This window comes from Streptomyces sp. NPDC021115 (assembly GCF_044333065.1).
Lineage (GTDB): Bacteria > Actinomycetota > Actinomycetes > Streptomycetales > Streptomycetaceae > Streptomyces.
In genome coordinates this window covers 1-45,260 of record NZ_JBIRQF010000037.1, presented here as the reverse complement: position 1 = coordinate 45,260, position 45,260 = coordinate 1, and the positions used below count along the sequence as shown (strand labels likewise).

12 protein-coding genes are annotated in these 45,260 nt (G+C 72.7%); all 12 read left to right on the top strand.

Annotation, left to right across the window (positions count from 1 at the left end):
• On the top strand, window positions 1–3,009 hold a 3,009-nt coding region (locus ACH4TL_RS45250), incomplete at its 5' end, for a type I polyketide synthase (protein ID WP_398331742.1).
• Window positions 3,010–3,277: 268 nt separating this feature from the next.
• Complete coding sequence (locus tag ACH4TL_RS45245) at window positions 3,278–5,320, top strand: ATP-binding cassette domain-containing protein (protein ID WP_398331744.1); 2,043 nt, start codon at window positions 3,278–3,280, stop codon at window positions 5,318–5,320.
• A gap of 241 nt (window positions 5,321–5,561) precedes the next feature.
• Window positions 5,562–8,333 carry a BTAD domain-containing putative transcriptional regulator gene (locus tag ACH4TL_RS45240; protein ID WP_398331747.1) on the top strand — a complete coding sequence of 924 codons (2,772 nt, stop codon included), beginning with the start codon at window positions 5,562–5,564 and terminating at the stop codon, window positions 8,331–8,333.
• A 271-nt stretch (window positions 8,334–8,604) separates the two neighbouring features.
• Window positions 8,605–9,879, top strand: a complete 1,275-nt coding sequence (locus ACH4TL_RS45235) for a glycosyltransferase (protein ID WP_398331750.1) — start codon at window positions 8,605–8,607, stop codon at window positions 9,877–9,879.
• A gap of 47 nt (window positions 9,880–9,926) precedes the next feature.
• On the top strand, window positions 9,927–10,592 hold the full coding sequence (locus ACH4TL_RS45230; protein ID WP_398331753.1) for a class I SAM-dependent methyltransferase: 666 nt from the start codon (window positions 9,927–9,929) through the stop codon (window positions 10,590–10,592).
• A gap of 39 nt (window positions 10,593–10,631) precedes the next feature.
• Window positions 10,632–11,831, top strand: a complete 1,200-nt coding sequence (locus ACH4TL_RS45225; protein WP_398331756.1) for a DegT/DnrJ/EryC1/StrS family aminotransferase — start codon at window positions 10,632–10,634, stop codon at window positions 11,829–11,831.
• Between the two features lie 64 nt (window positions 11,832–11,895).
• The gene (locus ACH4TL_RS45220) at window positions 11,896–13,359 is read left to right on the top strand and encodes an NAD(P)/FAD-dependent oxidoreductase (RefSeq protein WP_398331759.1); all 1,464 of its coding nucleotides are present in this window, start codon (window positions 11,896–11,898) and stop codon (window positions 13,357–13,359) included.
• A 95-nt stretch (window positions 13,360–13,454) separates the two neighbouring features.
• A complete protein-coding gene (locus ACH4TL_RS45215; RefSeq protein ID WP_398331762.1) occupies window positions 13,455–14,990 on the top strand; it encodes a GMC oxidoreductase in 1,536 nt (511 codons plus the stop codon).
• A gap of 39 nt (window positions 14,991–15,029) precedes the next feature.
• Window positions 15,030–16,382 carry a UDP-glucose dehydrogenase family protein gene (locus ACH4TL_RS45210; RefSeq protein ID WP_398331765.1) on the top strand — a complete coding sequence of 451 codons (1,353 nt, stop codon included), beginning with the start codon at window positions 15,030–15,032 and terminating at the stop codon, window positions 16,380–16,382.
• A gap of 53 nt (window positions 16,383–16,435) precedes the next feature.
• The gene (locus tag ACH4TL_RS45205; RefSeq protein WP_398331768.1) at window positions 16,436–17,641 is read left to right on the top strand and encodes a glycosyltransferase; all 1,206 of its coding nucleotides are present in this window, start codon (window positions 16,436–16,438) and stop codon (window positions 17,639–17,641) included.
• 259 nt (window positions 17,642–17,900) lie between these two features.
• On the top strand, window positions 17,901–43,505 hold the full coding sequence (locus ACH4TL_RS45200; RefSeq protein WP_398425512.1) for a type I polyketide synthase: 25,605 nt from the start codon (window positions 17,901–17,903) through the stop codon (window positions 43,503–43,505).
• Window positions 43,506–43,608: 103 nt separating this feature from the next.
• Window positions 43,609–45,260, top strand: a 1,652-nt coding sequence (locus ACH4TL_RS45195; RefSeq protein WP_398332058.1) for a type I polyketide synthase, incomplete at its 3' end; no start/stop codon positions are given.

Below are 45,260 nucleotides of genomic sequence, written 5' to 3'. Positions count from 1 at the left end.
CGTAAGGACCGCCCGGAGGAGACCGCGGCGGTTACCGCGCTCGCCCGCCTGCACGTGACCGGCGTGGCCGTGGACTGGCGGGCGTTCTTCACGGGCACGGGTGCGCGGCAGGTCGAGCTGCCCACCTACGCCTTCCAGCGGGAGCGGTTCTGGCCCACCGCCGCAGTCGGCACCGGGGACGTACGGGCCGCGGGACTGGCCTCGGCACGGCATCCGTTGCTGGGTGCGGCGGTGTCGTTGGCCGACTCGGACGGTGTGGTGTTTTCCGGGCGCCTGTCGTTGGCCTCACATCCGTGGCTGGCTGACCACACGATCATGGGCCAAATCCTGCTGCCGGGTACGGCTTTCGTGGAGTTGGCGATCCGGGCCGGTGACGAGGTCGGGAGTGGCCGGGTCGAGGAACTGACCCTGGCCGCACCGCTGGTGTTGCCCGAGCGGGGCGCGGTGCAGATCCAGGTGCGCGTCGGCGCGGCGGATGAGGACGGGCGGCGCACCGTCACCGTCCACTCGCGGCCCGATGACGACTCGGGCGCGCAGTGGAGGCAGCACGCCGCCGGTGTGCTGACCGACGATCCTGCCGAATCCGCCGTCGGCTTCGATACGGTCGCCTGGCCGCCGGTGAGCGCCGAACCGATCGACCTCGACGACCATTACGCGCAGCTGGCCGAAGCCGGGTTCGACTACGGACCGGTGTTCCGGGGTCTGCGGTCCGCGTGGCGGGTCGGCGACGAGGTGTTCGCCGAAGTCGCCCTGCCCGTAGGCCCCGATACCGCCGCCGTGGCCGATACCGACATCGGCATGGACACCGACATCGACGGGTTCGGCGCTCACCCCGCGCTTTTGGACGCGGTCCTGCACGTCGCCGGATTCACCGGCGCGGCGCAGGACGGCGGAGGGGGAGCTCTGCCGTTCTCCTGGGAGGGCGTGTCGCTGTTCGCCTCCGGCGCCGCGTCGGTGCGGGCACGACTGTCGCGCGCCGGGCAGGACACGGTCACGATCGAGACCGTCGATACGGCGGGGCGGCCGGTCTTCACGGTGGACGGTCTGGTGGTCCGCCCCGTCACTCCCGAACAACTCGGCACCGGCCCGGCGATAGCCGGAGACTCCCTCTTCCGTACGGAGTGGACCGCGGCCACCGAGCAGGTCGGGACCGAACCGCCCGAGGTGGCCGTGGTCGGCCCGGCGGACGACGTGACCGAGTTGTTGCGCTCTGCCGGGACCGAGGTCCGGGCGTACGCGTACCCGGATCTGGCGGCGCTGGCCGCGACCGAGGACCCGGTGCCGGACGTGGTGCTGGCCCAGCTGGACACCGAGCCCGACGCCGGGCCGGTGGAAGCTGTTCACGCCACGGTGTCGCACGCGCTGCGCCTGGCGCAGGACTGGCTGGCGGGGGAGCGGTTCGCCCATTCCTGGCTCGTAGTGCTGACGCGCAACGCCACCACGGGTGATGACGTGGCCGCGGCCTCGGCGTGGGGCCTGTTGCGCTCCGCGCAGGCGGAGAATCCGGACCGGATCACGCTGCTGGACCTGGCCCCGGACCTGATGAATGGTACGGACGTTCCAGGATCGGTCCTGGCACGGGCGCTGACGACGCCGGAGCCGGAACTGGCGATCCGTGAGGGGCACATCCTCGCGGCCCGGCTGGTACGAGCACAAGCGCCGGAGCCGGAGCAGACACCGGACCCGGACCCGCTACCGGAGACCGGGGCGTCTTGGGCCGGTTCGGGCCCGGTTCTGATCACGGGCGGCACCGGTGGTCTGGGTGCGGTGGTGGCCCGGCACCTGGCGGCCGAGCACGGCGTACGGGACCTGCTCCTACTGTCCCGGCGTGGCCTGTCCGCGCCGGGCGCCGGGGACCTCGTCGCCGAACTCGCCGGATTGGGTGTCCGCGCCGAGGTGGTGGCGTGTGACGTGGCCGATTGTGAGGCGCTGGCCGAGGTGCTGTCGCGGCACGACATCTCGGCGGTGGTGCATACCGCTGGGGTGCTGGACGACGGCGTCATTGGTGCGTTGACTCCGGAGCGTGTCGCTGCTGTGTTGCGTCCGAAGGTGAATGCGGCGTGGTATCTGCATGAGTTGACGCGGGGCCTGGACTTGTCTGCGTTCGTGGTGTTCTCCTCCGCGGCGGGGACGTTGGGCAGTGCGGGTCAGGGGAGTTATGCGGCGGGGAATGCGTTCCTGGATGCGCTGGTGCGGTATCGGCGGGACCGGGGGCTGCCGGGTGTGTCGTTGGCCTGGGGCCCGTGGGAGCAGACCGACGGCATGCTCGGTGAGCTGAGCGCCGCCGATCGGGAGCGGATGCACCGCTCGGGATTCCCGCCCCTGTCCACCGAGCAGGGTCTGGCGCTGTTCGACGCCGCGGTGGCCTCGGCGGATCCGGTGCTGTTGCCGGTCCGGCTGGACCTGCCCGCCCTGCGTGCCCGCGCCGAGGTGCCCCCGCGACTGCGCGGCCTGGTCCGGAGTCGCCGCGTGGCAGGCCGGGCCGCCACGGACCCCGGCCTCGTCCAGCGGCTGGCCGAAATGGACGAGGCCGGGCAACGCGATGCCCTGCTGGATCTGGTGTGCGGCCAGGTCGCGGCGGTACTCGGGCACGACGGCGCGACCACGGTCGATCCGTCCCGTGCCTTCCGCGATCTCGGTTTCGACTCGCTGACGTCGGTGGAACTGCGCAACGCACTGAGCACGGCGACCGGGCTGCGGCTTCCGGCCACGCTGGCTCTCGACTACCCGACGGCGAGCGAGCTCGCGGCTCATCTGCACACCCACCTGGTGTCGGCAGAACTCGCGGGCTCCGGCTCGATCCTCGCCACGCTGGACAAACTGGAGCAGGTGATCGCGAAGGTGAGCGTGGACGCCAAGGCGCACAAGCAGATCGCGGGACGGCTCGAAGTCCTCAGGTCACGGTGGGCCACACTGCGCGCCCAGGAGGACTCCGCCGAGCTCGACTTCGACGCCGCGTCGGATGACGAGATGTTCGCCTTCCTCGACGAGGAGCTCGGCGGATCGTGAACAGAATAGGGAAAACCCGAGACTTTCCCACGGTAAACGGTTCGGCGACGCCGGCGGGCATTCCCGCTGGGTGGACAGTGGAGAGGTTCCAATGACGCGAGGATCGCGCCTGGCATAGCTTGGGTGCGAAGCCGTGGAAATTCCTCGCTCGCGGTAGCGCGACGCGTTCGTGCCGGGTCCGCTGAGCACGAGAAAACCCGATACGTAGGCGGCGGATCAGTGGCGCGTGCCCGGTTCGTGAGCCGATGAGGCGATAAGGCGTGTGGGCATGGTCAAAACGAGTGGCGATACAGCGGTCGAGGTGCACGATCTTGTACGCGCCTATCCGGGGCGCAATGGAGAGCTGATCAAGGCCAATGACGGTCTGAGCTTCAGCGTGCCCCGCGGGCAGGTCTTCGGCCTCTTCGGGGCGAACGGCGCCGGTAAGACGACGCTGGTCTTGCAGCTGCTCGGACTCGTGCAGCCCACCTCCGGTTCGATCATGGTCAACGGCGTCGATGTGACCCGTTACCCGGAGACGGTGAAATCCACCGTCGGCTTCCTGCCGCAGACGGGGCTCTCCATGCGGCTGATCGAGACCCGTCGCGCTCTGCACTACACCGGCAGGCTGCGCGGCCAGAGCGAGGCCGACGCCCGCCGCCAGACCGACGCGCTGATCGACGAGCTGGGCCTCGGCCCGTACGCCGACCGTCAGGTGGAGCGGCTCAGCGGCGGGCTGATGCGCCTGGTGAACTTCGGCATGACGCTGATGGGCCACCCCGAGCTGATCGTGCTGGACGAGCCGACCAATGAGCTGGATCCGCACAACCGGCGTCTCATCTGGGAGATGATCGAGCGCCGCAGCACCCTCGAGGGCGCCACGATCGTCCTGGTGACACACAACGTGCTGGAGGCCGAGAAGGCCGTGCACCGGGTCGCGGTGATGCACGGCGGCCGGATCAACGCGATGGGGACGCCCGGTGAACTCAAGGAGCAGATCGGGGCGCACGCGCGGCTGGAGCTGTTCGTCCGCGACGGCGGCAGCCTCACCCCGGAGGAGATTTCGCGGCTCAGCACGGTCGGCGAGGTCAGCCAGGGCAACCGCAGCGGCAGCTACCTGATCACCGCGGCGCCGGACCGGCTCCAGCAGCTGATCGAGGTGCTGGTCACCGATGTCGGCGTGAAGCGTGTCGACGACTTCCGCTTCGCCCGTCCGACCCTGGAAGACGTCTACCTCACCCTGAACCCGAAGCAGGACTCCGGCGCCGCGCCCGCCAGGGAACTGGTGACCACTCCGGCGGGAGGCGGCGGCTCAGCGGAGAGCGATGACGCGGGGAAGGCGGCGGCCGCCGCCGCGCGGAACGGCCACCGGCCGGCGGCCTTGGGACTCCCCGCCGCCGAACTCCCCGCCGCCGAACCCCTCTCCGCCGAACCCCCTGCCACCGAACCCCCTGCCACCGAACCCCCTGCCACCGAACCCCCTGCCACCGAACCCGCGGCGTCGGCCTCCGGGACATCCCGCCGGGCCCGGGCCCAGGCCCAGCCCCAGGGGCGGGGCCGGGGCCGGATGCCCTTGCGGGAGCGGCTCGGCCGGTTCGGCACCTCGTTCAAGTACCTGTGGTTCGAGCACATGCTGACCGTCCGCACCTCCTGGCACGTGCACATGGTGTTCGGCATCTTCATGCCGCTGACGATGGTGTTCGGCTTCTCCCGGATCGGCTCCGGGCTGACCGACGAGCTGAGCCTGACGTACATCGCCAGCGGCTCCGGCGTGTTCGCGATCGCGGCACTGGGCACCACGGCGATCGCGCAGCGGATCGGTGCGATCAAGGCCGAGGGATCGATGCTGTATTACGCCTCACTGCCGATCAGCAAGGTGGCCTTCGTGATGGCGTTCGTCGCCGCCCGCCTGCTGCTCATCGCGCCGGGCCTGGTGACCTCGCTGATCGCGGTGCGGCTGCTGTACGGCCTGGACTTGACGCTGTCGCCGATGCTCCTCATCGTCTACCCGCTGACCGCGCTCCCGCTCGCGGCGCTCGGCCTGGTCATCGGCAGCCTGATCGACCGCATCGAGCTGATCTCGATCGTGACCTATGTGCTGAACTTCGTTCTGCTGCTCGGCGCTCCGTTGCTCATCCCGGCCAAGGCCCTGCCGCTCCCGCTGAAGGCCCTGAGCTGGGTCATGCCCACGACCTACGGGTCGGACGCCATCCGGCGCAGCGTCAGCGACAACATCGATGCCACCTTCGGCCTCGACATCCTGGTGCTGGCCGTGATGACGGCGCTCGCCCTCAGCATCGCCGACCGGGCGCTGCGCTGGCGCGCCTCCTGACTCGCCTTCGCCGTTCGCCCCGGAGCCGAGGCCGGTGATTTCCCCAGTAGCGCTCCCGTAGCATCCTGGCCGGGCCGACGGGGGGAGGCCGCCCAGGCGCCCACCCCTCGGCGTGCGTGCTCTCGGGCGTTCCCGGTCGGCGGAGTGTCGGGATATCCACCACGGCGGATGGAACGGGAGCGATTTCGGTATGAAGTTCCGGGTGCTGGGTCCGCTGACTGTTCTCGGCCGAGGTGGCCCGGTGGCGCTGAGCGGGATCAAACAGCGCGCCGCACTCGGATTCCTCCTGCTGCACGCGAACCAGGTGGTGGCGACCAGCACCCTGCTGCGTGCGCTGTGGACGGGCAACCCGCCGCCCACGGCGCGGAAGATGTTGCAGAACGCGATCTCCGGCCTGCGCGGTCTGCTGTCCGTCGAGGACATCGAGGGCGGGGGTGGCGGGACCGGCATCGCAGACCGCGGGGGCGGTGGGACCGGCGAGGGTGCCGCCCCCGCGCCGATGCTGCTGACCCATGCGCCCGGCTACCTGCTCAGCGTGCACACCGACGCGCTGGATCTGACCGCCTACCAGGCGATGGTGGACAGGGGACGCGCCGATCTCGCGGCCGGGTCCTGGATCGCCGCGGCGAAGACCCTCCGGGCGGCGCTGGAGCTGTGGCACGGCCCGGTGCTGGCGGACTTGGCCGAGGCCGGCACGGACTGGCCGGAGCTGACCGCGATCCAGCAGGCGCGTTTCACCGTGCAGGAGGACCTGTTCGAGGCCGAGCTGGCCCGCGGCGGACATCACGAGGTGGTGCAGGAGCTGGAGACGCTGGTCGTCGCGGAGCCGGTACGGGAACGGCTGTGCGCCGAGTTGCTGCTGGGCCTCTACCGCTGTGGCCGCCAGGTGGACGCACTGGAGCTCTACCGCCGTACGAGGACCGCGTTCGCCGACAAGCTGGGCCTGGAGCCCGGCCGCGTACTGCGTGACATGGAGCGGGCGATCCTCGAACACGACCCGGTGCTGTCCCGGCCCGACGCGCTGGGGATCATCGCCCAGGAGAGTGAGGCCAAGCGCGGCGGCCCGCCCGCTGAGCTCTACCGCAGGACGCCGCCGCAGCCCGCTCCGCCGCCCCAGCCCGCTCCGGCCGGTGCCGGGTCCGCCGACCGGCGGACGGCCCCGCCACGACCGGCACGGACCGAGACCGGCACCCCGCCCGCCATCATCGGGATGGCGCGGCACGTGGCGGCGCGCACGCCCACCCCGCCGGCCTCGTCGGGCGGCGGCCTCACCGAGCAGCGCAAGCAGCTGAGCATGCTGCTGGTGCGCACCAATCCCGGCGGGGGCCCGCAGGGCGACCCCGAGGACGCCGCGCAGCCGACCGGCGGCCTCACGGCCACCATCCGTGAGGAGATCGAACGCCACGGCGGCAAGGTCTCCGGCGTGATCGGCCCTGTCACCTTCGCCCTGTTCGGCGTTCCCCGCACCGGGGAGGACGACGCGGCCCGCGCCGTGCAGGCCGGGCTGGCCATCCGAGACCGGCTCGGCTGCCGGGGACCGGGCCGCTCAGGCCCCGCCGGTCAGGCGCCGGCCCCGGCGCGCGCGGAGACCGCGGTCCGGGTGGCCGTGGCGACCGGCGAGGTGCTCGTCACCTGCGCGGCGGACGGCACCGGTGCGATCCCCGTGGTCAGCGGCGCCGTTCCGGAGAGCTGCATGGGGCTGCTGGAAACCGTGCCCCCGGGCGGGATCCGGGTGTGCGCGACCACGCGTAGGAGCAGTGAGCGCACCGTCGAGTACGAGCCGGTCGAGGAGCCGGGCGGGGGATCCGAACCCGTAGTCGTCCGCCCCGATCACGCACGTGCGGACGGACCGCCTGCCCTGATGGACCGTGAGCGCGAGGTCGAGCAGCTGCGCGGGCTGCTCGACGATGTGTGCCGACGGCGGCGTCCCCACTTCCTGACCGTGCTCGGTGAGCCGGGCCTGGGTAAGAGCAGGCTGGTCGCCGAACTCGTCACCATGGCCGGGCGCGGCTCCGGCGAGTTCACCGTGCTGACCGGGAGCGGATCGTTCTCCGAGCGGGGCGCCCCGCTGGGCCTCCTCCGGCGGATCGTGGCCGCGGCTGCCGGGATCGAGCCGGGGGCCTCCGCCGCCTCGGCGGACGACAAGCTGGCCCGCAAGGTCCACCATCTGTTCGGCACCGGTGAGACGGGCACCGGGACGCTGGCGCGGCTGCGCGGGCTGCTCCGGTCCGAGGACCCGGACCCGGCGGGCCTGACGGCGGACGGTGAGGTGTGGCGGCGGTTCCTGGCCGAACTCGCCGCGGAACGGCCCCTGGTGGTCGTCTTCGAGGACGCGCATCTCGCCGACGCGTCTGTGCTGGACTTCATCCAGTGCCTGGGCGACACCGCGGGCACCGTGCCGATGCTCGTGGCGGTGACCGCCCGGCCTGAACTGCTTGACGCCCGGCCGGGCTGGGGCGGTGGCCTGCGCGACGCCCTCACCCTCACCCTGGACCCGCTGTCCGCAGAGGGCACCGCCGGGCTGCTGGCCGCCCTGCTCGCGCGCGACGGGTACACGCTGCCAGGCGCCTTGCGGCAGGAGCTGATCATGCGGATTGGCGGGAACCCGCTGTTCGCCGTCGAGTACGCCCATGAGCTGCGGGAGCGGCCCCTGCCCGGATCCACGGTCCCGCCGCTGCCGGACTACGTGCACCGGGTGATCGCGTCCCGGGTGGATACGGTGCCGCCGGACGCCAAGGCCGTGCTGGTCAACGCCTCGGCGCTCGGCGCGGTGTTCTGCGCCGAGAGTGTCGCGGCCGTCGGCGACGGGGACCGGGCGGAAGCCGCGAAGTGGCTGGACTATCTGGAGCGGCGCGACCTCCTGCGGCGCTCCCGGCACGGTTCCCCGGCCGGGGAAACCCAGTACGCCTTCCGTTATCTGGCGATCCGCGATGTGGTGGACTCGCTGATTTCCTCCTCGATGCGCGAGGAAAGGCTGCGGCGGGCCGTCTCCTGGAGCGACCGGACACCGTGAACCTCCCGGAATGGGACGTTCTGAATTCCTTGGAGGGCGACGGTTCAGGTGACGGTTACTCGGCGGTGGAAACGCGGAACTGGGTAAACGCTGCGGAATCGCATATCTTCGGATGCACCGGCGGCGGAAAAGCGCGCTGAATACTCAGGAAAACACTGAGTGAGAGGCCGGACCATAGGAATGGTCGGCGCGCTCGGGCGGTGTGATCACCCGTTCTCGCCCGCGATTGTCCGCGGCAGCCGGCTCCGCTCCCGCGTGGAAAGGAATAGTTGTGCGCATTCTGTGCAGCATCGCGCTGTCGCCCTCGAACGCGCGTGCCCTGCTTCCCCTGGCACGGGCGGCGGCCGAGGCGGGCCACGAGGTCCTGGTGGTGTCGCCGCCGGAGATGGCCGATGTGTTCGACGGCGAGCCGATGCGGGTCAAGCCGCTGTTCACCGACATGGCCGAGATCGTGCTCCGCCTGCTGCAGGAGAAGCGGATCGAGGCGATGCCCAGTGATCCGTTCGCGCCCGAGACGCTCGTCGCCACCTCCTGCGGCCCGCACGTCACCGACGCCTACCGGCAACTGCTGGATGTGGCCCACGAGTTCCGCCCGGACATCGTGCTGCGCAGCGGCGTCGAGTTCGCCGGCTACCTCGTCGCCGAGACGCTCGGCATCCCGCACGTCACCGCCCCATCGGGCGGCGGGCAGTACCTGGACCCCAAGCTGGTGCTGGCGGAGCTGAACGAGCGCCGCACGGAGCTGGGCCTGCCCGCCGGGGCCGAGCCGGAGGCCATCTATGCCCACGGCCGCTTCGACTGCATGCCGCCGGACTACGCCTTCACCACCTACGACATCCCGGACACCTTCGCCTACCAGCAGCCGTCGAGCATCGTCCGCGACGAGACCGGGCCCGAGTGGCTTCAGGACATCCCCACCGACCGCCCGCTGGTCGTGGTGTCCAGCACCAACGTGTTCGCCTCGGTGATGTCCAGCAGTGTGTTCCCGCGCATCCTGGGCCTGTTCTTCGACGGACTGGTCGCCGGGCACATGTTCGAGGGTATGGACGGCGTCCAGGTCGACCCCGCCGTCATGGTCAACGCCCTGATGCAGGGCGACGCCAACCCCCTCAACGCGATCGTCAAGGGGCTGTCCGAAGTGGACTGCACCGCGATCGTCGCCACCCGTGGCATGCCGCTCAACCAGGACGTCGTCGGCGACAACCTACGGGTCTTCGAGCGCATCCCGCAGCCGCTGCTGCTGGAGAGCGCGCAGCTGCTGTTCACCCACGGCGGCTACAACAGCGTCCGCGAGGCGGTCAGGGCCGGCGTGCCGATGGCCGTGCTCCCCGAGGTCAGCGACCAGCTGCACAACGCCAACCGGGTCGAGGAACTCGGGCTCGGGCTGCGCGTCCCCGCGGCGAACGCGGATGCCGTCGCCGAGACCTGCACCCGGCTGCTGGAGGACCCGAGGTTCGCCCAGCAGGCGCGTAAGGCCCAGCGGCGCATGCTCTCGCTCCCTCCGGTGGACGCCGCTGTCGACCATCTCGCACGACTCGTCGGCTGACACACCGAACACGGCCGATTCACCTTACGAAGATTGGAGACGGGCAGATGGAAGCGCAGTTCCTGCAGGCGTTCTACGACCTGGCCTCGTGGATACGACTGTCCCCGCTGCTGAACAACGGGCCGTACCTGCCGTTCTCCGTGGTCTCACTGCGGCCGAGCGCCATGATCAAGGTGCTGGACGACATCGCTCTGAGGGACCGCAAGGTCCTCCTGGAGTGCGGCAGCGGCACCTCGACGGTGATGTTCGCACGGATGATGGCGCAGCGTGGCTACGGCAACATGCTGTCGCTGGAGCACGACGGGGAATGGGCCGCCCGGGTCACCACGCAGCTGGCCGCCGAGGGCCTTTCCGAGGTGGCGACGGTCATCCACGCACCGCTGGAGGAGCACCCCGCCGCGGTGAAGAACGTGGACTGGTACGCGCCCAAGACGGTCACCGAAGAGGTCGGGGCGTACACCGAGAAGCACGGCCCGGTCGACCTGCTGCTGGTGGACGGGCCGCCCGGCTGGGAGCGGGGGCGCACGATGGCCCGCTACCCCGCGGTCCCGGTGCTGTGGGACTTCCTCGCCCCCGGGGCGAGCGTGCTGCTCGACGACGTGAACCGCGCCGGGGGCAAGGAGATCACCGAGCGGTGGAAGGAGGAGCGCGGGCTCGACATGCAGCTCGACCCCTTCGGTACCCGCGGCGCCTTCGGCACCGTCCCCGCCTGACCACCCGGACATCCGCACCGCACCGAGGAGAAAACGCTCATGCTGGCCATGAACGGCGGGCCGAAAGTGCGCACCGCGCCCTTTCCTGACTGGCCGCAGTTCCACGACTCGGAGCGCGCGGCCGTGGTGCGGGCGCTGGACCAGGGGTCCTGGTGGCGCCATGGCGGCAAGGAAGTGGACTTCTTCGAAGAAGAGTTCGCCGAGTTCCATGACGCGCCCGCCGCGCTCGCGGTGACCAACGGTTCACATGCTCTCGAACTCGCGCTGGAGGTCATCGGGCTGCGGCCCGGTGACGAGGTCATCGTGCCCGCGTACACGTTCATCGCCACCTCCACCGCGGTCCAGCGCCGTGGCGGGATCCCTGTGCCGGTGGACGTGGACCCCGTCACCTTCTGCCTGGATCCCGCCGGACTCGAAGCGGTGGCGACCGAACGCACCCGAGCGGTCATCCCGGTCCACATCGGCGGCCACATCGCCGACATGGACGCCATCACCGCCTGGGCGGACCCCCGCGGGATCACGGTGATCCAGGATGCGGCGCAGGCGCACGGTGCCAGGTGGCGCGGCCGAGGGCTCGGCGAGCTCGGCTCCATGGCCACCTTCTCCTTTCAGGAGACCAAGGTCGTGACCGCCGGCGAGGGCGGCGCCCTGCTGCTGCCGACCGAGGAGAGCTACGAGGACGCGCGCACGCGGCACAACTGCGGCCGGGCCCGCGACCTGAGCCTGCGCACCGCCTCATCCAACTTCCGTATGTCCGAGCTCACCGGGGCACTGCTCCGGGCGCAGCTCGGCCGCCTCGCCGCGCAGACGGAGCAACGCGAGCGCCAGCACGAGAAGCTCGCCGCGGCACTGTCCGGCATCCCCGGGGTCATCCCCCAGGGGCGCGACGAACGGTGCACCGTCAATCCGCACTACATGACCATGTTCGTCCTGGACCCCGGGGAACTGGGCGGCCTGGACCGGGACACCGTGGCCCACGCCCTGCTCGCGGAGGGCATCCCCGCCTTCGGCGGCAACCCGGCGATCCACCGCACCGAGGCGTTCTGGACCGCCAGGACCGGCGACGAATCGGTCGAGGATCTCGCCCGGCGCTGCCCGAACGCGGAGCGGCTCGGACACCGCGGACTCATGATCCCGCACCAGGTCCTGCTGGGCGGGGACCAGGAGATCGACGACGTCGTGGAGGGCGTGGCCAAAGTCCTCGCCGAACTTCCGCGGAACGGCCCAGGACAGCCCTGACACACCGGATGCCCGAACAACCCTGCCCTGAGCGGCGGTTTCACAGGATGGGAAGACTCAAGCGATGACTAGCGAAAACCCTGCAGGCCGCACTTTCGAAGTCCTTGTCGTCGGCAACGGCGTGCTGGGCCTGTCCCTGGGCCTGACCCTCGCCCGGCGCGGCGCCAGGGTCGCCGTGCTCGGCCGGGGAGACCGGCCGTGGGCCGCCTCCACCGCGGCGGGTGCCATGCTCGGCGCGTTCGGCGAGGTGACCACGACGCTCCTCAAGAGCGAACAGGGCCGTGCCAAGCTCGACCTCGGCGTACAGGCGAGCAAGGTCTGGGCCGACTGGCTCGCCGGGCTCGCCGAGGACACCGGGAAGACCGAGGACCTCCGCGTCGCGGACGGCACGGTCATGCTGCTCAACTCCGTCGGCGTCCCCGGCATCGACTCCGCCAACTACACGGCCATCCGGGAGACCCTCGAGCAGTACAAGGAGCCGTACGAGGACATCGACCCGGCCGACGTCGAGTGGCTCGACCCCAACCCGACCACCCGCCCGCTGATGGGCATGTTCGTGCCCGGTGAGCACGCGGTGAACGCAGGCGGTCTGCTGGAGCGGCTCGAGGACGCGTACGTCAAGGCCGGCGGCGTGCTGGTCGCCGGGTTCGGCGAGGAGCTGGTGCACTCCGGCGGCAAGATCACCGGCGTCCGGCTCACCACGGGTGACACCGTCTCCGCCGGCCAGGTGGTGCTCGCCGCGGGCGCCGCCTCCCAGACCCTGCTCGACACCGTGCCCGGCGTCGCCGCGCGTATACCGCGGCTTTGCGCCGGAGTCGGCGTCTCCGTCGTGGCCCGCATCGACCCGGACAAGCCCGCCCCGACCAGCGTGCTGCGCACGCCGAACCGCGCCTTCGCCTGCGGCCTGCACCTGGTGCCGCGCGGCCGCGGCGAGGTCTATCTCGGCGCCACGAACGCGATCGAGCCGGAGCCGGCGGACGTGCCGAGCATCCGCGACACCACCTTCCTGCTGCACTGCGCCCTGCGCCAGCTGCGCAGGGACCTCGACACCAGTGGCATGGCGAAGGTCCAGGTCGGCAACCGTCCCGTGGCCTTCGACGGCTTCCCGCTCATCGGCGAGACCAGCCTGGACGGCCTGTGGATGATGACCGGCACCTACCGTGACGGCCTCCACCTGTCGCCGCTGCTCGCCCAGGAGATGACCCGCCGTCTGCTCGGCGAGGAGCCGGAACACGACCTGCGCACGTTCAGCCCGGTCCGCGCGCCGATCCAGGCGCAGAGCCGTGCGGACATCGTGGACACCGCCGTGGTGCACCTGCTCGCCACCGGCTACGAGGACGAGTGGACCATCCCGAACGCCTGGCCGAAGGTCATCGAGGCCCAACTGCGCTCCGACTACGCCAAGTTCGCCGACGAGGTGGACGACGACTACACCCCGCCCGCCGAAATCCTCGCCAAGGCCCGGATGAACCCCGAGTTCCTCAAGACGATCCGCGAGTACTACGCGGCCGTCCGGGCCGCGGTCTGATCCGTTCCGGCCGGATGCGCCCGTAGCACCAGGGCCAGGACGAGGCCCAGCACACAGCACACAGCACTCAGGACGAGGACAAGGAGCGCGCAAGCATGAGCCGACCCGAACTCCCGACGGAGGTCGACCTGCTCGTCGTCGGTAGCGGCCCGGTAGGGTCGGCCATCGCCCGCAGAGTCCACGAAGCGGTGCCGTCCGCGCGGATCCTCATGGCCGACCTGGGCCCGCGCCTGACCGAGGAAGCCGGTCTGCACCTGAGCAACCTCCCCGCCCAGGAGCGGGGTGGGTTGCAGGCGAAGTCCCAGGGGCGCGATCCCCGGACCGCGCCGGGCGAGGACGGGGCGCTGGTCAAGAAGTACGCCGACCGCGGCACGCATCTGGTCGCACCGCGGCGTCAGGAGCAGCCGGAACAGGAGGGCATGCCCGCCGCGGTGATGTCCAGCAACATCGGCGGCATGGGTGTCCACTGGGCGTGCACCGCCCCGCGTCCGCTCGACAGCGAGCGTGTCCCGTTCCTCGCCGACGAGGAACTCGATGCCGCGCTGGAGGTGGCCGAGGACCTGCTCTCCGTCACCCAGGGCGCCTTCGAGGACACCGCGGGCGGTCAGCTCGTCCTCAAGACACTGAGCGAACTGTTCGACGGCGACTACCCCGAGGGTCGGCATGTCCAGCCCATGCCGCTCGCCTGCACCCCGCGTTCCGGGGCGCTGCCGCGTTGGGCGGGCCCGGACGTGGTCCTCGGGCCGCTCGCCCACGGTGGCGACGGCCGGTTCCGGATCGCGTCGGACACCATCTGCCGCCGCGTGCTGTTCGAGGACGGCCGGGCCGCCGGCGCGGTGCTGCAACACCTGCCCAGCGGCGCGGAGTTCAAGGTGCGGGCCCGCGCCGTGGCGGTGGCCGCGGACGCGCTGCGCACCCCGCAGCTGCTGTGGGCCTCCGGCATCCGGCCGCACGCGCTCGGCCGCTACCTCAACGACCAGCCCAAGACGGTCAGTTCCGTGCAGGTCAAGGACGGTCCCACCGCGGGGATCGAGGCGCGGGGTTCGGTGGACTTCACCGGCGACATCCGCGACCTGGAGACCGGCCGGTTCTGGGTGCCGTTCGCCGACCCCGGCAGGACGAGCCACGGACAGGTCATGACGCTGGACACCTCGCCGATCGACGGCGTCGATCCGGAGCTGTTCGTCGGCATGGTCTGGTACGGGGCCAAGGAGATCCAGGAGAGTGACCGGGTGGAGTTCTCCACCACCGAGGCCGACGCCTACGGGATGCCGAGGATGGTCATCCACTACTCGCTGACCGAGCGCGACCGTGAGGGGATCGCACGAGCCCGGGCCGACCAGGAGAAGATCGCGGCCAGGTTGGGCGAGTTCCTGCCCGGCAACGAACCGGACCTGTTCCCGGCCGGCAGTTCCAAGCACTACCAGGGGACGGTCCGCATGGGCGCGGCGGACGACGGCACCTCGGTCTGCGACTCGTACTCCCGCGTGTGGGGGTTCGAGAACCTCTACGTCGGCGGCAACGGAGTCATCCCCACCTCCACCGCCGTCAACCCGACGCTGACCAGCGTGGCCCTGGCCGTCCGCGCCGCGGAATCGATCAGCGCCCTGCTCTCCCGCGAAAACTGTTGACCCCGAGACCCGACCCCCGAGAAAACGAGGTGGCTGCCCGTGCACCGGCACAACATCGCCGTCATCGGCACCGGCTACGTAGGGCTGACCGCCGGTGCCTGTCTGGCCTCGCTAGGGCACCGGGTGGTGTGCGCGGACATGGACCCGGCCAAGGTCGAGCGGCTGTCCCGCGGCGAGGTCCCGATCCTGGAGGAGTCCCTCCCCGAACTCGTGCGCGCCGGCCTCGACTCCGGCCTGCTGACCTTCGTCCTGGGCGCCGCGGAAGCGGTACGCGACGCGGATACGGTGTTCGTCTGCGTCGGCACACCGATGAGCCAGGACGGGGATCTGGACATGACCGCGGTGGACGCGGTCGCCGATGAGATCCGGGACCGGCTGCGCCCCGGCTGCGTACTGGTCACCAAGTCCACCGTGCCGGTGGGCACCGCGGCGCGGCTGACCCGGCGGCTGGGCCGCCCGGACGTACAGGTGGTGAGCAACCCGGAGTTCCTGCGTGAGGGCACCTCCGTACACGACTTCCTGCACCCCGACCGCGTCGTCGTCGGGGCCGAGTCCCGCGAGGCCGCCGAGCACGTGGCCGCCCTCTACGCGAAGCTGGACGCCCCGATGGTGATCACCGACGCCACGAGCGCCGAGCTGATCAAGTACGCGGCGAACTGCTTCCTCGCGGTGAAGCTGTCCTACGTCAACGTCATCGCGGAACTGTGCGAGCGGGTGGGCGCCGACATCGGGCAGGTCGCCACCGCCCTGGGCAAGGACCACCGGATCGGCGACGCGTTCCTGCGGCCCGGCCCCGGCTGGGGCGGTTCGTGCCTGCCCAAGGACACCCGCGCCATGCTCAAGGCCGCCGAGTCGGCGGACATCGACTTCCGGCTGCTGCGCGCCGCCATCGACGTCAACGTTCACCAGCGCGAGCGCATCACCGACAAGATCGCGCGAGTCTGCGGCACCGACTCCGCGACCCCGCTCGACGGCGTCCGGCTCGGCGTACTAGGGCTCACCTTCAAGGCGGGCACCGACGATCTGCGGGACTCCCCGGCGACCGCCATCGCCCAGGAGCTGTCCCGGCTCGGCGCCGAACTCGTCGCCTACGACCCGGCGCTGAGTACGGGCGGCCACCCGGCGGAGCCGGTGCCCGGCGTCACCGTCGTCGACGACCCGTACCAGGCGGCCAAGGGCGCGGCGGGCCTGGTGCTGTTCACCGAATGGCCGGAATTCCGTGACCTGGACTGGGGCCGCATGGCCGCCGCCCTGGACCGGGCGGTGATCGTGGACACCCGCAACCACCTCGACCCCGAATCGCTGCGCGCGGCGCGGATCGCGTGGCACGGAGTAGGCGTACGCCCGGTCGTGCACCCCGCCCCCGGGCTTCCGCTGCCCGAGCCTCGCTGACGGGCCACACCCCCGACACCTTCGTTCCCGGTTCAAGGAAAGGTTCGCCCCCGATGAGGGTTCTGTGCAGTATCACCGGATCGACCTCGCACGCGCGTGCCTCGCTTCCGCTGGTGCGCGCGCTCGCGGAGGCCGGGCACGATGTCCTCGTGGTCACCGCGGCCAAGCTGGTGCCCGTGTTCGACGGCGAGGCCGCGCGGGTGACGGGGGTGTTCACCGACATCACCCAGCAGGGCATGCGGCTGCTCCTGGAGGGCAGGCTGCCGATCCCGGCGGAGTTCAGCCGCTTCGCCCACGACCTGTGGGCCACCCTGGGCTGCGGTCCCCAGCTCGACGAGGCGTACGGCCTGCTGCTGCCGATCGCCCGCGACTTCCGGCCCGACGTCATCCTCCGCGACGGCTATGAGTTCGCCGCCCTGCTCGCCGCGGAGGCGCTGGGCGTCCCACACGTCCCGGCCCCGTCGGGCTCCGGGCAGTTCCTCGACCCCGAGCTGATTCTGCCGATGCTGAACGACCGTCGCCGGGAGGCCGGCCTGCCCCCGGCGGACGACCCGGTGTCGGTGTACCGGCACGGGCGGTTCGACTGCATGCCGGTGCCGTACTCCTTCGCCCGCCCCGTCGCCCCCGAGGCGGTGGCCTACCGCCAGCCGCGCACCGTCACCCGCGGCGAGACCCTGCCCGACTGGCTGCACGAGCTGCCCGCCGACCGGCCGCTGGTCCTCGCGTCGCTGGGCACCGGACTGCCCGGCACCGTACTGGGCTTCCTGGACAAGGCCCGGCAGATCGGCGCCCCCGTTCCCGAGTACGATCCGGCCGAACCGCTGAACACCGTCGTCCGGGCGCTGTCCACCGTGGACTGCTCGGCCGTGGTGTCCACCCTCGGCATGCCGGTGGACGAGGGCCTGGCCGCGGACAACGTACAGGTGGTCGACCACTTCCCGCAGCAGCTGCTGCTGGAACGCGCGGCGCTGTTCCTCACCCACGGCGGCTACAACAGCATCCGGGAGTCCGTACGCGCCGGAGTGCCGATGGCCGTACGGCCCATGTTCGGCGACCAGAAGTACAACGCCGAGCGGGTGGCGGAGCTCGGCCTTGGCACACACGTGTCCGAGCGCGGCCCGGAGGCGATGGCGCAGGCGTGCCACCGACTGCTCGACGACCCGCTGGTGACCGCCGTGGCGCACCGCGCCCAGGAGGAGATGTTCGCACTGCCCGGCGTCGAGGTCGCCGTGGCTCATCTTGAGCGGCTGGCCTCCTGACTCACTCCCGTCTCGTCGCGGCGCAGGCGGCCAACTCTCCTCTCGCTACTGAATTCAGAACAAGGTTTTCCTTAGTGCCGCTCAATTCCTTGTAGGGAATCCACGAGTCGCCCGTCCAGATAATCGGACAGCACCGGGTGATTCTCGCCATCGGCGACCACCCCCTGGCATCCGCGCGCCTGCATGGGCGGCGTCCGTACGGGCCGAGAGCCACCCACACGGTTCACCCCGGCTCCGCCCCGACACAGCGGGAGAAAACGTGTCCGATCACGCTCGCACCACCTCGCCTGTCCCACTGTTCTCAGGGGCGGGCCTGCCCCGTCCCTGGGTGCTCTCCGGGCGCGGCGCGGACGCGGTACGCGACCAGGCCCGGGTGCTCCGCACCTGGCTGGACGAGCGTGTGGGGTGGCATCCCGAAGCTGTCGGGCAGGGCCTGCTGCGGGCCGCCGCCGGCGCGCTGCCGTACCGGGCCGTGATCGTCGGCGAGGACCGGGAGGCATTCCTCGCCGGTCTCGACGCCCTCGTCGCGGGCACCGCGGCGCCCCAGGTCACCCAGGGCAGTCACCAGGGCGAGCCGGGCGGCCCGGTGTTCGTCTTCCCCGGGCACGGCTCCCCACAGCCCGGCATGGCACGCGAACTGGCGGGGTGCTCACCGGTCTTCGCCGCCCGGCTGCGGGAGTGCGCCGACGCATTCGCCCCGTACCTGGGCCGGCCGCTGCCGGACACGCTGAACATGCTGGAAACGCCGACGGGGCGGTGCGATGACGCGCCCGCGCCCATGCCCGCCGACGCCGCGGAGTCCGCGGCCCTGTTCTCGGTCATGGTGTCGCTGGCCGCGCTGTGGCGGGCCGCCGGGGTGGAACCCGGCGCGGTGGCCGGAAACGGCCTCGGCGAGATCGCCGCGGCTCATGTCGCGGGCGTGCTGTCGCTCGACGACAGCGCCCGCGTGATCGCAGGATCGGACCGGCCGCGGACACCGGGCGACGGCCGCGCCGACCTGGCGGACATCACACCGCGCGGCGCCCGTGTCCCGTTCTACTCCTCCGCCACCGGCGGCCGGTGGCCCGGCCACGGACCGGACGTCGCCCATTGGACCCGGGGTCCGGGCGAGCCCGGCCGGTTCCAGGACGCCACCGCCGCCGCGCTCGAAGACGGCCACGGCTACTTCCTCGAAGTCGGCCCGCACCCGCTGCTGACCTCCGAACTCGAAACCGCCATCGAACGATCCGGCAGGCCCGCCGTCGCCCGGGCGACCCTGCGGTGCGACGAGAGCGGCCCGGCCCGCTTCCTGCACGCCGTGGCGGAGTACTACGCCGCGGGCGGTACGCCCGACTGGGCCGCCGTCCTCGGGGAGACCGGCACCGATCCGATGGAACTGCTGATGAATCTGCCGAAGCAACCGCCGGCCGAACTTCCGGGGCAGTCGACGGGCGGGTCCGGCAGGGGGCGCGCGAACCGAACAGTGGGGCCGATGACCAGGGATTCGCAAGCCGCCGTGTCCGCCGACACCGGCACACCGCCGGACGACGCGATCGCCGTCGTGGGCCTCTCCTGCCGCCTGCCGAAGGCGGCGGACCCGGAAGCGTTCTGGCAGGCCCTGCGGTCCGGCCTGAGCGCCATCGAGGAGGCGCCGCCCGGCCGGTGGGAAACACACGCCTCGGGCCCCGGGAAGTCCGGCATCCGCTGGGGCGGGTTCCTCGACCAGGTCGACCGGTTCGACCCGGCCTTCTTCGGGATCTCACCCCGCGAAGCCACCACGATGGACCCGCAGCAACGGCTGACCATGGAACTCAGCTGGGAGGCCCTCGAGGACGCGGGCATCGTTCCCGGAACGCTCAGGGGCAGCGACTGCGCCGTCTTCGTGGGCGCCATCGCGGACGACTACGCCACACTGACCCGCCGGCAGGGGACCGACGCCCTCACCCGGCACAGCCTGACCGGCCTCCACCGCAGCATCATCGCCAACCGCGTCTCCTACTTCATGGGCCTGCACGGGCCGAGCCTGACCGTCGACACCGGCCAGTCGTCGTCGCTCGTCGCCGTACACCTGGCCTGCGAGAGCCTGCGCACGGGCACCTCCACCCTGGCCATCGCGGGCGGTGTCAACCTGAACTTGCTCGCCGACGGCACCGCCGCCGTCGAGAAGTTCGGCGGCCTGTCGCCCGACGGCCGGTGTTTCACCTTCGACGCCCGGGCCAACGGCTACGTCCGGGGCGAGGGCGGCGGCCTGGTCGTCCTCAAGCCGCTGAAGAAGGCGCTGGCCGACGGCGACTCCATCCACTGCGTGATCCTCGGCAGCGAGGTCAACAACGACGGCGGTGGTGACGGTCTCACCATGCCGAACCCCCGCGCCCAGCAGGACGTCCTCCGCCTGGCCTACGAGCGGGCCGAAGTGGACCCGGCACAGGTCCAGTACGTGGAACTGCACGGCACCGGCACCAAGGCGGGCGACCCCGTCGAGGCAGCCGCCCTCGGCGCGGTCCTGGGAGCCGCCCGTCCCGCCGACCGCCCGCTCGCCGTGGGCTCGGCCAAGACCAACGTCGGCCACCTCGAAGGCGCCGCCGGGATAGTCGGGCTCATCAAGACGGCGCTCGCCATCCGCCACCGCGAACTACCACCGAGCCTGAACCACGAAACCCCCAGCCCCGCCATCCCCCTCGACACGCTGCGCCTGCGCGTGCAGCGCGAACTGGGCGCTTGGGAGTACCCCGAACGGCCGCTCGTGGCCGGCGTGAGCGCCTTCGGCATGGGCGGCACCAACTGCCATCTGATCCTGGCCGAAGGCCCCGCCGCCCAGGACCGCCCGGCCGCTCTCCTCCCGTCGAAGCCCGAGCCGGGAGAACCCGTCGGGAGCACCGCCGCCACCGGCGAGCCGCGTCCCGCCCTCCCCTGGGTGATCTCCGGCAGGACCGAGACGGCCCTGCGCGCCCAGGCCAGGCGGCTGCGGGCGCATGTCCGGGACCACCCCGACCTGGAACCGTCCGACCTCGGCTTCTCCCTGGCCACCACCCGCGCCGATTTCCCCTGCCGCGCGGCCGTCCTCGCCACCGACCGCGGCGGCTTCCTGCGGGGCCTGGACGCCCTTGCCGACGGTGGCACCGCCCACGGTGTCCTCCGCGGCACAGGGCCGGCCGGTGACCGGGCGGTCTTCGTCTTCCCGGGCCAGGGCTCGCAGTGGGCCGGCATGGCAGTCGAACTGCTCGACTCCTCCCCGGTCTTCGCCGCCCGCATGCGGGAGTGCGCCGACGCGCTCGCCCCCCACGTGCCGTGGTCCCCGGAGGACGTCGTGCGCGAGGTGCCGGGCGCCCCCGGGCTGGACCGCGTCGACGTGGTCCAGCCCGTGCTGTGGGCGGTGATGGTCTCCCTGGCCGCCCTCTGGCGCTCGTACGGGGTCGAGCCCGCGGCCGTGGTCGGCCACTCCCAGGGCGAGATCGCCGCCGCCTGCGTGGCGGGCGCCCTCTCCCTGGAGGACGCCGCCTGCGTGGTGGCCCTGCGCAGTCAGGTGCTCGCGGACCTGGCGGGCCGGGGCGGCATGGTGTCCGTCGCGCTTCCCCCCGACGAGATCACCGGCAGGCTGGAGCCGTGGGGCCCAAGGCTGTCCGTCGCCGTCGTCAACGGTCCCGGCTCCGTGGTCGTCTCCGGCGACCCGGAAGCACTGGACGACCTCGTGCGGACGCTGGCCGCCGACGGCGTCCGGACCCGCAGGATCCCGGTCGACTACGCATCGCACTCCACCCAGATGGAGGAGATCCGTACCAGGCTCCTGGACACGCTGCCCGACATCACACCGACCCCGACGGACATCCCGTTCCACTCGTCGATGGAGGGCGGACCGCTCGACCCCTCGGCACTGGAGGCCGGGTACTGGTACAACAGCCTGCGGCACACCGTCCGCTTCGACCGGGCCGTCGAGGGACTTCTCGGCCAGGGCCACCGGATCTTCATCGAGATGAGCCCGCACCCCGTCCTGGGGACGGGGGTGGGCGAAACCGCGGAAGCGGCCGGTCACGAGGCCGTCTACGTGGGCTCGCTCCGCCGTGACGAGGGCGGCCTCGACCGGTTCGTCACCTCGCTCGCCAAAGCACACGTCCACGGCTCCACCGTCGACTGGGCCGCCGTGTTCGCCACCGCGCTCACCGACCGGCGCCCCCGCCGGGTCCCGCTGCCGACCTACGCCTTCCAGCGCCGCCGCTACTGGCTGCCCGAGCCCGCCACGGCCGACGGCCCGGCCCTCCAGCCACCGACCGCCGCCGACCACGCGGACGCCGTACCCGTCGAGTCCCCCGACGCCGCCGACGCCCTCGAACACGCCGAATCCGACGGACAGTCCTGGGCACACCGGACGGCCGGCCTGTCCCAGGCGAAGCGGCAACGGGCAGCGCTGGAACTGGTCCGAGCCCATGTCGCCGCCGTCGCCGGCTACCCCTCACCGGAAGCGGTCCAGCCCGCCCTCACCTTCAAGGAACTGGGCCTCGAATCGCTCACCTTGGTCGAGCTGCGCAACCAGCTCACCACCGCGACCGGACTACGGCTCGAGACCGCCGTGGCCATCGACCATCCCACCCCCACCGCGCTCGCCGGCCACCTCGCCTCGCTGACCGCCGGATCGGCGCAGGCCCCCACCGCACCGACCGCCGTCACACCCGCCGCCGACGAACCCATCGCCATCGTCGGCATGAGCTGCCGGCTTCCCGGAGACGTGGACTCCCCGGAGGAGCTGTGGCGGTTCGTCACCGCCGGAGGCGACGCGGTCTCCCCGTTCCCGGCCGACCGCGGCTGGGACACCGACAGCCTGTACGACGCCGCTCCGGGCCGTCCGGGCAAGTCCGCCACCCGGCACGGCGGCTTCCTCCACCAAGCCGCCGAGTTCGACGCGGACTTCTTCGGGATCTCCCCGCGTGAAGCCCTCGCCATGGACCCGCAGCAGCGGCTGCTGCTGGAGACCGCCTGGGAAGCCTTCGAAAGCGCCGGGATCGACCCCGCGTCCCAGCGGGGCAGGGCGAACGGTGTCTTCGCCGGGGTCATGCACAACGACTACGGCCCGCGCCTGCACGAGGCGTCGGAAGGCACCGAAGGGCACGCCCTGACCGGCACGTCCAGCAGCGTCGCCTCCGGCCGCCTCGCCTACACCTTCGGCTTCGAAGGACCGGCGGTCACCGTGGACACTGCCTGCTCGTCGTCCCTGGTCGCCCTGCACCTCGCCTGCCAGGCCCTGCGCCAGGGCGAGTGCGACATGGCGCTGGCGGGCGGTGCGACGGTCATGTCGACCCCCGGCATGTTCGTCGAGTTCAGCCAGCAGCGCGGCCTCTCCGCCGACGGCCGCTGCAAGCCCTTCGCCGCGGCCGCCGATGGCACCGGCTGGGCCGAAGGCGCGGGCATGCTGCTCGTAGAACGCCTCTCCGACGCCCGCCGCCACGGCCACCGGGTGCTGGCCGTCGTACGGGGCAGCGCGGTCAACCAGGACGGCGCGTCCAACGGCCTGACCGCCCCCAACGGCCCCTCACAGCAGCGAGTGATCCGCCAGGCCCTCGCCAACGCCGGGCTGAACGCGGCGGAGGTCGACGCCGTCGAAGCCCATGGGACCGGCACCACCCTGGGCGACCCGATCGAAGCCGACGCCGTCATCTCCGCGTACGGAAGCGGGCGGGACGAGGACCGGCCGCTGTGGCTGGGCTCCCTCAAGTCCAACGTCGGGCACACCCAGGCGGCGGCGGGCGTGGCGGGCGTCATCAAGATGGTGCTGGCGATGCGGCACGGCGTGCTGCCGCGCACGCTGCACATCAACGAGGCCACCCCGTACGTGGACTGGTCGGCCGGTACCGTACGGCTGCTGACCGAGCCCGCGGCGTGGCCGGAGGCCGGCCGCCCCCGGCGGGCGGGGGTGTCGTCGTTCGGCATCAGCGGCACCAACGCCCACGCCATCATCGAACAGGCCCCCGAGGCCGAGCAGCCCGCCGGCGGCGCGGAGGAGCGGCCTTGGACGGCACCTGTGGTGCCCTGGGTGCTGTCCGGCCGCAGCGAGCAGGCCGTACGGGCGCAGACCGCACGGCTCGCGGCGCTCCTCGACGGGGAGCCCGGCGCTTCCGCCGCCGACCTCGGCCTGTCGCTGGCGACCACGCGCGCGGCGTTCGAGCACCGCGCGGTGGCGCTGGGCACCGACTACGACGCCCTGCGAGCGGCCGTCTCCGAACGGGCCCACGGCGGCGCCTTCATGGTCACCGGCGTGGTCACGGAGGGCCGTACGGGCTGGATGTTCACCGGACAGGGCAGCCAGCGCACCGGCATGGGACGCGAACTGTACGATGCCTACCCGGCCTTCGCCGAGGCGCTGGACGAGGTGTGCGCACACCTCCAGGCCGGGCTGGACGGCGCCACGGAGTTCCCGGTCCCCGTACGGGATGTGCTGTTCGCGGCAGCGGGCTCCGCCGAGGCGGAACTGCTGGACCGCACCGGCTACGCCCAGACGGCACTGTTCGCCGTCCAGGTCGCGCTCGTGGAACTGTTGCGGTCGTGGGGCACCGCCCCGGATGTGGTGCTGGGCCACTCGGTCGGTGAGTTCGTCGCCGCGTACACCGCGGGTGTCTTCGGAGTGGCTGACGCCGCCCGGCTGGTGGCAGGCCGTGCCCGGCTGATGCAGGCGCTCCCCTCGAATGAGGGCGGTGGTGGGCGACGCGCGGGCGGTGCGATGGCGGCCATCGAGGGATCCGAGGATGAGGTTGCCGAGATCCTCACCGGGCTGGGCGCGCACATCGCGATCGCGGCCGTCAACGGCCCGAGGTCGGTCGTGGTCTCCGGTGACGAGGACGCGGTCGAGCGGGCCATGGCCACCGCGCGCGAACAGGACCGCCGGGTGTCGCGGCTGCGGGTGAGCCATGCGTTCCACTCGCCGTTGATGGAGCCGATGCTGGCGGAGTTCGCCGAGATCGCGGCGAGCATCACCTACCGGCAGCCGGATCTCCCGGCCCTCAGCACGGTCACCGGTGAGCTGGTCGGAGAAGAGGACTGGGCGACCCCCGAGTACTGGGTGCGCCAGGTACGCCGTCCGGTCCGCTTCCACGATGCCCTTGAGAACGCCGCCCGCACCCAGGGCGTCACCCGCCTGCTGGAGGTCGGTCCTGACCCGGTCCTGACCACGCTCGCCCAGTCCGCCCTGGACGTAGCGGCGGTGTCGGCTCTGCGCGAGGGGTGCGACGAGGCCAGGACCGTGCTGACGGCGGTGGCCGAGCTGTTCGTACGCGGAGCCGAGGTCGACTGGGGCGCGTACTTCGCCGGGACCGGTGCGCGGCGGGTGGACCTGCCGACGTACGCCTTCCAGCGGCAGCGGTTCTGGCTGCCGGACCTGGCCGTCGCGAGGCGGGACGTGCCCGGCGCGGTCGACGGTGGCGAGGCCGCCTTCTGGGATCTGGTCGAGCGGGGCGATGCCGATGCGCTGGCCGGGCGGCTCGGCGTCGGGCCGGCCGCGCCGCTGGACGCGGTGCTGCCGATGCTGTCGGACTGGCGCAAGCGGCAGCAGGAGCAGTCCGAGCTGGCGGGCTGGCGGTACCGGATCACATGGAAGCCCGTGCCGCTCCAGGCCGCCGCCCGGCTGTCGGGCACCTGGCTGGTGGCGGTCCCGCGGGAGACCGGCGCCGCATACGACGATGTGGTCGAAGCGTTGCGGGCGTCCGGCGCGGAAGTGATCGTCGTGCCGGTCGCCGACGAAGACACCCGGGAGTCGCTGGCCACCCGGTTCCGCGCCGAGGACGCCGAGCCCACGGGTGTGGTGTCCCTGCTGACGAGCACGGTCACGACGCTGCTTCTGGTGCAGGCGCTGGCCGATTCCGGGACCGGGGCGCGGGTGTGGTGTGTGACCCGCTCCGCGGTGTCGCTCGGTTCGGGTGAGCGGTTGGCGAATCCGGCGGGGGCCCAGCTGTGGGGTCTGGGCCGTACGGTGGCGCTGGAGCAGCCGGACCGGTGGGGCGGGCTGATCGACCTGCCCGAGGACGCCGACGAGCGCAGCCTCACGCGACTGGCGCCCGCGCTCGCCGCGACGGACGGCGAGGACCAGGTCGCGGTGCGGCCGTCGGGCGTGTTCGCGGCCCGGCTGGTGCGCGACACGGCCGCGAGCGATGACACGGATTCCTGGCGGCCGCGCGGCACGGTGCTGGTGACCGGTGGTACGGGCGCACTGGGCGGGCATGTGGCCCGCTGGCTGGCCTCTTCCGGCGCCGAACGCCTGCTGCTGGTGTCCCGTCGGGGCGCTGAGGCGCCCGGGGCGGACGAACTGCGTGGCGAGCTGGCGGACTTGGGCGCCGAGGTCGCCTTCGCGGCCTGTGATGTCGGTGACCGTGCGGCCGTACGGGCCGTGCTGGACGACATTCCGCAGGAGGCGCCGCTGACCGGAATCGTCCATACGGCCGGGGTTCTCGACGACGGCCCGGCCGCCGAGCTGACGCCGGAACGGCTTGCCGGCGTGCTGGCGGCGAAGGCGGACTCCGCGCGCCATCTGCACGAGCTGACGGCCGACCGTCAGCTCGACGCCTTCGTTCTGTTCTCCTCGATAACGGGCGTGCTGGGCAACGCGGGCCAGGCGGCGTACGGTGCCGCCAACGCGTACGTGGATGCCCTGGCGCACCATCGGCGTGGCCTGGGGATGCCGGCCACTTCGGTGGCCTGGGGTCCGTGGAGCGGCGACGGAATGGCCGCCGACGGTCTGGTGGCGGAGCACTTCCGCCGCCTGGGCGTACGCCTACTGGACCCGGACCGGGCCATCGCCGCCCTCCGGAGTGCGCTCGACGACGACCGCGCGGTCCGGGTCGTGGCCGACGTCGACTGGGAACGCTTCGCGGCCTCGGTGACCTTCACCCGCCCCAGCCCGCTGATCGCCGAGCTTCCCGAGGCCGCGGCCCAGGCGCGTACGCGGGCCGCCGACCCGTCCGCTCCGGCGGGCGGTGAACTGGCGCGGCGGCTGCGGGAGCGCCCGGCCGCCGAGCAGGACCGGATGCTGCTGGACGTGGTGCTGTCGCAGGTCGCGGCCGTGCTCGGGCACGCCACCCCGGCCACCATCGACCCGGCGCGGGCGTTCAAGGAGCTCGGCTTCGACTCCCTGACCGCCGTCGCGTTCCGCAACCGGCTCGCCACCGCCACCGCCCTGCACCTGCCCACCACGCTGATCTTCGACCACCCCACGCCCGCCGCGCTCACGGCCTTCCTGCGCGGGCAGGTGCTCGGCGCGACGGCCGACGACGCCGGGCACACCGACGCGGCACTCGCGCCGCTGGGCGCCGATGACGACCCGATCGCGATCGTGGGCATGGGCTGCCGCTTCCCGGGCGGCGCCGCCTCGCCCGAAGAGCTGTGGGACCTGCTGTCCACGGCCGGTGACGGGCTCTCGTCCTTCCCCGTGGACCGAGGCTGGGACGTCGACGGGCTGTTCGACCGCGACCCGGCCCACTCGGGGACGTCGTACGTCCGTGTCGGCGGATTCCTGCATGACGCGGCGGAGTTCGACGCGGAGCTGTTCGGGATCTCGCCGCGTGAGGCCCTTGCCATGGATCCACAGCAGCGGCTGCTGCTGGAGACCTCATGGGAGGCGCTGGAGCGGGCGGGTGTCGACCCGCTGTCGCTGCGCGGCTCGGCCACCGGGGTGTTCGCCGGGACCAACGGCCAGGATTACCAGCACACCGCGCGCGGCCTGGCCACGGACGTCGAGGGATATGTGACCACCGGGTCCGCGGCCAGCGTCCTGTCCGGCCGGGTCTCCTACGCACTGGGCCTGGAAGGCCCCGCTGTCACCGTGGACACCGCCTGCTCGTCGGCGCTGGTGGCCCTGCACCTGGCCGCCCAGGCGCTGCGCGCGGGCGAGTGCCGGATGGCCCTGGCCGCCGGCACCACCGTCATGGCGACACCGGACCTCTTCGTGGACTTCTCCCGGCAGCGCGCGCTGGCGGCGGACGGCCGTTGCAAGGCGTTCGCGGAGGGCGCGGACGGCACCGGCTGGTCCGAGGGTGCCGGGGTGCTGGTGCTGGAACGGCTGTCGGACGCCCAGCGCCTCGGGCATCCGGTGCTGGCGGTCATACGCGGGAGCGCGGTCAACCAGGACGGTGCGTCGAACGGCCTGACGGCGCCGAACGGCCCGTCGCAGCAGCGGGTGATCCGCCAGGCCCTCGCCGCGGCCAGGCTGTCGCCCGCCGAGGTGGACGCGGTGGAGGCGCACGGCACCGGCACGAGCCTTGGCGACCCGATCGAGGCGCAGGCCCTGCTGGCCACGTACGGTCAGGGCCGCGACGGCGGAGAGCCGTTGTGGCTGGGCTCGGTGAAGTCGAACATCGGCCACACCCAGGCCGCCGCAGGCGCCGCCGGACTGATCAAGATGGTCCTGGCGCTACGGGAGCAGCGACTGCCGAAGACGCTGTACGCGGACGAACCCTCGTCCCGCGTGGACTGGGAATCGGGCGCGGTACGGCTGCTGACCGAGGCCCGGGAATGGCCGTCGGGCGACCGTCCGCGCCGGGCCGGAATCTCCTCGTTCGGGATCAGCGGCACCAACGCCCACATCATCCTTGAAGAGGCCCCCCAGGCACCCCAGGCCGCACCGGCCGCCGTCGAGGAGCCGTCGGCCGAGCTGCCGATCGTGCCCTGGGTGCTGTCGGGCCGCACCGCGCAGGCGGTGCGGGCCCAGGCCGGCCGCCTCGCGGCCTTCCTCGGCGCCAGGGACGGCTCCCCGCTCGACATCGGCTTCTCGCTGGGCACCACCCGCGCCACGCTGGAACACCGCGCCGTGGTCCTGGGCGGCGACCTCGACGCCCTGCTCTCGGGCGTCACCGCGCTCGCCGAAGGCGATGACGCGGTCACCTCCGGCGTCGCCGGCGAGGGCCGTACGGGCTGGATGTTCACCGGACAGGGCAGCCAGCGCGTGGGCATGGGCCGCGAGCTGTACGGCCAATTCCCGGTGTTCGCAGGGGCCCTCGACGAGGTCTGCGCCCAGCTGGACGCCGCACTGTGCGGCGAGCCGGGCTTCGAGGTGCCGGTGCGGGACGTGCTCTTCGCGCCGGAGGGTTCGTACGAGGCCGGACTGCTGGACAGCACGGGCTACGCGCAGACCGGGCTGTTCGCGGTCCAGACGGCGCTGGTCGAGCTGCTGCGCTCGTGGGGCATGAGCCCGGATGTCGTGTTCGGCCACTCGGTCGGTGAGTTCGTCGCCGCGTACACCGCGGGTGTCTTCGCACTGGCCGATGCGGCCCGGCTGGTCGCGGGCCGCGCGCGGCTGATGCAGGCGCTGCCTTCGAATGCGGGGGGATCGCGGAGCGATTCCGTCGAAGGGGGTGGTGGGCGACGGGTGGGCGCCATGGCCGCCATCGAAGCCACCGAGTCCGAGGCCGTCGAGGTCCTGGGCACACTTCTGGACGACGAGCGGCTGGCGATCGCGGCGGTCAACGGCCCGGACGCCGTGGTGATCTCCGGGGACGAGGCCGTGGTCGAGCAGGCCATGGCGGTCGCGCGGGAGCGGGACCGCCGGGTGTCGCGGCTGCGGGTGAGCCATGCCTTCCACTCGCCGCTGATGGAGCCGATGCTGGCGGAGTTCGCCGAGATCGCGGCCACCATCGACTATCGGCAGCCGACGCTTCCCGCGATCAGCACGGTCACCGGAGACCTGGTCGGCGGGGAGGACTGGGCCACCCCGGAGTACTGGGTGAGCCAGGTGCGCCGCCCGGTGCGCTTCCACGACGCCGTCGTGACCGCGACCGCGGAACATGCCGCGACCCGCCTGCTGGAGCTCGGCCCCGACCCGGTGCTCAGCGCGCTCGCGCAGTCCGCCGCGGGCAGCACGGTGGCCGTATCGGCGCTGCGCAAGGGACGAGCCGAAGCCGAGACCGTGTTCGCGGCCGTGGCCGAGGTGTTCGTACGCGGCGCGAGGACCGACTGGGCCGCGGTGTTCGCCGGGACCGGTGCGCGGCGGGTGGAGCTGCCGACGTACGCCTTCCAACGCCGTCGGTTCTGGTTGCGGGACCAGGCGACCGACCAGCCGGGACGCGCCGTTGGCGGCGGCGTCGACGAGACCGGGGCCGAGTTCTGGAATCTGGTCGAGCGGGGCGATGCCGATGCGCTGGCCGGGCGGCTCGGCGTCGAATCGGCCGCGCCGCTGGACGCGGTGCTGCCGATGCTGTCGGACTGGCGCAAGCGGCAGCAGGAGCAGTCCGAGCTGGCGGGCTGGCGATACCGGATCACATGGAAGCCGGTGACCCTCCCGAACACCGGTCGGCTGTCGGGCACGTGGCTGGTGGCCGTGCCGGAGCCGGACGAGGCGCGGGCCGAGCCGTGCGTGCGGGCACTGCGGGCGGGCGGCGCGGAGGTGACCGTCCTGCCGGTCGCCGCCACGGACACCGCCGACGCGCTGGCCGACCGCCTTCGTACCGCCGCCGACGGCTCTCCGGTGGGGATCGTGTCCCTCCTCGCCGAGGACTCCGACGAACTGTCCACCGTCACCGCGACGACGCTGACGCTGGTTCACGCGCTCGGGGACACCGACCTCCCGGTGTGGTGCGTGACCCGCTCGGCGGTCTCGGTCGGGTCGGGCGAGCAACTGGCGAACCCGGCGCAGGCTCAGCTGTGGGGCTTCGGCCGTACGGTGGCGCTGGAGCAGCCGCGGCGCTGGGGCGGCCTGGTGGACGTGCCGGAGAACGCCGACGAGAAGTCGTGGACCCGCCTGGTGTCCGTGCTCGCGGCCGCCTACGGCGACGGCGAGGACCAGGTCGCGGTACGGCCCTCGGGCGTGTTCGCGGCCCGCGTGGTCCGCGACCGGGCGGGGACCCCGGACGGCGAGGGCTGGCGGCCGCGCGGCACCGTGCTCATCACCGGCGGTACCGGCGCCCTGGGCGGGCATGTCGGTCGCTGGCTGGCTTCGCGCGGTGCGGAGCATCTGGTGCTGGTCTCCCGCCGGGGCGCTCAGGCCCCGGGCGCGAAGGAGTTGTGCGAAGAGCTGACCGCACTCGGTGCGCGGGTCACCGTCACCGACTGCGACATCACCGACCGCCAGGCTCTCGCCGCCGTGCTCGACGGTGTTCCCGAAGACGCGCCGCTGACCGGCGTCGTGCACACCGCGGGTGTGCTGGACGACGGGCTGGCCGCGGATCTGACGCCGGAACGGCTGGCCGGGGTGCTGGCCGCGAAGGCGGGTGCGGCGCGGCATCTGCACGAGCTGACCGCGGGGCTGGAACTGGACGCCTTCGTGCTGTTCTCCTCCATCGCGGGAGCGCTCGGCAACGCGGGCCAGTCGGCCTACGCCGCGGGCAACACCTACCTCGACGCGCTCGCGCAGCACCGGCGCGGCCTGGGGCTGCCCGCCACCTCGGTGGCCTGGGGCCCCTGGGGCGAGTCCGGGATGGTGACGGACGGGGGCGTCGAGGAGTACCTGCGGCAGCGCGGCCTCAAGGCGCTCCAGCCGCAGCGCGCGATGACGGCCCTGCAACAGGTCATGGCCGAAGGCCGCGTGTGCGCGATGCTGGCCGATGTGGACTGGCAGCGCTTCGCGCCCTCGTTCACCTCCGCCCGGCCCAGCGCCCTGATCGGCGATCTCCCGGAGGCCGCCGCCGCGCGCGCGGCCGACAGCTCGGCTCACGCCGCTCCGGCCGACGGCGAACTGGCGCGCCGGCTGAGCGGGCTGTCCGCACAGGAACAGGGCCGCGTCCTGCTGGACCTGGTGCGGTCCCAGGTCGCGGCGGTGCTGGGGCACGCCTCACCCACCGCGATCGCCCCGGGGCGCCCGTTCAAGGACCTCGGTTTCGACTCGCTGACGGCGGTGGACCTGCGCAACCGCCTGGGCAGTGCGACCGCGCTCTCGCTACCGACCACGCTGATCTTCGACTACCCCACGCCCGCCGTCCTCACGGACTTCCTGCGCGGGCAGTTGCTGGGCGGGTCGGTGGACCAGGACGGCACGCCGGAGACGATGGCCTCGGCCGCCGACGAGCCGATCGCGATCGTGGGCATGGGCTGCCGCTTCCCGGGCGGGGTCGCCTCGCCGGAAGCGCTGTGGGACCTGGTGACCTCGGGCGGCGAGCGGATGTCCCCGTTCCCCGGCGATCGCGGCTGGGACGTGCCGGGGCTGCTCGACGCCACCAGCGCGGCGATGGGCACCGCGTACGCCGGGGTCGGCGGATTCGTGCCGGACGTGGCCGACTTCGACGCGGAGCTGTTCGGGATCTCGCCGCGTGAGGCCCTGGCCATGGATCCGCAGCAGCGACTGCTGCTGGAGACCGCGTGGGAGGCGCTGGAGCGGGCGGGCATCGGTCCGCTGTCGCTGCGCGGGTCGTCGACCGGTGTCTTCGCGGGGATCTCGGCCAACGGGTACGGCGGCTTCGCCCACGAGGACGGCGGCGAATCCGCCGGCTACCTGCAGACCGGCAGCACTCCGAGCGTGGCCTCGGGCCGCCTGTCGTACGTGCTCGGCCTGGAGGGCCCGGCGGTGTCGGTCGACACCGCGTGCTCGTCCTCCCTGGTCTCGCTGCACCTGGCCTGCCAGGCGCTGCGGGCGGGGGAGTGCCGGATGGCGCTGGCCGGTGGCGTCACGGTGATGGCCACCCCCGCCACGTTCATCGAGTTCTCCCGGCAGCGTGGGCTCGCGCCCGACGGCCGCTGCAAGCCCTTCGCCGAGGCGGCGGACGGCACCGGCTGGTCCGAGGGTGCCGGGGTGCTGGTGCTGGAACGGCTGTCGGACGCCCAGCGCCTGGGCCATCCGGTGCTGGCGGTGGTGCGTGGGAGCGCGGTCAATCAGGACGGTGCGTCGAATGGTCTGACGGCGCCGAACGGTCCGTCGCAGCAGCGGGTGATCCGTCAGGCGCTGTCCTCGGCGCGGCTCTCGGCGTCCGACGTGGACGTGGTGGAGGCGCACGGCACGGGGACGCGGCTCGGCGACCCGATCGAAGCCCAGGCCCTGCTCGCCACGTACGGTCAGGGACGCGATGGCGGTGAGCCGTTGTGGCTGGGCTCGGTGAAGTCGAACATCGGCCACACCCAGGCCGCCGCCGGCGCCGCCGGAATCATCAAGGTGGTCATGGCGCTGGCCGCCGAGCGGCTGCCCCGGACGCTGCATGTGGACCGGCCGTCGTCCCACGTCGATTGGGCGTCCGGCTCGGTCGAGCTGCTGACCGAGGCGAGGGAGTGGCCCCGGGCCGAACGCACGCGCCGCGCGGCGGTGTCGTCGTTCGGGATCAGTGGCACCAACGCCCACGTCATCATCGAAGAAGCCCCCGAGGCCCCGGCGCCGGCCCCGGCCGCCGCCGAGGAGTCGCCGCCGGTGGACCTGCCGGCGGTGCCGTGGGTGCTGTCCGGCCGGACGCCGGAGGCCCTGCGCGGCCAGGCCGGCCGGCTGGCGGCCTTCCTGGACGAGCGGGCCCCCGGGCAGGACCTGTCCCCGGTCGACGTGGGTTTCTCCCTCGCGACGACCCGCACAGCGCTCGACCATCGCGCCGTCGTGCTCGGCTCCGACCGGGACGGACTGTGCGAGAACATCGTCGCGTTGGCCGACGGTGCTTCGGTGGTGTCCGGTGCGGTGTCGGAGGGGCGTACGGGCTGGATGTTCACGGGGCAGGGCAGTCAGCGGCTCGGTATGGGGCGTGAGCTGTATGGCGTGTTCCCGGTGTTCGCGAGGGCGTTGGATGAGGTGTGCGGTTTTCTGGACGCGGAGCTTGCGGGCAGGCCGGGGTTTGAGGTTTCGGTGCGGGAGGTGTTGTTCGCGGCGGAGGGTTCGGCTGAGGCGGCTCTGCTGGATCGGACCGGGTATGCGCAGCCGTCGTTGTTCGCGGTGCAGGCGGCGTTGGTGGAGTTGCTGCGGTCGTGGGGTGTGGTGCCGGATGTGGTGTTGGGCCACTCGGTGGGTGAGTTCGTCGCCGCGTACACGGCTGGTGTTTTCGAATTGGCGGATGCCGCGCGGTTGGTGGCGGGTCGTGCGCGGTTGATGCAGGGGCTGCCTGCGGGTGGTGCGATGGCGGCGATCGAGGGTGAGGAGGCCGAGGTCTCCGAGATTCTGCGGGGACTGCCGGACTCGCAGCGGGTGTCGGTTGCGGCGGTGAACGGGCCGACGTCGGTGGTGGTTTCCGGTGGCGAGGACGTGGTCGAGCGGGCCATGGCCATTGCGCGGGAGCAGGGCCGTCGGGTGTCGCGGCTGCGGGTGAGTCATGCGTTCCACTCGCCGTTGATGGAGCCGGTGCTGGCGGAGTTCGCCGAGATCGCGGCCACTGTCGATTACCGGCAGCCGACGCTTCCCGCGATCAGCACGGTCACCGGAAACCTGGTCGGTGGGGAGGACTGGGCCACTCCGGAGTACTGGGTGAACCAGGTGCGCCGCCCGGTGCGCTTTTACGATGCGCTGCTGACCGCTGTCGACGAGCAGGGTGCGACCCGGCTACTGGAGATCGGTCCCGACCCCGTGCTCAGTGCGCTGGCCCAGTCCGCGGCCGATCCGGTGGCCGTGTCCGCCCTGCGCGGGGGCCGGGACGAGGCCGAGACCGTTCTGACCGCCGTCGCGGAGCTGTTCGTACGCGGCGCGGACGTCGACTGGCCCGGTGTGTTCGCGGGGACCGGTGCCCGGCGGGTCGAGCTGCCGACCTACGCGTTCCAGCGCCAGCGGTACTGGCTGGACAACCCGCGCCCGGCGATCGACACCAACGGGCTGGGGCTCGGCGCGGCCGGGCACCCCATGCTGGGCGCCACCGTACGGCTGGCGGACTCGGACACCGCGGTCCTGCAATCGCGGCTGTCCGTGGCGACTCACCCCTGGCTCGCGGACCATGTGGTCGGCAGCTCCGTCGTGGTGCCGGGCACCGCCTACGTCGAACTCGCCGTGCAGGCGGGCGACCAGGCCGGTTGCGACCGGGTCGAGGAGCTGACCCTGCGGTCCCCGATGCTGGTGCCGCGTGACGGCGCGGTCCAGGTGCAGATCGCCATCGAGCCCGCGGAAGGCGAAGGCCCGCGGACCGTGCGGATCCACTCCCGCACCGAGGGCGCTCCGGCCGACCGGCCGTGGACCCTCAACGCCACCGGCACCCTGACCGCCGATCAGACCGCCGCCGACTGGGATCTGCGGGCCTGGCCGCCCGCTGGCGCGGAGCCGGTGCCGGTCGACGGGCTCTACGAGCTGCTGGCGGGGACGGGGATGGCCTACGGCCCGGTGTTCCGGGGGCTGCGGGAGGTCTGGCGGCTGGGCGACGACCTGTTCGTGGCGGCCGCCCTGCCCGAGGAGGCCATGGCGGACGCGACCGGCTTCGGACTGCACCCCGCGCTGCTGGACTCCGTCCTGCACGCCCTCGGCATCGACTATCCGGCGCCGGTACCGGACGAACCCGACGGCCCTCGCAAGGCGTTGCTGCCGTTCCTGTGGTCCGGCGTGTCGCTGTCGGCCGTCGGCGCTCCCGAGGTGCGGGCACAGCTGTCCGTCCGCGCACCGGGTGAGGTCGGACTGCGTGTCGCCGACGCGTCCGGTGAGCCCGTCGCCGAGGTCGACGCCCTCGTACTGCGGCCCGTTTCGGCCACCGAGCTGGCCGCCGCGGCTCCGGCCGTCGACAGCCTGTTCCGGCTCGACTGGATCCCCGCCCCCGCCCCCGCAGCCGACCCCGGCGAGCCGGAGGACTGGACCGTCCTGGGCGACGCGCGGCCATGGCAGGACGCCGGAATCCCGGTGACCGGCCGCGCGGGCCTCGCCGAGCTCGTCACCGCCCTGGACGGCGGCGCCGACGTTCCCGGCACTGTCCTGCTGCCGGTCACGCGGGCCACCGGTGCCGGTGCCGAGGTGACCGAGGCCGTGAGCGGCGTGCTCCGCGTCGTACGGGAGTGGCTGGCCGAGCCGCGTCTGGCCAAGTCCCGCCTCGCCGTGCTCACCTCGGGCGCGGTCGTCGAGGCCGACGATCTCGCCGGCGCCGGGGCGTGGGGCCTGGTGCGCTCGGCGATCACCGAGAACCCGGGCCGGTTCGTCCTGGCGGACACCGACGGCGAGCAGGCTTCGTACGAGGCGCTGGCCGCGAGCCTGACCGATCTCGCCGAGGCGGGCGAGAGCCAGCTCGCGGTGCGGGGCGGCCAGGTGCTGCTGCCGCGCGTCGCCCGGACGACCGGGCCCGCGGACGCCTCGCCCGCCTGGCGGGCGCGGGGCACGGTCCTCGTGACCGGTGGCACCGGCGGCCTCGGCGCGCTGGTGGCGCGCCATCTCGTCACCACGCACGGAGTACGGAACCTCCTGCTGCTGTCCCGCCGCGGACCTGACGCCCCCGGCGCGCGGGAACTCCGGCAGGAGCTGACGGACCTGGGCGCCCGGGTCACGATCGCCGCGTGCGACGTAGCCGATCGCGAGGCGCTGGCCCGAGCACTGGCCGCGGTTCCCGAGGACGCGCCGCTCAGCGGCGTGGTGCACACCGCCGGTCTGCTGGACGACGGAGTGATCAACGACCTGACCCCGCAGCGGCTGGCGCGCGTCCTGGCGGCGAAGTCCGAATCGGCCCTGCACCTGCACGAACTGACCCGTGACCGCGAGCTGGACGCTTTCGTCCTCTTCTCCTCGATCTCGGGGATCGTCGGTTCGTCCGGCCAGGCGGCCTACGCGGCGGGCAACGCCGTGCTCGACGCGCTCGCGACGTCCCGGCGGGCCCAGGGCCTGCCGGGCGTGTCGCTGGCGTGGGGCATGTGGGAACACGCCGACGGCATGGGCGGCCGCCTCGGCCACGCCGACGTGGCCCGCATGCGCAGGCAGGGCTTCCCCGCCCTCGCCACCGACGACGCGCTCGCACTGCTGGACCTCGCGTCACGGTCCGGCGAGGCCCTCGCACTGCCCGTCACACTCGACATCACCGCTCTCGCCGCCCGCCGGGACAGCCTGCCCAGCGTGCTGTTCGGGCTCGTCCCGGCCGCCCGGCGGCGGCGCGTCGCCGGACAGGCCGCCGACGACGACCAGAACGCGCTGGCACGAAGGCTGCGCGGCCTGTCCGCCGCTGAACAGGACCGAGAGCTGCTTGCGCTGGTGCAGTCGCAGGTCGCAGCGGTGCTGGGGCACTCATCGGCCACCTCGGTCGACCCGGCCAGGGCGTTCAAGGACCTCGGCTTCGACTCGCTGACCGCGGTGGACCTGCGTAACCACCTCAACACCGCGAGCGGGCTGCGGCTGCCCGCGACCCTGGTGTTCGACCACCCCAGCCCCGCCGCGCTCGCCGCGTACCTCCGCGAGCAGCTGCTGGGCGCGGAAGCGGAGCGGGAACAGGAGAAGACCCCGGCGGCCGCCGTACGGAGCCGGGGCGCGGCCGACGAGCCCATCGCGATCGTCGGCATCGGCTGCCGCTACCCGGGCGGAGTGACCTCACCCGAGTCGCTGTGGGAGCTCGTGACCTCCGGCGGGGACGGCATCACCCCCTTCCCGGTCAACCGCGACTGGGACATCGAGCGGCTCTACGACCTCGACCCGGACCATGCCGGTACCTCGTACGTCCGCGAAGGCGGGTTCCTGCACGACGCCGCCGACTTCGACGCCGAGCTGTTCGGCATCGCGCCGCGCGAGGCCCTGGCCATGGACCCGCAGCAGCGGCTGCTGCTGGAGACCTCCTGGGAGGCGCTGGAGCGCGCCGGAATCGACCCGCACTCGCTGCGCGGCACGGCCACCGGCGTCTTCGCGGGGCTGATGTACCACGACTACGCGTCGCGGGTGCACGCCGTACCGGACGAGGTCGAGGGCTTCCTCGGCAACGGCAACGCGGGCAGCGTCTTCTCCGGCCGCATCTCCTACGTCTTCGGCTTCGAAGGCCCCGCGGTCACCGTGGACACCGCCTGCTCGTCGTCCCTCGTCTCGCTCCACCTGGCCTGCCAGGCGCTGCGGGCGGGGGAGTGCGACACTGCCCTGGCCGGTGGCGTCACGGTGATGGCCACGCCCGCCACGTTCGTCGAATTCTCCCGGCAGCGCGGCCTGGCCGCCGACGGCCGGTGCAAGTCCTTCGCCGAGGCGGCGGACGGCACCGGCTGGGCCGAGGGCGCCGGTGTGCTCGTGCTCGAGCGGCTGTCGGAGGCCCGGCGGCGCGGGCACAACGTGCTGGCGGTGGTGCGTGGGAGCGCGGTCAATCAGGACGGTGCGTCGAATGGTCTGACGGCGCCGAACGGTCCGTCGCAGCAGCGGGTGATCCGTCAGGCGCTGTCCTCGGCGCGGCTCTCGGCGTCCGACGTGGACGTGGTGGAGGCGCACGGCACGGGGACGCGGCTCGGCGACCCGATCGAAGCCCAGGCCCTGCTCGCCACGTACGGTCAGGGCCGCACCGAGGACGAGCCGCTGTGGCTGGGGTCGATCAAGTCGAACATCGGGCACACCCAGGCCGCGGCGGGCGCGGCAGGTGTGATCAAGATGGTGATGGCGCTGCGCGCCGGGCAGTTGCCGCGGACGCTGCACGTGGACGAGCCCTCGTCGCATGTGGACTGGGAAGCCGGAGCGGTCAGGCTGCTGACCGAGGCTCGTGGCTGGCCGCGGGGGGAGCGTCCGCGCCGGGCGGGGGTGTCGTCGTTCGGGATCAGTGGGACCAACGCGCACGTGATCATCGAAGAGGCTCCGGTCGCCCCGGCCGTAGCCGGGGAACGGCCGTCGGCTGACCTGCCGGTGGTGCCATGGGTGCTGTCGGGCCGGAGCGCGCGGGCGGTGGAGGCACAGGCCGGGCGTCTGGCGGAGTTCCTCGACGAGCGGGCCTCCTCCGCTGTCGACGTGGGCCTTTCACTGGTGACGACGCGCGCCGCGCTGGAGCACCGCGCGGTGGTGCTGGGCGCCGACGATGCCCTTCGCGCGGGTCTGGCCGGCCTGGACGGCCCTTCGGTCGTGTCCGGTGCGGTGTCGGAGGGGCGTACGGGCTGGATGTTCACGGGGCAGGGCAGTCAGCGGCTCGGTATGGGGCGTGAGCTGTATGGCGTGTTCCCGGTGTTCGCGAGGGCGTTGGATGAGGTCTGCGGCTATCTGGACGCGGAGCTTGCGGGTGTGCCGGGGTTTGAGGTCCCGGTTCGGGAGGTGTTGTTCGCGGCGGAGGGTTCGGCTGAGGCGGCTCTGCTGGATCGGACCGGGTATGCGCAGCCGTCGTTGTTCGCGGTGCAGACCGCGCTGGTGGAGTTGCTGCGGTCGTGGGGTGTGGTGCCGGATGTGGTGTTGGGCCACTCGGTGGGTGAGTTCGTCGCCGCGTACACGGCTGGTGTTTTCGAATTGGCGGATGCCGCGCGGTTGGTGGCGGGTCGTGCGCGGTTGATGCAGGGGCTGCCTGCGGGTGGTGCGATGGCGGCGATCGAGGGTGAGGAGGCCGAGGTCTCCGAGATTCTGCGGGGACTGCCGGACTCGCAGCGGGTGTCGGTTGCGGCGGTGAACGGGCCGACGTCGGTGGTGGTTTCCGGTGGCGAGGACGTGGTCGAGCGGGCCATGGTCATTGCGCGGGAGCAGGGGCGCCGGGTGTCGCGGCTGCGGGTGAGTCATGCGTTCCACTCGCCGTTGATGGAGCCGATGCTGGCGGAGTTCGCGGAGGTCGCGGCCACCATCGACTATCGGCAGCCGACGCTTCCCGCGATCAGCACGGTCACCGGAGACCTGGTCGGCGGGGAGGACTGGGCCACTCCGGAGTATTGGGTGCGTCAGGTGCGCCGCCCGGTGCGCTTCCACGACGCCGTCGTGACCGCGACCGGCGAGCAGGGGGCGACCTGGCTCCTGGAGGTCGGTCCCGACCCCGTCCTGAGCACGCTGGCCCAGTCCGTGGCCGAGTCGGCAGTGGCCGTGTCGACCCTGCGTGCGGGCCGGACCGAGGCCGAGGCTGTGCTGACGGCCGTCGCGGAACTGTATGTACGGGGCGCGGATGTCGACTGGCCCGGTGTGTTCGCGGGGACCGGTGCCCGGCGGGTCGAACTGCCGACCTACGCGTTCCAGCGTCAGCGGTACTGGCTGGAGGCATCGGCTCCGGCCACCGACGCCGACGGCCTCGGCCTCGGCGTGACCGAACATCCGCTGCTGGGCGCGGCCGTGACCGTGGCGGGCTCGGAAACCGTCCTGCTGACGTCCCGCCTCTCGGTGCGGTCCCACCCCTGGCTCGCCGATCACGCGGTCGCGGAATCGATCGTGGTCCCCGGCACCGCGCTCGTCGAACTCGCACTCCAGGCGGGCGACCAGCTCGGCCACGGCCGACTGGACGAACTGACCCTGCGGGCCCCGCTCGTGCTGCCGAAGGACGGCGCGGTGCAGATGCAGCTCAGCGTGGAGCCGCCCGAGTCCTCCGACGGGAACCCGGACGGAAACGCGGACGAGCAGCGGCGCACCCTGAAGCTGTACGCACGCCCCCAGGACTCCGCGACCGGGCAACCGTGGACCCTGCACGCCACCGGCACCCTCGCCGCCGAGCGGCCCGCCGCCGACTGGGACCTGACCGCGTGGCCGCCCCCGGGCGCCGAGCCTGTGCCCACCGACGGGCTGTACGAGCGACTGGCGTCGGCCGGGCTGGCCTACGGACCGGCCTTCCAAGGACTGCGAGAGGTCTGGGAACACGGCGAGGACCTCTTCGTCGAGGCGGCCCTGCCCGAGCCGCTGGCCGGCGACGCTTCGGCGTACGGACTGCACCCGGCGCTGCTCGACACCGTCCTGCACGCCCTGGGACTGCGGGAGCAGGCGGCGGACGGCGCGTCGCTGCCGTTCCTGTGGTCGGGCGTGTCGCTGTCCGCCGTCGGCGCCGCCGCCGTACGCGTACGCCTGACCGTGCGCGGGACGGGCGAGGTGGGGCTGCGGGTGGCCGACACGGCGGGGGAACCGGTGGCCGAGATCGAGTCGCTGGTGCTGCGCCCGATGTCGCCCGCCGACCTGGCCGGGGCGGACTCGCCGGTCTCGGACAGCCTGTTCCGGCTGGACTGGGTCCCCGCGCCCGCCACCCCGAACGGGCCCTCCCCGGCTGGCCGCTGGGCGATCCTGACCGGATCCGACGACTCGCGGAACGGCCCGCCCGACGTGGGCGTCGGCGCCTCCCGGTATGCCGACCTCGCCGCGCTGAGCGCGGCCTTGGACGCCGGCGCCGAGGTGCCCGAGACCGTACTGCTCCCGCTTCACCACACCGCCGTCGACACCGAGGTGAGCACCGACGCCAGGGTGACCGAGACCGTCACCGGGGTGCTGGGCATCGTGCGGGACTGGCTGGCCGAGGACCGGCTGGCCGGGTCCCGGCTGGCGGTGCTGACCCAGGACGCCGTCGAGGTCTCCGCCGAAGACGGTGAGGAGCCCGCCAGGACCTCGCTCACGGGCGAAGGCGTGGTCGACGTGGCCGGTGCCGGAGTGTGGGGCCTCGTCCGTACGGCGATCAGCGAGAACCCGGACCGATTCCTCCTCGCCGACACCGATGGCCGCCAGGAGTCCTACCAGGCGCTGGCCGCGCATCTGCCCGGCCTCGCCGAGGCGGGCGATGCGCAACTGGCCGTACGCCGCGGCCAGGTGTGGCTGCCCAGGGCCGTCCGGATGGCCTCGGGCGGTGTGCTCGTGCCCCCCACGACCCCGGAGTCCGACCTGGGCGCCGGACTCGGGTGGCGGCTGGACATCGTCGCCCAGGGGCGCCTGGACGGTGTCGCGCTGGTGCGCGAGGACATGCGGCCCCTGCTGCCCGGTCAGGTGCGGGTGGGCGTACGCGCCGCAGGCATCAACTTCCGCGATGTGCTCAACGTGCTGGGCATGTACCCGGGCGACGCGGGCCGCATGGGCCTCGAAGGCGCCGGCGTCATCCTGGAGGTCGGACCCGGCGTGACGAACTGGGCCGTCGGCGACCGCGTCATGGGCATGCTGGACGGCGGCTTCGGCCCCGCCGCGGTCGCCGACGCGCGCATGCTGGCACGGATTCCGCGCGGCTGGTCCTACGCGCAGGCGGCATCGGTGCCGATCGTGTACCTCACCGCGTACTACGCCCTGATGGACCTCGCCGGGCTGCGGGCGGGCGAGTCGATCCTCATCCACGCCGCCGCCGGCGGCGTGGGCATGGCCGCCGTGCAGCTCGCGCACCACCTACAGGCCGAGGTCTTCGCGACCGCGAGCCAGGGCAAGTGGCCCACGGTCCGCGAACTCGGTGTCGGCGCCGACCACATCGCCTCGTCCCGCACCACCGAGTTCGAGCAGACCTTCTCCCGGGCCACGAACGGTGCCGGGGTGAACGTCGTGCTGGACTGCCTGGCCGGGGAGTTCGTCGACGCGTCCCTGCGCCTGACGCGTCCCGGCGGACGATTCGTGGAGATGGGCAAGACGGACATCCGCGACGCGGACGAGGTCAGGGCCGGCTACCCGGGTGTGTCGTACCAGGCGTTCGACGTGATCGAAGCGGGTCCTGACCGGATCGGCGAGATGCTGACCGCGCTGCTGGAGCTGTTCGAAAAGGGTGCGCTGCGGCCGATCCCGATCACCACCTGGGATATCTCACGGGCCCCGGAGGCCCTGCGGTTCCTCGGCCAGGCGAAGCACGTCGGCAAGGTCGTGCTGACCATCCCGGCGCCGTGGCACGAGAGCGGCACCGTCCTGGTGACCGGCGGCACCGGCGGTCTCGGCGCGGTGCTGGCACGCCACCTCGTCACCCAGCACGGAGTCCGGGACCTGCTGCTGCTCTCGCGCCGTGGCGCCGACGCCCCCGGCGCGCGGGACCTCGAAAGGGAACTGACCGCTCTCGGCGCGCGGGTCACCATCACCGCCTGCGACGTCGGCGACCGGGAGGCATTGGCCCGGGCGATCGAGACCATCCCCGAGCGGGCGCCGCTCACCGGGGTGATCCACACGGCCGGAGTGCTCGACGACGGGGTGATCACCGGCCTGACCCCGGAGCGGCTGGCCCGGGTCCTGGCCGCCAAGGCCGACTCCGCGCTGCACCTGCACGAACTGACCGCCAAGTCCGACCTGAGCGCCTTCGTGCTGTACTCCTCGATCTCCGGAGTGATCGGCTCCGCGGGACAGGCGGCCTACGCGGCGGGCAACGCGGTTCTGGACGCGCTGGCGGCATCCCGCCGTGCCCAGGGTCTGCCGGGCGTGTCCCTGGCCTGGGGCATGTGGGAGAACACCGACGGCATGGGCGGCCGGCTGGCCGAGGCGGACCTGGACCGCATGCGCCGCCAGGGATTCCCGCCGCTGTCCACCGACGACGCGCTGGCGCTGCTGGACACCGCGCTGCAGGTCAACGAGCCGGTGGCCCTGCCCGTCACCCTGCGGACCATGGCGCTGGCCGCGCGGCGGGACAGTCTGCCCAGCGTGCTGCACGGCTTGGTGCCGGCCGCACGGCAGCGCCGCACCGCGGGCCAGGCGGCCGCGGGCGGGGGCGAGGGGCTGATCCGGCGGCTCCGGGGGCTGCCCGCGCCCGAGCAGGACCGGCTGCTGCTGGAAGTCGTACAGGCCCAGGTGGCCTCGGTGCTGGGACACTCCTCGGCGACCGCGGTCGACCCTGCCCGGGCGTTCCGGGACCTCGGCTTCGACTCGCTGACCGCGGTGGACCTGCGTAACCGGCTCAACTCGGCCACCGCGCTGCAACTGCCCGCGACGCTGATTTTCGACCACCCGACGCCAGAAGCGCTCGTCCTGGCGTTGCGGGAGAGGCTGCTCGCCGACGCTGCTCCGGCTCAAGGCACCGCGCACGGTGCCGAGCCGGGCGACGGCGGGGTGGACCCGCAGGTGAAGGAGTTTCTGGCGGCGATCCCGATCGCCCGGCTGCGGGAGTCCGGCGTGCTGGACATGCTGCGCCGGCTCGCCGAAGCCGCCGGAACCGCCGAATCCGCCACGGCCAACGGGGCAGGCGGGACCGCAGCGGAACCGGCCGCCGAGCGGAGCGAAGCCGAATCCCTCGACTCGATGGGCGCCGACAGCCTCGTACAGCTGGCGCTGAAGCGTGTGAGGCCGATGTAGCCCGGGCGCCAGTGGCGGACAGGTCTGCCACGTCGGCGCACTCAGGCATCAGTCCATTGGCTTCAGTCCCAGGCTTCAGTTCGCCGTGACCGTGGAGAGCGAAATGACAACATCCTCCGAAGAACTCGTCCAAGCCCTGCGGGAGTCCCTCAAGGAGAACGACCGGCTCTGGCAGCGCTACCAGGACCTGGTCACCGCGTCACGCGAGCCGATCGCGATCGTGGGCATGGGCTGCCGCTTTCCCGGCGGCGTATCTTCACCGGAGGCGCTGTGGGAGCTGGTGGCCTCGGCCGGGGACGGCATCTCGCCGTTCCCCGCCGACCGTGGCTGGGACCTCCAGGCGCTCGGCGACATCGCCGAGGTGGGCGGGTTCGTGCACGAGGCTCCGCGGTTCGATGCCGAGCTGTTCGGGATCTCCCCGCGCGAGGCCCTGGCCATGGACCCGCAGCAGCGGCTGCTCCTGGAGACGTCGTGGGAGGCGCTGGAGCGCGCCGGGATCAACCCCTTGTCGCTGCGCGGCTCGCGGACCGGCGTGTTCTCCGGCGTGTCCGGCAACGGCTACGGCGGACAGCTGCACGAGGCCGCCACCGAGACCGAGGGCTATCTGCTGACCGGCAGCATCCCGAGCGTCGCCTCGGGCCGGGTCGCCTACTCGCTCGGCTTCGAGGGGCCCGCCGTCACAGTCGACACCGCCTGCTCGTCGGCGCTGGTGGCGCTGCACTTGGCGTGCCAGGCGCTACGGGCCGGGGAGTGCACGATGGCGCTCGCGGGCGGCGCCACGGTCATGTCCAACCCCGGCATGTTCCTGGAGTTCGCCCGTCAGGGCGGGCTGGCCGGGGACGGCCGGTGCAAGTCCTTCGCCGAGGCGGCGGACGGCACGGGATGGTCCGAGGGCGCCGGCGTGCTGGTGCTGGAGCGGCTGTCCGACGCGCGGCGCCTCGGGCATCCGGTGCTGGCGGTCGTACGCGGCAGCGCGGTCAACCAGGACGGCGCGTCGAACGGGCTGAGCGCGCCGAACGGCCCGTCCCAGCAGCGCGTGATCCGGCAGGCCCTGGAGGCCGCGAACATCTCGGCGGCCGAGGTGGACGCCGTCGAGGCGCACGGCACCGGAACCCGGCTCGGCGACCCCATCGAGGCACAGGCCCTCATGGCCACCTACGGCCAGCAGCGTGACGGCGATCCGCTGTGGCTCGGCTCGGTGAAGTCCAACATCGGCCACACGCAGTGCGCGGCGGGTGTGGCGAGCGTGATCAAGATGGTGCTGGCGCTGCGTGAACAGCGGCTGCCGCAGACGCTGCACGCCGACGAGCCGTCGTCCCATGTGGACTGGAACGCCGGTGCGGTCCGGCTGCTGGCCGAACCCCGCACCTGGCCGCGGGCCGACCGTACGCGCCGCGCGGGTGTTTCGGCGTTCGCTATCAGCGGGACGAACGCGCACGTCATCGTCGAAGAAGCCCCTGTCGCCGAACCGACCGTGGCGAAGGAGCGGCCGTCGGCCGACCTGCCGGTCGTGCCGTGGGTGCTGTCCGGGCGCGGCGAGCGGGCGGTGCGCGCGCAGGCCGAGCGCCTGGCCGACTTCCTCAGCACGGCGGAACCGTCGGCTGACTGCTCGGCGGCCGACCTCGGCTACTCGCTGGCGACCACGCGCGCTGTGCTCGATCACCGTGCCGTCGTACTCGGCGCCGACGGGGACACCCTGCGCGCAGAGGTGACCGCTCTGGCCGAGGGTGGCACTGCCGTGGTGTCCGGCGTGGT

Coding starts and splice junctions, on each gene's coding strand:
- ACH4TL_RS45245 (WP_398331744.1), top strand. CDS start 3,278: ATGGTCAAAACGAGTGGCGATACAGCGGTCGAGGTGCACGATCTTGTA.
- ACH4TL_RS45230 (WP_398331753.1), top strand. CDS start 9,927: ATGGAAGCGCAGTTCCTGCAGGCGTTCTACGACCTGGCCTCGTGGATA.
- ACH4TL_RS45225 (WP_398331756.1), top strand. CDS start 10,632: ATGCTGGCCATGAACGGCGGGCCGAAAGTGCGCACCGCGCCCTTTCCT.
- ACH4TL_RS45220 (WP_398331759.1), top strand. CDS start 11,896: ATGACTAGCGAAAACCCTGCAGGCCGCACTTTCGAAGTCCTTGTCGTC.
- ACH4TL_RS45215 (WP_398331762.1), top strand. CDS start 13,455: ATGAGCCGACCCGAACTCCCGACGGAGGTCGACCTGCTCGTCGTCGGT.
- ACH4TL_RS45205 (WP_398331768.1), top strand. CDS start 16,436: ATGAGGGTTCTGTGCAGTATCACCGGATCGACCTCGCACGCGCGTGCC.